This is a genomic window from Alphaproteobacteria bacterium (genome assembly GCA_016124955.1).
GTDB lineage: Bacteria > Pseudomonadota > Alphaproteobacteria > UBA9219 > RFNS01 > RI-461.
In genome coordinates this window covers 226,122-283,792 of the sequence record WGMR01000007.1, presented here as the reverse complement: position 1 = coordinate 283,792, position 57,671 = coordinate 226,122, and the positions used below count along the sequence as shown (strand labels likewise).

54 protein-coding genes and 1 pseudogene (2 of these 55 cut by a window edge) are annotated in these 57,671 nt (G+C 60.8%); 25 read left to right on the top strand and 30 right to left on the bottom strand.

Annotation, left to right across the window (positions count from 1 at the left end):
* The 6 genes from ruvB to tolB all read left to right on the top strand — a co-directional run.
* A protein-coding gene (gene ruvB, locus GC131_07240; protein ID MBI1273861.1) for a Holliday junction branch migration DNA helicase RuvB crosses the window boundary here: on the top strand, positions 1-715 show its 3' portion. 362 nt of this gene lie to the left of the window's left edge; 715 of the gene's 1,077 nt are visible here — the last part of the coding sequence; its start codon lies beyond the left edge, outside the window; it ends in the stop codon at positions 713-715.
* Positions 708-1,130 carry a tol-pal system-associated acyl-CoA thioesterase gene (ybgC, locus tag GC131_07235; GenBank protein MBI1273860.1) on the top strand — a complete coding sequence of 141 codons (423 nt, stop codon included), beginning with the start codon at positions 708-710 and terminating at the stop codon, positions 1,128-1,130. The genes ruvB and ybgC overlap by 8 nt, the downstream gene beginning before the upstream one ends.
* 46 nt (positions 1,131-1,176) lie before the next feature.
* A complete protein-coding gene (gene tolQ / locus GC131_07230) occupies positions 1,177-1,926 on the top strand; it encodes a protein TolQ (GenBank protein ID MBI1273859.1) in 750 nt (249 codons plus the stop codon).
* Between the two features lie 122 nt (positions 1,927-2,048).
* The gene (locus tag GC131_07225; GenBank protein ID MBI1273858.1) at positions 2,049-2,540 is read left to right on the top strand and encodes a protein TolR; all 492 of its coding nucleotides are present in this window, start codon (positions 2,049-2,051) and stop codon (positions 2,538-2,540) included.
* A gap of 24 nt (positions 2,541-2,564) precedes the next feature.
* The gene (locus GC131_07220) at positions 2,565-3,368 is read left to right on the top strand and encodes a hypothetical protein (protein MBI1273857.1); all 804 of its coding nucleotides are present in this window, start codon (positions 2,565-2,567) and stop codon (positions 3,366-3,368) included.
* Positions 3,369-3,493: 125 nt separating this feature from the next.
* Positions 3,494-4,834, top strand: coding sequence for a Tol-Pal system protein TolB (tolB, locus tag GC131_07215; protein ID MBI1273856.1), 1,341 nt, complete (start codon positions 3,494-3,496; stop codon positions 4,832-4,834).
* Here the strand turns inward: tolB and GC131_07210 are convergent.
* Positions 4,831-6,573, bottom strand: coding sequence for a glycosyltransferase (locus GC131_07210; protein ID MBI1273855.1), 1,743 nt, complete (start codon positions 6,571-6,573; stop codon positions 4,831-4,833). The two genes, tolB and GC131_07210, sit on opposite strands and share 4 nt — an antisense overlap.
* Before the next feature lie 375 nt (positions 6,574-6,948).
* Between GC131_07210 and pal the strand changes: the two genes are divergently transcribed.
* The 10 genes from pal (at position 6,949) to GC131_07160 (ending at position 17,789) form a co-directional block, all read left to right on the top strand.
* Entirely contained in the window at positions 6,949-7,425 is a 477-nt protein-coding gene (gene pal / locus GC131_07205) for a peptidoglycan-associated lipoprotein Pal (protein MBI1273854.1), read from the top strand.
* Positions 7,426-7,597: 172 nt separating this feature from the next.
* On the top strand, positions 7,598-8,032 hold the full coding sequence (locus GC131_07200; protein ID MBI1273853.1) for a hypothetical protein: 435 nt from the start codon (positions 7,598-7,600) through the stop codon (positions 8,030-8,032).
* The gene (gene ybgF / locus GC131_07195; protein ID MBI1273852.1) at positions 7,929-8,951 is read left to right on the top strand and encodes a tol-pal system protein YbgF; all 1,023 of its coding nucleotides are present in this window, start codon (positions 7,929-7,931) and stop codon (positions 8,949-8,951) included. The genes GC131_07200 and ybgF overlap by 104 nt, the downstream gene beginning before the upstream one ends.
* Before the next feature lie 29 nt (positions 8,952-8,980).
* Positions 8,981-10,270 (top strand): hypothetical protein, encoded by a 1,290-nt coding sequence (locus tag GC131_07190; protein MBI1273851.1) that lies wholly within the window; start codon positions 8,981-8,983, stop codon positions 10,268-10,270.
* Between the two features lie 72 nt (positions 10,271-10,342).
* Positions 10,343-11,638, top strand: coding sequence for a tRNA lysidine(34) synthetase TilS (gene tilS / locus GC131_07185; GenBank protein ID MBI1273850.1), 1,296 nt, complete (start codon positions 10,343-10,345; stop codon positions 11,636-11,638).
* A 158-nt stretch (positions 11,639-11,796) separates the two neighbouring features.
* Positions 11,797-13,734 (top strand): ATP-dependent zinc metalloprotease FtsH, encoded by a 1,938-nt coding sequence (gene hflB, locus GC131_07180; protein MBI1273849.1) that lies wholly within the window; start codon positions 11,797-11,799, stop codon positions 13,732-13,734.
* Between the two features lie 134 nt (positions 13,735-13,868).
* A complete protein-coding gene (locus tag GC131_07175) occupies positions 13,869-14,240 on the top strand; it encodes a hypothetical protein (GenBank protein MBI1273848.1) in 372 nt (123 codons plus the stop codon).
* 20 nt (positions 14,241-14,260) lie between these two features.
* A complete protein-coding gene (locus GC131_07170; GenBank protein MBI1273847.1) occupies positions 14,261-14,458 on the top strand; it encodes a hypothetical protein in 198 nt (65 codons plus the stop codon).
* Between the two features lie 45 nt (positions 14,459-14,503).
* Entirely contained in the window at positions 14,504-15,784 is a 1,281-nt protein-coding gene (locus tag GC131_07165; GenBank protein ID MBI1273846.1) for a cation/H(+) antiporter, read from the top strand.
* Positions 15,785-15,836: 52 nt separating this feature from the next.
* On the top strand, positions 15,837-17,789 hold the full coding sequence (locus tag GC131_07160; protein MBI1273845.1) for a hypothetical protein: 1,953 nt from the start codon (positions 15,837-15,839) through the stop codon (positions 17,787-17,789).
* Positions 17,790-18,864: 1,075 nt separating this feature from the next.
* Here the strand turns inward: GC131_07160 and GC131_07155 are convergent.
* Positions 18,865-19,149, bottom strand: a pseudogene (locus GC131_07155) (hypothetical protein).
* A gap of 633 nt (positions 19,150-19,782) precedes the next feature.
* Between GC131_07155 and GC131_07150 the strand changes: the two are divergent.
* The 8 genes from GC131_07150 (at position 19,783) to GC131_07115 (ending at position 29,783) form a co-directional block, all read left to right on the top strand.
* Positions 19,783-21,117 carry a phosphoglucosamine mutase gene (locus GC131_07150; protein MBI1273844.1) on the top strand — a complete coding sequence of 445 codons (1,335 nt, stop codon included), beginning with the start codon at positions 19,783-19,785 and terminating at the stop codon, positions 21,115-21,117.
* 4 nt (positions 21,118-21,121) lie between these two features.
* The gene (locus GC131_07145; GenBank protein MBI1273843.1) at positions 21,122-21,985 is read left to right on the top strand and encodes a transporter substrate-binding domain-containing protein; all 864 of its coding nucleotides are present in this window, start codon (positions 21,122-21,124) and stop codon (positions 21,983-21,985) included.
* Positions 21,986-22,078: 93 nt separating this feature from the next.
* Positions 22,079-23,284, top strand: coding sequence for a phosphoserine transaminase (locus tag GC131_07140; GenBank protein MBI1273842.1), 1,206 nt, complete (start codon positions 22,079-22,081; stop codon positions 23,282-23,284).
* Positions 23,285-23,340: 56 nt separating this feature from the next.
* Positions 23,341-24,921, top strand: coding sequence for a phosphoglycerate dehydrogenase (locus GC131_07135; GenBank protein ID MBI1273841.1), 1,581 nt, complete (start codon positions 23,341-23,343; stop codon positions 24,919-24,921).
* Between the two features lie 135 nt (positions 24,922-25,056).
* The gene (locus tag GC131_07130; GenBank protein MBI1273840.1) at positions 25,057-25,653 is read left to right on the top strand and encodes a hypothetical protein; all 597 of its coding nucleotides are present in this window, start codon (positions 25,057-25,059) and stop codon (positions 25,651-25,653) included.
* A gap of 187 nt (positions 25,654-25,840) precedes the next feature.
* Positions 25,841-27,133: an adenylosuccinate synthase gene (locus GC131_07125; protein MBI1273839.1), complete on the top strand. Its 1,293-nt coding sequence runs from the start codon at positions 25,841-25,843 to the stop codon at positions 27,131-27,133.
* A 91-nt stretch (positions 27,134-27,224) separates the two neighbouring features.
* Positions 27,225-29,261 carry a serine/threonine protein kinase gene (locus tag GC131_07120; protein ID MBI1273838.1) on the top strand — a complete coding sequence of 679 codons (2,037 nt, stop codon included), beginning with the start codon at positions 27,225-27,227 and terminating at the stop codon, positions 29,259-29,261.
* Positions 29,262-29,285: 24 nt separating this feature from the next.
* Positions 29,286-29,783, top strand: coding sequence for a hypothetical protein (locus GC131_07115; GenBank protein ID MBI1273837.1), 498 nt, complete (start codon positions 29,286-29,288; stop codon positions 29,781-29,783).
* Between the two features lie 14 nt (positions 29,784-29,797).
* Here the strand turns inward: GC131_07115 and rpoH are convergent, their stop codons facing one another.
* Positions 29,798-30,712: an RNA polymerase sigma factor RpoH gene (gene rpoH, locus GC131_07110; protein MBI1273836.1), complete on the bottom strand. Its 915-nt coding sequence runs from the start codon at positions 30,710-30,712 to the stop codon at positions 29,798-29,800.
* A gap of 133 nt (positions 30,713-30,845) precedes the next feature.
* The gene (locus GC131_07105; protein ID MBI1273835.1) at positions 30,846-31,856 is read right to left on the bottom strand and encodes an RluA family pseudouridine synthase; all 1,011 of its coding nucleotides are present in this window, start codon (positions 31,854-31,856) and stop codon (positions 30,846-30,848) included.
* A gap of 201 nt (positions 31,857-32,057) precedes the next feature.
* Between GC131_07105 and GC131_07100 the strand changes: the two genes are divergently transcribed.
* The gene (locus tag GC131_07100; GenBank protein MBI1273834.1) at positions 32,058-32,405 is read left to right on the top strand and encodes a hypothetical protein; all 348 of its coding nucleotides are present in this window, start codon (positions 32,058-32,060) and stop codon (positions 32,403-32,405) included.
* A 27-nt stretch (positions 32,406-32,432) separates the two neighbouring features.
* Here the strand turns inward: GC131_07100 and GC131_07095 are convergent, their stop codons facing one another.
* The 26 genes from GC131_07095 to GC131_06970 all read right to left on the bottom strand — a co-directional run.
* The gene (locus GC131_07095) at positions 32,433-33,827 is read right to left on the bottom strand and encodes a prepilin-type N-terminal cleavage/methylation domain-containing protein (protein MBI1273833.1); all 1,395 of its coding nucleotides are present in this window, start codon (positions 33,825-33,827) and stop codon (positions 32,433-32,435) included.
* A 21-nt stretch (positions 33,828-33,848) separates the two neighbouring features.
* A complete protein-coding gene (locus GC131_07090) occupies positions 33,849-34,466 on the bottom strand; it encodes a hypothetical protein (GenBank protein ID MBI1273832.1) in 618 nt (205 codons plus the stop codon).
* 140 nt (positions 34,467-34,606) lie between these two features.
* A complete protein-coding gene (locus tag GC131_07085) occupies positions 34,607-35,221 on the bottom strand; it encodes a hypothetical protein (GenBank protein MBI1273831.1) in 615 nt (204 codons plus the stop codon).
* Between the two features lie 93 nt (positions 35,222-35,314).
* Positions 35,315-35,944, bottom strand: coding sequence for a hypothetical protein (locus GC131_07080; GenBank protein MBI1273830.1), 630 nt, complete (start codon positions 35,942-35,944; stop codon positions 35,315-35,317).
* Between the two features lie 183 nt (positions 35,945-36,127).
* Entirely contained in the window at positions 36,128-36,730 is a 603-nt protein-coding gene (locus tag GC131_07075) for a prepilin-type N-terminal cleavage/methylation domain-containing protein (protein MBI1273829.1), read from the bottom strand.
* 11 nt (positions 36,731-36,741) lie between these two features.
* Positions 36,742-37,362: a prepilin-type N-terminal cleavage/methylation domain-containing protein gene (locus GC131_07070; protein ID MBI1273828.1), complete on the bottom strand. Its 621-nt coding sequence runs from the start codon at positions 37,360-37,362 to the stop codon at positions 36,742-36,744.
* A gap of 8 nt (positions 37,363-37,370) precedes the next feature.
* Positions 37,371-38,156 (bottom strand): hypothetical protein, encoded by a 786-nt coding sequence (locus tag GC131_07065; GenBank protein MBI1273827.1) that lies wholly within the window; start codon positions 38,154-38,156, stop codon positions 37,371-37,373.
* Complete coding sequence (locus GC131_07060; protein ID MBI1273826.1) at positions 37,994-39,091, bottom strand: hypothetical protein; 1,098 nt, start codon at positions 39,089-39,091, stop codon at positions 37,994-37,996. Before GC131_07060 ends, GC131_07065 begins: the two co-directional genes overlap by 163 nt.
* The gene (locus tag GC131_07055; GenBank protein ID MBI1273825.1) at positions 39,088-40,872 is read right to left on the bottom strand and encodes a hypothetical protein; all 1,785 of its coding nucleotides are present in this window, start codon (positions 40,870-40,872) and stop codon (positions 39,088-39,090) included. Before GC131_07055 ends, GC131_07060 begins: the two co-directional genes overlap by 4 nt.
* 123 nt (positions 40,873-40,995) lie before the next feature.
* On the bottom strand, positions 40,996-41,811 hold the full coding sequence (pilP, locus tag GC131_07050) for a type IV pilus biogenesis protein PilP (GenBank protein ID MBI1273824.1): 816 nt from the start codon (positions 41,809-41,811) through the stop codon (positions 40,996-40,998).
* Positions 41,795-43,054, bottom strand: coding sequence for a type 4b pilus protein PilO2 (gene pilO2, locus GC131_07045; GenBank protein ID MBI1273823.1), 1,260 nt, complete (start codon positions 43,052-43,054; stop codon positions 41,795-41,797). The genes pilP and pilO2 overlap by 17 nt, the downstream gene beginning before the upstream one ends.
* 5 nt (positions 43,055-43,059) lie before the next feature.
* Positions 43,060-44,637 (bottom strand): hypothetical protein, encoded by a 1,578-nt coding sequence (locus GC131_07040; protein MBI1273822.1) that lies wholly within the window; start codon positions 44,635-44,637, stop codon positions 43,060-43,062.
* Entirely contained in the window at positions 44,627-45,658 is a 1,032-nt protein-coding gene (locus GC131_07035; GenBank protein ID MBI1273821.1) for a hypothetical protein, read from the bottom strand. Before GC131_07035 ends, GC131_07040 begins: the two co-directional genes overlap by 11 nt.
* A gap of 294 nt (positions 45,659-45,952) precedes the next feature.
* Complete coding sequence (locus tag GC131_07030) at positions 45,953-46,225, bottom strand: acetyltransferase (GenBank protein MBI1273820.1); 273 nt, start codon at positions 46,223-46,225, stop codon at positions 45,953-45,955.
* 9 nt (positions 46,226-46,234) lie between these two features.
* Positions 46,235-47,431, bottom strand: coding sequence for an ATPase (locus GC131_07025; protein ID MBI1273819.1), 1,197 nt, complete (start codon positions 47,429-47,431; stop codon positions 46,235-46,237).
* Positions 47,407-48,168 (bottom strand): type IV secretion system protein DotC, encoded by a 762-nt coding sequence (locus GC131_07020; protein ID MBI1273818.1) that lies wholly within the window; start codon positions 48,166-48,168, stop codon positions 47,407-47,409. The genes GC131_07025 and GC131_07020 overlap by 25 nt, the downstream gene beginning before the upstream one ends.
* Before the next feature lie 76 nt (positions 48,169-48,244).
* On the bottom strand, positions 48,245-48,733 hold the full coding sequence (locus GC131_07015; protein ID MBI1273817.1) for a DotD/TraH family lipoprotein: 489 nt from the start codon (positions 48,731-48,733) through the stop codon (positions 48,245-48,247).
* Positions 48,734-48,805: 72 nt separating this feature from the next.
* Positions 48,806-49,102 (bottom strand): hypothetical protein, encoded by a 297-nt coding sequence (locus GC131_07010; protein MBI1273816.1) that lies wholly within the window; start codon positions 49,100-49,102, stop codon positions 48,806-48,808.
* 12 nt (positions 49,103-49,114) lie between these two features.
* Entirely contained in the window at positions 49,115-49,996 is an 882-nt protein-coding gene (locus tag GC131_07005; GenBank protein MBI1273815.1) for a hypothetical protein, read from the bottom strand.
* A gap of 24 nt (positions 49,997-50,020) precedes the next feature.
* Entirely contained in the window at positions 50,021-50,482 is a 462-nt protein-coding gene (locus GC131_07000) for a transglycosylase SLT domain-containing protein (GenBank protein ID MBI1273814.1), read from the bottom strand.
* 8 nt (positions 50,483-50,490) lie between these two features.
* Positions 50,491-51,381: a hypothetical protein gene (locus GC131_06995; protein MBI1273813.1), complete on the bottom strand. Its 891-nt coding sequence runs from the start codon at positions 51,379-51,381 to the stop codon at positions 50,491-50,493.
* Between the two features lie 247 nt (positions 51,382-51,628).
* Positions 51,629-53,209 carry a hypothetical protein gene (locus GC131_06990; protein MBI1273812.1) on the bottom strand — a complete coding sequence of 527 codons (1,581 nt, stop codon included), beginning with the start codon at positions 53,207-53,209 and terminating at the stop codon, positions 51,629-51,631.
* On the bottom strand, positions 53,206-53,748 hold the full coding sequence (locus tag GC131_06985) for a hypothetical protein (protein ID MBI1273811.1): 543 nt from the start codon (positions 53,746-53,748) through the stop codon (positions 53,206-53,208). The genes GC131_06990 and GC131_06985 overlap by 4 nt, the downstream gene beginning before the upstream one ends.
* 158 nt (positions 53,749-53,906) lie before the next feature.
* The gene (locus tag GC131_06980; GenBank protein ID MBI1273810.1) at positions 53,907-55,124 is read right to left on the bottom strand and encodes a hypothetical protein; all 1,218 of its coding nucleotides are present in this window, start codon (positions 55,122-55,124) and stop codon (positions 53,907-53,909) included.
* 42 nt (positions 55,125-55,166) lie between these two features.
* The gene (locus tag GC131_06975) at positions 55,167-56,216 is read right to left on the bottom strand and encodes a glycosyltransferase (GenBank protein MBI1273809.1); all 1,050 of its coding nucleotides are present in this window, start codon (positions 56,214-56,216) and stop codon (positions 55,167-55,169) included.
* A 44-nt stretch (positions 56,217-56,260) separates the two neighbouring features.
* A protein-coding gene (locus tag GC131_06970) for a TraM recognition domain-containing protein (protein ID MBI1273808.1) crosses the window boundary here: on the bottom strand, positions 56,261-57,671 show its 3' portion. Its footprint extends 1,172 nt past the window's final position; only the last 1,411 of its 2,583 coding nucleotides appear in the window; its start codon lies off the right edge, out of view; the stop codon is at positions 56,261-56,263.

Sequence of the window (57,671 nt, the reverse complement as noted above, 5' to 3'; positions counted from 1 at the left end):
CCGCCTCAGCCCGGCGGTCGAGGAAATTCTTTATCCGGCGATGGAGGATTTCCAGCTCGATCTCATGATCGGCGAAGGCCCGGCGGCGCGCAGCGTGCGGATCGATCTGCCGCCCTTCACGCTGATCGGCGCGACCACGCGTTCGGGCCTTATCACCCGGCCGCTGCGCGAACGTTTCGGCATTCCGCTGCGGCTGCAATTCTATACGCCGCAGGAACTTGAAATTATCGTCTGCCGCGCCGCAAAATTGCTTGAACTGAACCTGACGGCGGACGGCGCAGCCGAAATTGCAACCCGGGCGCGCGGCACGCCGCGCGTGGCCGGGCGGCTTTTGCGCCGGGTGCGGGATTTCGCGCAAATGAGCAAACAAAAAAGCGTGGACGCCAAGGCGGCCGATGCCGCGCTTACCGCGCTTGAAGTTGACCGCGCGGGCATGGATGCGTTCGACCGCCGTTATCTTGGCTTGATCGCCGAAAATTACGGCGGCGGCCCCGTTGGCGTGGAAACGCTGGCGGCCGCACTGGCCGAGCAGCGCGATATGCTTGAGGAAGTGATCGAACCCTTCCTGATCCAGCAGGGCATGCTGCAACGCACGCCGCGCGGCAGGATGCTGACCGAAGGCGGCTGGCGCTGCCTTGGCCGGAAGCCGCCCGCCGGGGCGCTCGAGCAATTGGCGCTTGGCATGCAGGCAGATGGCGATGACAGCGATGGCTGATCCCGGCGCCGCACTGTCTATACGCGTTTATTACGAAGACACCGATGCGGGTGAAATAGTCTATTATGCCAATTACTTACGCTTCCTTGAGCGCGGCCGGACCGAATGGTTGCGGCATCTTGGCCACGACCATCGCGATCTGCGCCATAATTTCGGCCTGGTTTTTGCGGTTAAACGCTGTGAACTGGAATTCGTGGCGCCTGCCCGGCTGGACGACCTGCTCACGGTCCGCACCGCCGCAACGGGGATAGGCGCAGCGACGCTGGACATGCGGCAAACGATAAGCCATGAAGAGCGCTTGCTGGTCGAAGCCACGGTCAGGCTGGTCAGCCTCGACCCGGCGGGCAAGGTCCGGAAACTGCCCGACGCATTGCGCGCGACGCTCGCGGCGCAGGCGGCGGAAGGCGCATCGTAATCAAGGCAAAACGTCACCAAGGAAGCCAGCGAAGGAAACAGGGAACATGGAAGCACAGCCCGTCGAACAGGTCGATCAACTGGAACTCGCCGGGTCGGTCGCGCAGACCGATCTTTCGATCTCAGGTCTTTTCATGCACGCCGATACCGTGGGCAAGGCCGTCATCCTCGGCCTGCTTGTGGTTTCGGTCGTCACATGGGCCGTCATTTTCGACAAGGCGTACAAGCTGCGCCGTCTCAACCGCAAGGCGGTCTATTTCGAAGACAGGTTCTGGTCCGGCATCGCGCTCGATCAGCTGTACGACAAGATCGGCAAACGCCCGGGCGACCCGATGCAGGCCGTGTTCGTTTCCGGCATGAAGGAATGGCGCGCCGCGACCGAAAAGGGCCTTCTGGCAACCGCCGCCGCCCGCAACAGCCTGCAAGCGCGCATCGATCGCGTGATGCAGGTCGTGATCGGGCGCGAAATGGCGCGCGTGGAAACATGGATGACCTTCCTCGCTTCGGTCGGGTCGGTCGCGCCCTTCGTCGGGCTGTTCGGCACGGTCTGGGGCATCATGCGCAGCTTCGTCGGCATCGCCGCCGCGCAAAACACCTCGCTCGCCGTGGTCGCGCCCGGCATCGCCGAAGCCTTGCTGGCAACCGCGATCGGCCTCGTCGCCGCCATCCCGGCCACAGCGGCCTACAACAAGTTCGCGACCGAGCTGGGGCGCTATAACGAACGGCTCGAAAACTTCGCGTCCGATTTTGCCTCGCTGCTTTCCCGTAACCTTGAAGAGCAAAGGCTGGCCAGTTAGCCCATGTGTGTCATTACAAAACAATCCACGAGCGAAGCGAGAAAGCGCGCTGAGCGCCCGCACCACGATTGGCGCGGTCCAAGCGGGCGTCATGCCCGCACCCGGCGCCTGAGGGGACAATAGTGGGCAGCAACATCCAGCTTTCCTCCCACGGGCGCGGATCGCGGCGGCGCAGCTGGCGGCGCAACCCTGAAATTAACGTCACGCCGCTGGTTGACGTGATGCTGGTGCTGCTGATCGTCTTCATGGTCACCGCGCCCCTGCTCACCGTTTCCGTACCGGTCGATCTGCCGAAAACGCAAGGCAAGTCGGTCGCGCAGGACAAAGAGCCGCTGATCATCACGATCGATACCAAGGGCAACATTTATTTGCAGGAAACACCGGTCGAACTGGAAACGCTTGTCATGCGCTTGCGCGGCGTTTCCGGGGTCAACCCGGATGCGCGCATCTTCGTGCGCGGCGATAAAAATCTTTCCTATGGCCGTATCATGGAAGTCATGGGCACGGTCACGTCTGCGGGCTACAGCAAGGTCGCGCTGGTGGCCGATCTGCCGCGTGCGCGGCCGGCGGGCGTCAGCAAGGCCGGCCGGACCCCGCTGAACAAGGCCAAGTAACAGCGGGGACGGGCCTTCACAGCCATGCGCAATTCTCTCACCCTGTCAGCGCTGCTCCACGTCGTCATTCTGTTGATCGTACTGGTGGGCTTGCCGCGCTTTATGGATCCGCTGCCGCCACCGCCCATGATCATCCCGGTCGAGATCGCGACCGTGGGCGAGATGACCAACACCCGCATCCGCGAGAAGGAGGAGGAGAAACCGCCCCAGCCGCAGCAGGAAAAGAAGGAGGCAAAGCCCACGCCGCCGCCCGAAAACAAGAAGCCGCCGGAAGAGATCAAGAAAAAGGATATCGAGGCCGAAGCGCTGCCCGAAGAAAAACCGGACGCTGAAATCAAAAAGAAAGACAAGCCCAAGGAAAAGAAGAAAGAGGAAAAGCCGCCCGAAGACAAATTGACGAGCGTGCTCAAGAACCTCGCCAAGCTAAAACAGGAAACGCCGCCGGATAAAACCGAAAAGCCGGACAAAAAGCTGGACGAGCTGATCGCGCAGGTAAGCAACGCACCGGCGTTGGCCGACAGGCTTATGATATCGGAAGAAGATGCCCTGCGCCGACAGATATCGCGCTGCTGGAACATGCCCGTCGGCGCGCGCGAGGCGGAAAAGCTGGTGGTCGAGGTGCTGATCGAGGTTAATCAGGACCGCACCGTCCGTACGGTCGAGATCGTCGATCGCAGCCGCCTGTCAGACCCCTATTTCCGGTCGGCGGCCGAAGCGGCGGTGCGGGCACTGCGCAACCCGCAATGCAGCCCGCTCGAGCTGCCGCCGGACAAATACAACCAGTGGCGGGTCATACGCTTCAATTTCGATCCGCGGGACATGCTTTAAACACCCCGGAAGGGACCGCAAAAGTCTGCCCAGATTGACCCGGCGCGGCTTTCATATTACGTCAAACTACCGCCATGTTTCAGGCTATGCTATGGCATGAGCGCCCACCCTATGCGAGGTTCCCGATGCCCCTTCCCGCCCGCTTCCCCGCCCTTCGCTTCCTTGGCACCCTGTTCGCCATCATCCTGCTGGCGGTTCCGGCACGGGCCGAATTGCGGGTCGATATCACGCGCGGCGTTGTCGAACCCATTCCGATCGCGATCCCGCTCTTTGTCGGCACCAATGCACAGGCGCAGCAGGTCGGGCGCGATATTTCGCAGGTCATCAGCAACAACCTTGTGCGCTCCGGGCTCTTTACCGCGCTAGATCCCCGCACTTTCATCCAGGATAGCGCCTCGCTGCAGGTCCAGCCGCGCTTTCCCGATTGGCGCGTGCTGAACGCGCAGGCGCTGGTGGTCGGCAAGGTCGATCCGCAGCCCGATGGCCGCTTGCGGGTTGAATTCCGCTTGTGGGACGTGTTCGCCGAACAGCAGATGACAGGCCTCGCTTACTTCACGGTGCCGGGCAACTGGCGCCGTATCGCGCATATCATCAGCGACGCGATCTATAAGCGCATTACCGGGGAAGACGGCTATTTTGATACGCGCATCGTCTATGTTTCAGAGACCGGCCCGGGCAACAACCGCGTGAAGCGGCTTGCGATCATGGATCAGGACGGCGAGAATCACCGCTTCCTGACCGACGGGCGCGCGCTGGTGCTGACCCCGCGCTTCAACCCGACCGCGCAGGAAATCACATATATGGCTTTCTATAACAACAAACCGCGCGTCTATCTGTTCAACATCGATACCGGGCGGCAGGAAATGCTCGGTAATTTCCCGAAAATGACCTTCGCGCCGCGCTTTTCGCCCGACGGCAACCGCGTGGTCTTTTCGCTTTCCAATGAAGGCAATTCGGATATCTACACGATGGATCTGCGCACACGCCGCACCGCACGCGTCACCAGCCACCCTTCGATCAACACTTCGCCTTCCTATTCCCCGGACGGGCGGCAAATCACGTTCGAAAGCGACCGCAGCGGTTCGCAGCAGATTTATGTGATGACCGCAAACGGCGGCAACCCGCAGCGTATATCGTTCGGCAATGGCCGCTACAGTACGCCCGTATGGTCGCCGCGCGGCGATCTGATCGCCTTCACGAAACAGGCAAGCGGGCAGTTTTATGTCGGCGTCATGCGTCCCGACGGTTCGGGCGAACGGCTGCTCGCTGAAGCGTTCCACGTCGAAGGCCCGACATGGGCGCCGAACGGCCGCGTGCTGATGTATTTCAAGGAACGTCCTTCGGGCAACGGCGGGCGCGTGAAAATATCGCGCATGTATTCGATCGATCTGACCGGCTACAACGAGCGGGAAATCCCCACCCCGCTCGATGCGTCCGATCCGGCCTGGTCGCCGCTGATCCCCTAGGTCAGGCGCAAGTGCCTGTTGCGACGACGGCGCACCAAGTAGCTTCTGTTGTCTTGCACTATGCGGGGCAACGGCATTGCCCGGTGAACACCGAACGGATTTTCCGGGTCTATAGGGGCATTTTCCAACACCGCCGGATGAACGGCCCTGATGCGTTCAGACGGCCAATCAATCTGGAGCTTGCCGCCTCTGGCTTCTACGCGTGATCCGAAATCGGTGTTGTTGACGCGCTTTTTATGTTCAGCTACCGCACCGTCGTACTCTTCCTGTGTTAGCCAACCATTTTTCAGCGCACGATCAAAACACCGCATGATGAACGGAAAGGCTTCGCGGCGGCGCGCCGTCTGCGCCGCATTGGCGCGGACAAGCACCAACGGGTCCTGCACCGCGCCGAAACGGCTGCCGTTTTCCAGCATCCTTTGCCAGAGGTCGAAATCCTCGCACTGGTCGAAGCTCGTATCATAGCCGCCAAGCTTCTGCACGACATCGCGCCGGAAGGCTGTGGCCGGGTGATAGATGGAATGCAGGAAGCGGAAACGTTCGAAAACGCCTTCATGATATTCGGGCAGAATTGCATTACCGTGCGTGTGCGATGGGTCCTTATCGAAATACTGGATCGACGATGTCACAAGATCCAGCCGCTCGCCGCGCGCCTCGGCGCGCCTGATTGCATCCCATTGCGCGATAAAGCGGTTGGGAAGGCATATGTCGTCGGCATCCATGCGCGCGACCCACGGCTGTGTACAATGTTTAAGCCCTTCGTTCAGGGCCGCGGGAATACCACGGTTTGTATCCCAGCCTGTTTCCACAACCTTGAACGTGAACGGCAACATGCCTAGCCTTTGGGCTTCCTCGAAACGCCTGATCACCTCGCGCTGCCCATTCACTACAGGCCCATCAAGCACGAGCACAACTTCCTTGGGCGGCACATCCTGATGCAGGATGCTGAGCAATGACTGGTTTAGCTCGTCCGGGCTGCCGCCATTGTATGTGCACATAAGCACGGACATCGGCACCTGTTCCGGCGGCGACCCGGCATTGGCACCCAACAGAGTCCGTTCGTTCGCCAGCACGGCGGGCGCGATGCCGGCATGTTCGCGCAACAGCGTTACATTCGGCAAATGCAACTTGATCCAGTCCGCGGTTCTTCGCACCCATGCCAGCGGCGCATCAATGACATGCGCTCTTGCGCCGGGATCGGCTGCAAGATGTTCAACCTTCCTGCCGCGCAAACTTGCGCGCCTGACTGTGAAGGCTGAATGATGGCTGCACGCGCTAGGCGCGGGCGTACTGTGCTGTGGATCGTTGCTGAAAAAATGAACACGGCCTCTGATGATATCGGGTTTGAACCATGCGCCTTGAATGGCTTTGCGTTCGGTCTCCAGTCTTTCTGCGGCAGCAATATCGTCCGAATCGAGAAAGGCTATCCATTTCCTGCTCGCGTGCCGCGCGCCCATATCGCGCGCAACATCGGCGCCTTTGCTTGCCGGCCATTTCGGATCGACGATCTTCAGTTTAAAGGGAAGATTCTGGCGCGCGAAATGCGCAAGTTCGTCGCGTTGTTGCGGCGTGATGGGGCCGTCAACGGCAATCACGACCTCAGCGGGCGGCTCGGTTTGGTGCACGAGGCTTAGAATCGCCTGCCGCAGGCACCTCGCTTCTTCTGCCTGATCATTCAGAGTTGAGAATGCCCGCATGTGCACGGGTACAACTACGGAGAAATCTGATTTCACGGCCATGCGACCCTGCAAAATTGATTTTTTGTAATCTCGTTTTGTTTTTTCTTAAGTAAGTAAAATTACCTACAATTGGTATATTATTATCTTTTATAAGAAACAAAAATCATTTTTTTGGCGGCATCCATCGATCCAGGCTTAAGGTAAATGCATTGCGGTTTTTTTGTGTCTTTTCAGCATGTTAAGTTGCAAAACTGCAACATAGCCGCATCCGCTTGTTGTGACTCGGTTTTTTGGGCCTTCCTGCCGTGCGCGGCCCTTGATTCAATACCGGTGCAAGGCTAGTTTCGCAGCACCACCCCCCTTTGGGCTGGAATTTCGGGACAGTCGTCCTGGATCAGCTACGCCCAGAATTGCCAAGAGCTTGGAGGCTACACCATGTTTAAGAAAGTTCTTTGCCTGACGGCGGCTGTCATGCTGGTTGCAGCGTGCGAATCCGGTCCCGATGGTAGCGGTCTTGCCGGCGGCGCAGGTGCCGGCGGTGCCGCACGTCCCGGTACCCAGGAAGACCTGGTTGTTAATGTTGGCGACCGCGTGTTTTTCGCCGTTGACCGTTCCGACCTGACCAGCGAAGCCAAGGCGACACTCGGTCGTCAGGCAACCTGGCTGAAGAAGTACAGCAGCCTCAGCGTCACGATCGAAGGCCATTGCGACGAACGCGGCACGCGTGAGTACAACCTTGCGCTCGGTGAACGCCGCGCCTCGGCCGCCAAGAACTATCTGATCGCTGCAGGCGTCGATGCCAGCCGCGTTCAGACCATTTCTTACGGCAAGGAACGTCCGGCCGTGCTCGGCTCGAACGAAGCCTCGTGGGCACAGAATCGCCGTTCCGTCACGGTTGTCAGCAGCCGCTAACAGGCAGCTGATTTGATATCAAGGCCCGCAACCGCAAGGTTGCGGGCCTTTTCTTTTGCTTGTTTTGCAGGGTTTCCGGCATTAACCAACAAAAGTGGGTGCACGATTGTTTTGCTTTGTTTAAAAAAACAATGATTATTTTTTACGCAATAATTTTAAGGGTTCCCTCGTAATGTTCAGCAAGCTTTCGGGCGGCCTTGGCAAGGCTGGCTACATTTTCACCCAGTTCGGCCTCGCCGCCACCGTCATGCTTTCCGCCACGCTTATGCCGCCGCTGATCACCGCCGCACTTCTGGCTGGCTATATTGGCTGGGCCGCTTACGGCAGCTACAGATATTACCAAACAGAAAGACAGGAAGAAGGCCGAAGCCGCTTCGGCGCCGCGGCCCGCATCACCCTCATGCATGCCGCCACTTTTGCATTAATCGCCGCAACGGCACTTGGCGTCCTGCATATGGGCGCACTGGGCGGCATAGGCTTTCCCCTCATAAAAGGTTTTATGCATGCTTGCATGTATGGAAGCCTTGCGGCCATGCCGGCGCCGCTGCTTTACGGCGGCTATCATGCCCTCGCCAAAACCCCGGACGCGCCGCGCGGCTGGCAATAAAGACCGCCCATTGCATCGGTCGCAAGCGTGCCATAATGTTGTGGCACCTTGTTATCCCGCTCCCCGCAACGCCGCAGGCCTGAACATGCAGTCTTTTCGTCCCCTCACCCTTTCCGCACTCGCCCTCTGGCTCGTCGCCCTGCCGGCGCAGGCACAGAACAACGATGCTTATTCCCCTGCCACCGCCGCCGCGTCGGTTTTCGAAACGCGCATTTCCGACCTTGAAGCCCAGTTGCGCGCGATGACCGGAAAGGTCGAACAGCTGGAATTCGCAAACCGCCAGATGCGCCAGCAGCTTGAACGCCAGCAATCGGATTCCGAAATGCGCCTTAGCACGCTTGAAAAGCAGGCGAGCATCCGCGCCAACCTCGATGCCAGCGCAAGCGCGCAGGACGCCAGCGAAATTCTGGCCGGCAGCCCGCCGCCGCAAGCCGGCGCGTCCGCCATCAATCTCAACGGCCAGCGTCCGACCCAGAACAATCTTACGCAATCCTCGAACGACGGCACACCGCAAGAACAGTATGACAGGGCCTTCAGCCTTTTGCGGCAAGCGAATTACGACGACGCCGAAATCGCATTCAAGGCCTTCATCAGCAACAATTCCGAAGACAAGCTGGTCGATAACGCCAAATACTGGCTGGCCGAAACCTTTTACGTCCGCAGCAAATTTCAGGACGCCGCCGTCGCCTTCGCCGAAAGCTATCAGGCTGCGCCCACCGGCGTGAAGGCGCCGGACAGCCTGTTGAAGCTGGCAATGTCGCTTTCCGCGCTCAAGAACACCAAGGACGCCTGCACCACGCTGAACGAGCTTGGCACCAAATTCCCGAACGCTTCGGGCAGCGTCAAGAACCGCGCCGAACAGGAACGCCAGCGCCTGAAGTGCGGGCAGGCTTCTGTCGCAAAGAAAAAGAACGGCTAGCGCCGCAGCGCTTTTGCTGCACCTAATTTATGCAAAATACAGCGCACCCCGGCATCACAGGCAAGCAGGCTTTATTTTTCTTTCTGTGTTTTGCCGTCGCCCTGCTTTCTTTTCTGCGCGCACCGTTTAGCGAATTCATTACCCCGCTGGCGAGCCATCCATGGTTCATGACCTACGAACATGGTTTTCTCAGGCGCGGCCTTATCGGAACCATTGCCGCGGCATTGACTGATAGTTCCGTTTCGATGGGCGGCGTTGTCAGAAATGCCTGCGCTGTCTTTGACGGGCTGTTTATCGTGCTGGCGGCCGGAATGCTTGCATGGGCGCAAAGGATTCTGGATCGCACATCCTTCCTTCTGGCCGCAGGCTACATCCTTGTTACGCCGCTGCTGCCCTATCAGGCGCACCAGACCGGGTTCGTTGACGTTATTGTCCTCTGCATCACAACCCTTGCCTTCATCTGCCTGCTTCGCAAGCAGGCGGCGGCTTTTGTCGCGTTATTTGCGATAGGCATGCTTGTGCATGAAGTCATAGGCCTGATCCTGCTGCCGGTGGCCGCACTCTCAGCCTATAACGGCGGAAAATCCGCGCGAATGACGCTGGCAGCAACCTTGGTGATTTTTGCAGGTGTGATCCTTGCCGCCTCGCAGAACCCCATATCGCCGGCAATGATAGACGAAATGAAACAGACCGGCCGGCCGTCCGTCCTGATCAACGAAGAAATCTTTGGAGAAATGAAAACATATCTGGATACAAAGCGGCCGGGCGCCGACAACACGGCTTATATAAACACCATGATTTCACCCGACCATTACGATGCGGCCACCTCTTATCTCAATCAATCCTCTCTCACGAACCTGAAAATGAATTTATTATGGTGGCGGGAATATCCCTTGCGCGCGCTTGCCGGCGTGTTTTACCCCGCGTTTGCCATCCTGCCTTTGCTTTTATACTGGTGCTTCGCTTCGAATCTGACGGGGCAAAAACTTGTCATGGTCGTCGCAATGCTGGGATTTCCGTATGCAAGCCTGCTTCTGTCTTTCGATACATCGCGCATGATGTCGGTGGCGGGGTTTGCAAACTTCCTGTTCGTGATCGCTTTCACGCATCTGCGAACAGAGCCGCGGCCCGCGATCGCATTCGCGCCATTGGCCAAACCAATCGCGATCACGCTTTTTGCATTTTCATTCCTGCTGTATTGGGCTGCGCCGATTTTGTGGGTTTCTCCATCGCGCGTGGCATTCATCAACCTGTACTATCATGCGTTGATCCACAATCCGGTCACCAAACCCGCGCACGAGCTTGCGCAAAACATGTAACCGGGCCTGCTTGGGTTTGCGCGCGCCGCACCCTGCCTTGCTGCACATACGCGCCCATGTCATAATCGTTCCATGTTCAAAACGCTTAAACAGGAAGCCCCCCGAACCGCCCGGCCGCTCGATGCGGCCGAACTCGCGCTTATGCTGCCCGTACAACCCGGCAAGCGCATCGCTGTCGCGGTTTCCGGTGGGCCGGACAGCATGGCGCTTGCGCTGCTGCTACGCGATTGGGCACGGGCCTACGGCAGGCGCGTGACCGCGCTTATTGTCGATCATCGTCTGCGCCCCGAAAGCGCCGGGGAAGCGGCGCGCGTCGGCGCATGGCTTGGCGCGGCCGGGGTGGAAAATGAAATCCTTGTCTGGGAACATGGCGGCGTGACGCGCGCGATACAGGAAAACGCGCGCGTGGCGCGCTACCGCCTGCTGCTCGAAGCCTGCCACCGTCATGGCATTACCGACCTTCTGCTCGCGCACCATGCGGGCGATCAGGCCGAAACGCTTCTGATGCGCCTTGCAAAGGGCACGGGCATCGACGGGCTTGCTGGCATGCGCGCGGCAACGAAGCTTGGCGGCATCAATCTTCTGCGCCCCTTGCTCGATGTGCCGAAAGAACGGCTGATCGCGACTTGCGAAGCCCATGGGCAGGACTATGTGACCGACCCCGGCAACAACAGCGGGCGTTTCGCGCGCGGACGGCTGCGCGGCGCGATGCAGGCACTGGCCGCCGAAGGGCTGGATATAGACAGGCTGCGCGGCCTTGCCGCACGCGCCGCAAGCGCGAGCGATGCGCTTTCCCATTACACGCAGGAATTGCTTGCGCGCTGCGCTGCGGTCGATGCCGCAGGTTGCGCCACGCTCGATATCGCCGCGATGCGCACGGCACCGCTTGAAATCCAGCTTCGGGCGCTGTCTGCCATGCTGCAGCTTGTTGCGGGCAAGGACGGGTATGGCCCCAAGCACGAACCGTTGCTGGCGGCTTGGCGCGGGCTGCTTGCCGAAGACGAAGCGGCGCGCACGCTGCATGGCTGCGAACTGCACGCATGCAACGGCATGCTGACGATTTTGCGCGAACCCGCCGCGATCAACGACAGGCAGGGCATCAGCGGCGGCGAAACCATCGTATGGGATGGCCGCTTTACCGTGACGCTGCATGACAGCGAAGCGCCCGAAGGGCTTATCGTCGGGCCGCTCGGCACGCAGCCGCATGCACAGCTTGATGAAATCGCGCCCGGTTTGCGCAAGGCCGTTGCACGCGGCAAGGCGCGCGCGGCGCTGCCCGCGCTGTGGCGCGACGGCGATTTATGGGCGGTTCCTCTGCCGGGAAAGGAAGCAAAAAATATTTCCGTTTCGGCCTCCTTTGTCCGCTGACCCGCCAAGCAATTGAACTTGTTGTTTTTTCAGCAAAATTTATGCGCCCCGCTCATGCCGTTTTTACCGGTTTATCATTGTAGTTATGCAAATTTGCACTATCTTAAGAGAAGTAGGGCCATGCTAGTGGCACAAGCCTTCCCGGAAAGGACTGAAATTTGAACCAGTTTGGCAAAAACCTGGCGCTTTGGGTTGTCATCGGCTTGCTGATATTCGCGCTGTTCGACGTTTTCCAAAGCTCGTCCTCCACGCCCGCCGCCAGCAGCGTTCCCTTTTCCGATTTTCTCACGCGGGTCGAAGAAGGCATGGTTACCGACGCGACCATCAAAGGCAATGTGGTCACCTTCCATATCCGCGATGCCGCCACGCCGGCATCCACCTATCTGCCGCCTGACGCCAATATCGTTGACCGGCTGATCGCCAAGAACGTCAAGGTCAATGCTGTGGCGGATGAAAAGGATATTCCGACATTCTGGGGCGTTCTGCTTTCCTGGTTCCCGATGCTGCTTCTGATCGGCGTCTGGATTTTCTTCATGCGCCAGATGCAATCAGGCAGCGGTCGCGCCATGGGTTTTGGCAAAAGCCGCGCCCGCTTGCTGACCGAAAAAACCGGCAAGGTCACGTTCGAAGATGTCGCGGGCGTGGACGAAGCCAAGCAGGAGCTGCAGGAAGTCGTGGAATTCCTGAAGGACCCGCAAAAATTCCAGCGTCTGGGCGGCAAGATACCCAAGGGCGTGCTGCTGGTCGGCCCGCCGGGCACCGGCAAAACGCTGATCGCGCGCGCGGTGGCGGGCGAAGCGAATGTGCCGTTTTTCACCATTTCCGGTTCGGACTTCGTTGAAATGTTTGTCGGCGTCGGCGCCAGCCGCGTGCGCGACATGTTCGAACAGGGCAAGAAAAACGCGCCCTGCATCATCTTCATCGACGAAATCGACGCCGTCGGCCGCCATCGCGGCGCAGGGCTTGGCGGCGGCAACGATGAGCGCGAACAGACGCTCAACCAGCTGCTGGTCGAAATGGACGGGTTCGAGGCCAACGAAGGCGTGATTTTAATCGCGGCCACCAACCGGCCCGACGTGCTCGATCCCGCCCTGCTCCGCCCGGGCCGCTTTGACCGCCAGGTGGTGGTGCCCAACCCGGATATCACCGGGCGCGAAAAAATCCTTAAGGTCCATATGCGCAAGATCCCGCTTGCCGCCGATGTCGAACCGCGCGTGATCGCGCGCGGCACGCCCGGCTTTTCCGGCGCCGATCTGCAAAACCTTGTGAACGAAGCGGCGCTGATGGCCGCCCGCGCCAACAAAACGCAGGTTGGCATGATCGAGTTCGAGGCGGCGAAGGACAAGGTCATGATGGGCGCCGAGCGGCGTTCGATGGTCATGACCGAGAAGGAAAAGGAACTGACGGCGTACCACGAAGCCGGGCACGCGCTCGTGATCCTGCATGTGCCGCAACATGACCCGCTGCACAAGGTCACCATCATCCCGCGCGGGCGGGCGCTTGGTGTCACCATGCATCTGCCGGAGCGCGACAAGCTGAGCATGAGCAAGCTCGAGCTCGAATCCCGCCTCGCCGTCATGTTCGGCGGTCGCATCGCCGAGGAAATCATCTTCGGCCCCGAAAACGTCACCACCGGCGCGGGCAACGATATCCAGCAAGCCACCGGCATCGCCCGCCGCATGGTCACGGAATACGGCATGTCGGAAAAGCTTGGCCGCGTGCGCTACAACCCGAACGAACAGGAAGTGTTCCTCGGCCATTCGGTAACGCAGACACAGAATGTTTCCGAAGCCACATCCAAGATCATCGACGACGAAGTGCGCCGTTTGATCGAGGAAGGCGAACGTACCGCCCGCACGGTCCTGACGACGCATACGGACGGGCTGCATACGCTCGCCAAGGCGCTGCTGGAATACGAAACGCTTTCGGGCGACGAGGTTAAGGCCTTGCTGGCCGGTAAATCGATCCGGCAGGATGACGACACCCCGCCCGCGCCGGAACCTGCAACGCCGGGCAAGCGCACCTCCGTTCCCGTGGCAAAAGACGAAAAGGAAGCCGGCAGCTTCCCGCCCGGAAGCCAGCCGCAAGGCGCGTAACACTACTGGAAAAAGTTTCCGTTACAACACCCTGTATGGTTAACGCGGGTTCGCGATGCATGCGCGTTGCAAGGCCATCGGTTTAGGCATATTAATATCGCCATATTCGGCACTGTATTTTTTATGGAAGCACTATGGCAGAGCAAGAAATCACTCTCCTGCCCGAAACGGAACGACAGCTTGCTTCGATTGGCATCGACAACGCGGCACTCGTGCAATTTCGCCGCGCCGCGGCAATCGGCACGACGGTGGGTCTCGGCGGCGCATCCGTCACGCTGGCTTTCGTGCCCGAATCAACCCTGCCGACGGCATGGCCGGTGATTGGCAACCTCATCCACCTTGTGCTGCAGCTCGACCCTGTGTTCCTGATTGGCGTGACGGCAGCTTCGGCCGTCGTTTCGGCCTATCTCGTCAAGAACTTCTACTTCAGCCCAAGAGACGCGGATTATGTGAGGGCGCAGTTTTCCGGCCTTGACCGCTATCTGCCTCCGGGGCCGGGTTCATGAGATTTGACATACGCTCTCTTATGGCCGTTGCAGCTGCCGCGCTGGTTGGCTCGGGCATATCCAAGATGCTCGGCTATTCTTTCGCCGCGAAGATGCTGCTTAGCTTTGGGGTAGGCGTACCGGCCTTGCTTGCAACGGCATTCGTGGTTTCGCTGGCTTCGACATACCTCTATATCGGCGCGGCCCGGCTAAAAAATTGCCTGCACCTGCGGAAATAGCGGTTTCAAGGCCAAAAAGCCCTTTCACCACGGCGCCGCCACAATATAATAATAAAAGAGCCGCCCGTAACCCCCGATAGGAAGGCCCGACCCGTGGAACACACCACCTCCCTGACGCATTTTGCCATCATTCTGGCGGCTGCGTTCATCGGCGGCGTCGTATTCCAGCGGCTGCGCCAGCCCATGCTGGTCGGCTACATCCTCGTCGGCGTGCTGTTCGGGCCGCATGTGCTCGGGCTCGTGCATGGGCAGGAAAGCATATCCCTGATGGCCGAGGTCGGCATCCTGCTGCTGCTTTTCCTCGCCGGCATGGAAATTCACCTCGAACGCTTCATGTCGATCGCGCGTATATCGCTGATCACCTGCGCGCTGCAAATCGCGATCGGCCTCGCGGCCATGTTCCTGTTCGGCTTCTTCCTCGATTGGCCGCTCAGCCGCTCCGTCCTGCTCGGTTTCGCTCTTTCGCTCAGCAGCACGGCGGTCGCGCTCAAGATCGTCGAGGATATGGGGCTCAAGGCCACGCGGCAGGGTGAAACCTGCACCGGCATTCTGGTGGCGCAGGATATAGCCGTGATCCCGATGCTGCTGATCATCGGCGCCATGAATACGCATGAAGGTTTCAATTATATCGGCATCGCCCGGCTGTTTATCGCGGTCGCGCTGATCGTCGTGATTATGTTCGTCCTTCTCAAACGTCCGCGCCTGCTCGATTGGCTGTGGAGCAAGGTCCGTCATATCCGCGAAGATGCGGTGCAACGTCAAGGCGCGTTGATGGCCATGGCCTTCTGTTTTTCCGCCGCCGCGCTTTCGGGCCTGCTCGGTCTTTCGGCCGCCTACGGCGCTTTCCTTGCCGGGCTGGCGCTCGGGCAAACGCGGCACAGCAAGCGCCTCGAAGAACAGACCAAGCCGATCTTCGAAGTCATGATCATGGTGTTCTTCCTCTCGATCGGGCTTTTGATCGATCTTTCGTTCCTAAAAGAACATATTATCAGCGTGCTGGCACTGGTGTTCTTTGCGATGTGCATGAAGACGGTGGCGAACTATCTGATCCTGCATATGCAGGGCATGGAGCGGCAGGAAGCGGGCAGGATAGGCGCGGTGCTGGCGCAGATAGGCGAATTTTCCTTCGTGCTCGCCGCCATGGGGCTTGAGGTCAAGACCATCGACCTCGACAGTTACAAATACGTCGTCGCCGTCATATCGCTCAGCCTGATGGCGACGCCGCTCTGGCTTTTCAGCTTGCAGAAAATGCGCCTGTTCCAGCGCGTTGACGTCGCCATCCTGCAAGGCCGCCGCTGGTGGCGCAGGCGCAACCAGCTGCAATAACGCCGGCAGCCCGGGTTTGCCGCCGGGCGCTTCTTCACTTATCCTCCCGCCCATGCATCATGCGCGCCCCCTGCCCGCCGACAGGCTTTGGCAAAAAACCCTGCTGATCGTCCTGCTTTATGTGGGCGCAAGCTATTTCATCAACCCCGCCAGCCCGTTTCTGAACGGGCATTTTATCGACCCGGACGATTACGCCCGCTTCGTGCAGGTGTTCAACTGGCTCGATCACCCCGGCGGGGTGCTGGCGGGCTGGTATGATTTTACCCAGCCCCGGCTCGATCCCGGCGCGGCGCAGCCCTTCGTGCTTGATTGGTCGCGCTTGCCCGATCTGCCGCTCGCGGCGGGCGTTGCGCTGCTTTCGCCGCTTTTTGGCCGCCTCGGCGCGGCGCTGCTGACCGGTTTTTTCGTCCCGCTTCTTCTTCTGATCGTGCTGATCGGAACATGGTCGGAAATGGCGCGGCTGCTCGTGCGGCGCAGCTGGCTGTGGCTGGTGCCGCCGATGGCGCTGTTCTTCATGCCGGCGGTGCGCGAAGTGATGCCGATGCGGGTCGATCATCACGGCTGGCAAATCATCCTTGCCGGCATCGCCTTCACCTGTTTGTCCCACGGCATCCTGCGCGGCAGCGTTCGCTGGCTGTGCGGCGCGGCGGCCTTCCACGCGCTTGGCGTCGCGGTCGGCGCCGAAAGCATGCTTTGGATGCTGGCCTCGCTCGGCTGGCTCGCCATGCTGGCGGTTTGCAGGCCGAACGATGTGCGCAATTGGCCGCGCCTTGCGGCTATGTTCGCGGGCGCGCTGACGCTGTGTTTGCTTGTCCTGTTGCCGTTTGTGCGCGCGCCGGGCGAATGGCTTGTTCTGCAATTCTTCCGCCTGTCGCTGGCACAGGCGGCGTTCGCGGCGCTTGCGGCGCTTGCGCTTGCGCTGTTCCGGCTGGCTGCGCGCGGCACGCGCGATATCGCCGTGCGTTTCGTCATCATGGCTTTTATCGCGGCGCTGGCCGGTGTGGCCTTCTTCCAGCTCGTGCCGCTGGCGGCGGGCGGCGTCTATGCGGAAATGAGCGCGGATAATACGCGCCTGATCCTCGATAAGGTTGTCGAAGCAAAGCCGCTGCTGGAGCGGCTGGGGGGCCTGCGCTTCAATATCCTCGGTATTGCCGCCTATACGCCTTTTATCACCTGGAATTTCCTTTGGCCGCTGCTGGCGCTTTCTATCGCCGCGCGACGCTGTACACGCACGCGCGGGCGGCAACAATTGCTGTGGCAAACTTTCACATGGTTCCTCGCCATCAGCACGGGCATGACCATGTTCTGGCAGGCACGGGTCGATAGCTTCGCGCATCTTTTCGCGCTGCCGGTCATGGCGTGGGCAGGGGTGGCGTGCTGGCACAATTATGCGAAGCGTTTTTCCGGCCGCACGCTGCATTACAAACAGCTGCTTTTGCTTTTGTGGCTGGGGCCGCTGCCGATTTTGATCATCCCCGCCATCGCCGACGGGCGCCCGCTGATGCCCAACACCCTTTTTTATCTGGCGCAAATGCCGCCGCACCCCTGCGCGCCGGGTGATTTGGTCAAGGTGCTGAATGACCCGAAGGGCCTTGGTGCGAAACAGCAGAATATCATCACCACCATGGGCGCGGGGCCGGAATTCCTGTTCCGCACGCAGCACGGTATCTATGCCGCGCCCTATAACGTGACAGGCAACAGCTTCGTGGACGAATTCCTGCGCAGCACCGACAGCGAAAAGGCCCATGCCATGGCACGGGAACGCGGCGCCACGCTTGCGCTTTTATGCGTCAATGCGGTGCATAGCCACTGGCTGCCGGGCGATGCGGCGCAGGCCGAACTTGAGGCGGGCCGGCTGCGCACCCTGCACAAAGACGTACCGGCATCGCTGCAGGCGCGGCGGCAACTGCTGGGCCGGATGCTGACGCTGGATGCCCCGCCATGGCTTGAGCGTATCGTTCTGCCCTTCAAGACCAACTATGTTTTGTATAGAATCAAGCCATGATCGCACCGGCCCGCTTTTTTGACCGCTTCTTCAAACCGCCCTACCCGTGGCTGCCGCAGCTTGTGTTCGTTTTTGTTGTCACCAGCTTTCTGTTCCATTCGCTGAGTCCGCTGCATACCGGCCGCCTGCAGGACCCGGACGATTACACCCGGCTGGTGCAGGTCATGAACTGGCTGACACATGAAGGCGGCCCTCTGGCCGGCTGGTACGATACCGTCCAGCCGCGACTGAACCCCGGGGAAAATTTTGTCGTGCCATGGTCGCGGCTGGTTGATCTGCCGCTGGCGGGGTTTACGGCGCTGTTCGCGGCCTCCGGCTTGCCGCTGAAGCTGGCGGCACTGTATGCCGCGCTGATCGTGCCGGTGATTCTTTTTCTGCTGCTGCTCAAGCTTCTGCCGGTCATGGCCGCGCCCGTTACGGGCAAGGATTATGCGAAACTGGTCACGCTTTTTGTGCCCTTCACCCACACATTGCTGTTCCAGTTCACGCCCGGGCGGGTCGATCACCATGCGTGGCAACTGCTGATCGCCGGGTTCGGGCTTGCGGCGCTGATCCGGCTGGTGCAACGCCCGTACGCGATCAAATGGGCGGTGGCAGCGGGCATAACCTTTGCTTGCGGTTTCTGGATCGGGGCCGAAATTCTGCCATGGCTGATGCTTTTCACGCTCTGCCTCGGCATCGCGCGGCTCAGCGACCCGTTCGCGATGGAACGGTCCGGCACCATATTCGGCGCTTCGCTGTTCCTTGCCAACCTTGCGCTGCTGCCGATGGCACGCCCGCCGGAAATGCTGATGGAGCTGAGCATCAGCTGGTATTCCGCCGCCTATGTGCTGGCGGCGTTTGCGGTGTTCCTGTGGCTTGCGGGGATCGAATTTGTGGCATGCCGCACGCTCGATATACGCAAACGTTTCCTGCGTGCCGCGGCAATCGGCATTGTGATCGCCTGCGGCGTCGCGCTGGCGCTGCCACAAGCCTGGCACGGCATTTATGCCGACTACAAGCCCGCGGTAGCCGCGCACATCATGCAAAATGTAATCGAAGCGCAGCCCTTCACCTATCAGCTTAGCCATACGACCTACGATCCGCAGGGTGTCATGGCCCTGCTGGCGCGCTTTTGCACCTTCATCCTTTTCCCGCTGGTCGGCGCGGCCATCAGCTGGCGGCGGCACATTCTGGCGCGCGACGCCACCAGGATTATCTGGCTGTTCTTCGCGCTTTTCACCAGCGCGGCCGTCCTGCTGCAAATTTTCTGGCAAATGCGGGTCACCAGCTTCGCTTGCCTGTTCGCGCTGGTGCCCGCCACCGCGCTGCTTCTGCAATTGCGCGAAGCGCTGGCGCACGGCGAGGCGGCGGTGCAGCGGCGCGTTTACTTCACGGGCAAGCTGCTGCTGCTTGGCGTCGTGATCGCCTTCGGCGCTACCACCGCGCGCGGCGAACGGCCGTGGCTTGATGTGTTGTTGTTCCCCATGACCCACAAGAAGCTCGATTGCAATCTGCCGCCGGTCGCACGCTATCTTGAAGAAACCTATGGAAAACCGATGCTGATCATGAACGATATCAATGACGGAGCGGAACTTCTGTATCGCACGAAACACAGCGTGTTCGCCGCGCCCTATAACACCGCCGGCAATCTGGTGCCCGACAATTTCTTTTCAAGCATCGACGATAAGGCGGCGCACAACATATTGCTCAATAACAAGGCCGACCTCGTGCTGATCTGCCGTTACTACAGCATCGCCTACGATACGCAGGAAGGCGTGCCGGAAACGGAGCCGACTTTGGCCGCCCGGCTGGCTGCGGGCGACCCGCCCGCATGGCTGAAGCCCGTGCCGCTGCCCGAAGGCAGCGATTACAAGCTCTACCGCCCGGCTGGCAAATAGCGGGCAGCGCGGGGCTTTCCCCGGGGGTAACAAAACGTAACAATCCCCGCATTGCTTTATGCGGGTTTTGCCCCGTAAAATAGGCCCGCAACCCGGCCAGGAACGGAACAGGCATGACCCGCAAATATTTCGGCACAGACGGCATCCGCGGCAAGGCGAACGAACCGCCGATGACGGCTGAAATCGCGCTGCGCGTGGCGCAGGCGGCGGGCGCCGTGTTCCAGCGCGGCGAACACCGCCATCGCGTCGTGATCGGCAAGGATACGAGGCTTTCCGGCTATCTGCTCGAACCCGCGCTTACGGCCGGGTTCATCAGCATGGGGATGGATGTCATTTTGCTCGGTCCGCTGCCAACGCCCGCCGTCGCCATGCTCACGGGCAGCCTGCGCGCCGATCTCGGCGTTATGATATCCGCCTCCCACAATCCGTTTGAAGATAACGGCATCAAGCTGTTCGGGCCCGACGGCTATAAACTTTCCGACGAACTCGAAAGCCGGATCGAGGCCCTGATCGAAAGCCCGGCCGCCCCGGTGCCATCAGACCAGCTGGGCCGCGCTAGCAGGCTCGATGACGCGATCGGCCGCTATGTGGAATGGGTCAAGGGCACCTTCCCGCCCGGGCTGCGGCTTGACGGCATGAAGATCGTGGTCGATTGCGCCAACGGCGCCGCCTATAAGGTCGCGCCCGCCGTGCTGTGGGAGCTGGGGGCCGAAGTGGTGCCGATTGCGATCTGGCCCAACGGCCGCAACATCAACAGCAATTGCGGTGCCACCGCGCCGGAAATGATGCAGGAAGCCGTGATCGCGCACGAAGCCGATATCGGCATCGCGCTTGACGGCGATGCCGACCGCTTGATCGTGGCGGACGAACGCGGCAAGCGCGTGGACGGCGATCAGCTTATGGCGCTGATCGCACAATCATGGGCGAAGGTCGGACGGCTCAAGGGCAACGCCGTCGTGGCGACCGTGATGTCCAACCTCGGGCTCGAACGGTTCCTGAAACAACAGCAAATCGCGCTGCATCGCACCGCCGTGGGCGACAGGTACGTAACCGAACACATGCGCGCCAGCGGCTGCAATCTTGGCGGCGAACAATCGGGCCACATGATTCTAAGCGATTATTGCACCACCGGCGACGCGCTGATCGCGGCGCTGCAGGTTCTGGCCGTGATCCGGCAGGGCGGGCGCAAGGCCAGCGAAACGCTTAATCTTTTCAAGCCGTTGCCGCAAATATTGCATAACGTCGCCGCGCCGCCCGAAGTGCTGGAAATGCCCGCCGTGAAGCGCGCGATCGAAGCGGCGGAGGTGAAGCTGAACGGCAACGGACGCATCCTGATCCGCCGTTCGGGCACCGAACCTGTCGTGCGCGTGATGGCGGAAGGCGACGATGAAAAGCTTGTGCGCGCGCTGGTCGATGAACTTTCAGCCGTGATCGAAAAGGCTGCCTGACCCCATGAAAGCGCCCGGAACAATCGTTCTTGCCGCCCTGGTCGCTGCCGTCGCGGGCTGGGCCGCCGCGTCTTTCACGCAGCAGCCGGGCGAAAGCGCCGCCGCAGCGCAATCCGCCACACCGGTCTATGACAGGGTGATGGCGGCGGGGAAAATCCGCTGCGGCTATGCGCATTGGGAACCTTCCAATATCGTCGCGCCCGACGGATCGGGCCAAAGCGGCACGGGCTACGACCTGATGGAGGAAATCGGGCGGCGCCTGTCGCTGCAGATCGAATGGGCGCAGGAAGTCGGCTGGGGCACGGCGGTCGAGGATGTCGCGAGCGGCAAGTATGACGCCGTTTGCACGCTGATGTGGCCCAATTCGGGCCGCGCGCGGCGGGTCGATTTCAGCGCGCCGGTCAACTACAGCAAGATCAGCGTTTTCGTGCGTGCAGACGATAACCGCTTCAGCGAAAATCTTGGCATGCTCAACGACCCGGCCTACACGGTTAGCTATGTCGATGGCACCACGCCGCAGGTGATCGTGCGTTCGCACTTCCCGCAAGCCAAGGTCGTTTCCTTCCCCGAACTGACCGCGACATCGGAAAATGCGGTCGCGGTCGCGGCAGGCAAGGCCGATTTCATGGTCTGGGATCTTTACAACGGCTCCATGTTCATCAAAAACAATCCGGGCAGTATCAAGCCGCTGTCCAAAGCCGTGTTGTATTTCGCGAACGCCTTCCTGCTGCCGGCCGATCCGCGCTTCAACGCCATGATCGACCACGCGATCCGCGAAATCGTGGCCGACGGCACCTTCGATCGCATCCTCGATAAATACGGTGTGCGCGAATATTTCAGCCCGCTCGCAAAGCCCTATAACGACTAGGTTTTTCCGCCGTTGATTAGCGCCGTATTTGGGCGTAGAAAGTCGGTGGGCCGCGGCTCCCCAACGAGCCGTAACAGTACGCGAGTATTTTCAATGCCTTTACAGCAACAGGCGGCGCAGACGCCTTCAAACACTGCGAAACCCACCCTTCGCCCCAAAAATCCCTGCTTTTCATCCGGCCCCGCCGCCAAGCGGCCCGGCTGGACCATCGATGCGCTGAAAGGCGCGCTGCTCGGCCGTTCGCACCGCGCCAAGCCGTGCAAGGAACGCATCGCCGAGGCGATTGACCTTTCGCGCAAGCTGCTCGGACTGCCCGATGATTACCTGATCGGCATTGTGCCCGCTTCCAACACCGGCGCCGTGGAAATGGCGCTGTGGTCGATGCTGGGCCCGCGTCCGGTCGATGTGCTGGCGTGGGATGTTTTCGGCGCCACATGGCTGACCGATATCACCAAGCAGCTCAAACTTGAAAACGTCCGCACCTTCAAGACCGAACATGGCACGCTGCCCGATCTTGCGAAGGTCGATTGCGACCATGACGTGGTGTTCACATGGAACGGCACCACGGCCGGCGTTTGCGTGCCGGATGCCGAATGGATCCCGGCTGATCGCAAGGGCCTGACGATCTGCGATGCCACCTCCGCCGTTCTGGCGATGGATATGGATTGGTCCAAGCTCGATGTCGTCACCTATTCGTGGCAAAAGGTGCTGGGCGGCGAAGCCGCGCACGGCATCCTTATCCTTTCGCCGCGCGCGGTCGAACGGCTTGAAAGCTACAAGCCCGCATGGCCATTGCCCAAGCTGTTCCGCATGACCAAGGACGGCAAGGTCAATCTGGGTATCTTCAAGGGCGAAACCATCAACACGATCTCGATGCTGTGCATCGAGGATGTGATCGACGCGTTGAAATGGGCCCACGGCATCGGCGGCCGCCCCGCGCTGATGAAGCGCACGGCCGCCAGCTGCAAGGCGATCGAGGCCTGGGTCGCGGCCACGCCATGGATCGAATATATGTGCGGCGATCCGCGCGCGCGTTCGACAACCTCGGTCACGCTCAAATTCGCGGACCCCGCCATCACCGGCCAGCCGGTCGAAGCGCAGTGGGATTTCGTGAAAAAGCTCGGCGCGTTGCTCGATAAGGAAGGCGTGGCCCACGATATCAACGGCCATCGCGACGCGCCGCCGGGGCTGCGTCTTTGGTGCGGCGGCACGGTCGATCCCGATGATGTGGCGGCGCTGCTGCCCTGGATCGGTTGGGCCTATGCCCAAACGCTGGCGACGTTGAAGGCCGCGGCCTGAAACCCGCGCCGTTCGCGCCTCTTTTCCATCATCCCTCTTTTTTGAAAGAACAGACCATGCCCAAAGTCCTTATCCCCGACGCCCTTTCACCCGCCGCCGTAAAAATCTTCAAGGAACGCGGAGTCGAGGTCGATGAACGCGAAGGCATCAAGGCCGACGAGCTGATCAAGATCATCGCCGATTATGACGGCCTCGCCATTCGCTCGAGCACCAAGGTCACGAAGGAATTGCTGGCGGCCGCGCCGCGGCTCAAGGTTGTTGGCCGCGCCGGTATCGGGGTTGATAACGTCGATGTCCCCGCCGCCACCGCGCGTGGCGTTTGCGTCATGAATACGCCGTTCGGCAATTCCATCACCACGGCGGAGCATGCGATCGCCATGATGTTCGCGCTCGCCCGCCAGATTCCCGCCGCCGACATTTCGACCCAGGCCGGCAAATGGGAAAAGAAGCGTTTTATGGGCGTCGAGCTTTCGGGCAAGGTGCTGGGCGTGATCGGCTGCGGCAATATCGGCGCCATCGTCGCCGACCGCGCGCTCGGGCTCAAAATGAAGGTGATCGCGTTCGATCCGTTCCTGTCGGCCGACCGCGCCAAGCAGATCGGGGTCGAGAAGGTCGAGCTTGATGCGCTGCTTGCGCGCAGCGACTTCATCACGCTGCATACGCCGTTGACCGACAAGACACGCGGCATCCTCGATGCCAAGGCGCTCGCAAATTGCAAGAAGGGCGTTCGTATCATCAATTGCGCGCGCGGCGGGCTGGTTATCGAAGCTGATCTTAAGGCCGCGCTCGAAAGCGGTCAGGTGGGCGGTGCGGCGTTCGATGTGTTCGCGGAAGAACCGGCCAAAAACAATGTTCTCTTTGGCATGGAAAACGTGGTCTGCACGCCGCATCTTGGCGCTGCCACCAACGAAGCACAGGAAAACGTTGCGTTGCAGGTGGCCGAGCAAATGGCCGATTTCCTGCTCACCGGCGCAGTGACCAACGCGCTTAACATGCCTTCGGTTTCGGCCGAAGATGCGCCGAAGCTCCAGCCCTACATGAAGCTGGCCGAACAGCTCGGCAGCTTCGCCGGGCAAACGGTGGCGGACGGCATCAAATCGGCCACCGTCGAATATGAAGGCCAGGTGGCGGAGCTGAACACCAAGCCGCTGACCGGCATCGTACTGATGGGCCTGCTCAAGCCGCTTCTGGAAAGCGTCAACATGATCAACGCCCCCGTGATCGCGCGCGAACGCAACATCACGGTTTCGGAAACCAAGCGCGAGATTTCGGAAGGCTACCAGACACTGATCCGCGTCGTCATCGAAACCGACAAGGGCGAGCATCGCGTGGTCGGCACGCTGCTGGCGGGCGCCAAGCCGCGCATCTGCCGGGTCGATAAAATCGTGATCGAAGCCGAATTGACGCCGCGCATGCTGTTCATCAATAACGAGGACAAGCCCGGTTTTATCGGCAGGCTTGGCACCGCGCTCGGCAAGGCCAATATCAACATCGCCAACTTCAATCTTGGTCGCAACCAGAAGGCCGGGCAGGCGATGTCGCTCATCGCGATCGATAGCGCGATCGATGATACGCTGCTGAAGGAGATTTCCGCTCTTCCCGGCGTCGTCAAGGCCAAGGTATTGAACTTCGCCTGATCGCACCGGCCTGAGTCCCGGCCGCAACAGCCATTGAGTCTTTTGCGCCACAGTCGCGGCGCGGATCGCGGTTTTTTCGCGCGTTGCGCGTGACAACCCTAGGCAAATCAGATTCTTCCGTGATACGCCGAATCTATGGATGCGCGCAACGCCGAGCGGCTGGCCAAGGTTCTGGCCTTGATCGATTCCTCGCAAGAGGGGGAAGCGGGCACCGCCCTGCGCCTCGCCAAGAAAATCCTCGCCCGCGAAGGCCTCAATTTCTCCGATCTCACCCATAAAGCCGCCAACAGCGCGGGCGCGGGCGCAGCAAACCCGCAACATTTGCGCGCGCTCGGCCTTACGCAAGCGCAGCTCGAACAGCGCCTGAACGCGCTGCAGCACCAGTTCGAAGCGTTGCAGGATATTTCCGTGCAACAGGAAGATGAAATCCGCCAGTGGCAGGAACAGGTTCGCCGCCTGAAGGACACCGTAAGCAAAAGCCGCGACCAGATCCTTTACTGGCGCGGCGTCGCGCAGGACACCAGCGACAGGCTGTGGGATCTGGGCAAGCGCGTCGGGCCGCTGCAGGGCGTGCTCGTGCGCCAGACCGAAAAAGAAGCGGGCGCGCAGGCCACAAGTTTCACATCGCGGCGGCCGCTTGCGCGCCAGCATCTTGAGGCCTGGCGGGACTGGCTTTCGGAAAGCCTGCCGGGCGAGGAAAAGGGCACGGAAAAGCCAGAGTCAGGCCAATAATCAAGATATTGTTATTGTTGATATTTTTTACCAAGGGCAGCGTTTTTCCCCCTCCCCCCCGCGGTTTTTTTCTGATAGCTTTCCATCGCATAGCGTCCAATTGAACCGGGTTTGACCCGCTTGCGGCCATGCAAGCGCGGCGTTCAGCCGCGCCTTGTTCGGGCCGTGCCGGAAAGGAAAAAGTTTCATGAGCAATGTCGTGGTGGTTGGCGCCCAATGGGGCGACGAGGGCAAGGGCAAGATCGTCGATTGGCTTTCGAGCCGCGCCGATGTCGTCGTGCGTTTTCAGGGCGGCCACAATGCCGGCCACACGCTGGTCATCGACGGCACCGAATACAAGCTCAGCCTGCTGCCTTCGGGCGTGGTGCGGGGAGGCAAGCTTTCGCTGATCGGCAATGGCGTGGTCGTGAACCCGTGGGCACTGCTTGAAGAAATTTCCAAGATCGCCGCCAAAGGCGTGCGTATCACGCCCGAAACGTTGCGCGTCGCGGAAAATGCGCCGCTGATTTTGCCGCTGCATGCCGCGGTTGATAAGGCGCGCGAAAACGCGAAGGGCGACCGCAAGATCGGCACCACCGGCCGCGGCATCGGCCCCGCCTATGAAGACAAGGTGGCGCGCCGGGCGCTGCGCCTTTGCGACCTGGCTGACCCGGAAACCGTCCGCCGCAAGCTGCGCGAACTGGTCGAACACCACAACATCGCCCTGGCTCATTTCGGGGCCGAACTGTTCGATGTCGCAACACTGGAATCCGAACTGGCCGAAATCACGCCCAAGATCGTGCCCTACGCCGCCCCGGTCTGGCGGTTGCTCGATGATGCCCGCAAACAAGGCAAACGCATTCTGTTCGAAGGCGCGCAGGGCGCCATGCTCGATATCGACCACGGCACGTACCCCTACGTAACCTCCAGCAACACCGTGGCGGCTGCGGCTGCCAGCGGGTCGGGCATGGCGCTGCGCGGTCTGGGCCGTATTCTGGGCATCTGCAAGGCCTATACGACGCGGGTGGGCACCGGCCCCTTCCCGACCGAGGATATGGGTGAGGTGGGCGAGCATCTGGGCCGCGTCGGCAAGGAATTCGGCGTGGTCACGGGCCGCAAGCGCCGCTGCGGCTGGTTCGATGCCGTGTTGGTGCGCCAGGCGGTAAAGCTGGGCGGGATCGACGGCATCGCCCTGACCAAGCTTGACGTGCTCGATGAAATGCCCGAGCTGAAAATCTGTACCGGCTACCGCTGGCGCGGCCAGCAGATCGATTACCTGCCCGCCGCCGCCCATGCGCAGGAAGAGGTCGAGCCGGTCTATGAAACCCATGCCGGATGGCGGGAAACCACCCGCGGCGCCCGTTCATGGGCCGATTTGCCCGCAAGCGCGGTTAAATACGTCCGCCGTATCGAAGAACTGATCGAAGCCCCGGTTACGCTGCTTTCCACCAGCCCCGAGCGTGACGACACGATCCTTATGCAGGACCCTTTTGCGGATTGATGTGGCCCTTCGGCCCTAGCCCAAGGCCCGGAAATCACGTAACTTTTAGCGAATCACCATTCCCGGTGGCCTATAGCGCAGGATAACGGCTATGGCGCCTAGCGACGCTATTGACGACGTACCAACCATTACAGACGCCAGCGACAAGGTCGCTCTCGGCGTTAAATGCGAAATATTGCCCTCCTACCCCCAGCCGCTGCACGATAGCACGGGCGGCCCGGCTTTCGCCGCCCGGCTCAAAGGGTCAAGCCGGGCTGATCTTTTGGGCTACATCTGCAACAGCGGTTATCCCGCCCGCAGCGATATCGCGCAAATGCTGCGCGCCATCGACAACCGCTCCTTCATCAAGAACATTGACGGGCAGGTCGTGCAGTGGCCCGACGGCAAGCGCTATTACGCTTTCGTGACCGAACGCCCGGCTGCGCCGCGCTATTACACAGATCTGCAAAGCGTGCGCCAGCCTTTGCACGAAGATATAGTCGGCCGCCAGTTCGTCGCGCCGCTGACAAGCGCGCTGAGCGATATCGAAGCGGCAGGCACGGCCCACGGCGCGGTGCGGCTGACCAACATTTATTGGCAGGAAGGCGGCAGCACACCGCCGCAACTGGGCGAATGTCTTTCGGTGCCCAGCGGCATCGGGCAGCCGCTGCTGTTTGAATCGCCCGAACGGGCGGTGTGCCCGCCCCCCAACCGCGGCCCGGCCCAGACCTGTGACGACATGTACGGGCTTGGCGTATGCGCGGCGTTGATGACGCTGGGGCAAAATCCGATGCGCCAGCTCGATGACCAGACCATGCTGAGGATGAAGCTGGAGCGCGGTTCGTTCAACAGCTTCATGGGCAATGTCCGCCTGACCAGTTCGCTGACCGAACTTTTGCGCGGTCTGCTGGCCGACGACCCGCGCGCACGCTGGGATATCGAAGACCTTGAACAATGGGTCAATGGGCGGCGGCTGACCCCCAAGCCGGCCGAGTTTGGCCGCAAATCCACGCGCAGCTTCACCTTCGCCGACAAGGAATATTCGCAAGCCAAGACCATCGCCCGCGCCATGACCCAGAATATCGCCGCCGCCGTCAAGGTGCTGGAAACCGATGCGCTCGATAGCTGGCTGCGCCGCAGCCTGGGCGACGAAGCGCGCGCGGACGATCTCGCTTTCGCGCTCGAAACCGTCAAGGCCAAGGGCAAGACCCCGCGCTACGAAGATCTTTTGGTCACACACGTGTCCATGGCGCTTGATCCGATTGCGCCCATCATGTACCGGGGCGTCAATGTCATGCCGGGCGGCATCGCCTCGGCGCTCGCCGACGCCGTGCGCACGAACGGCAACGTACAGGTGCTTGGGGAAATTATCGGCAATCAGCTCGCGACCTTCTGGGTCAATTTGCAGAAAGAAGCGAAGACCGAACTGGTGCCGCTTTCGCAATCGATCGAAAAGGTAAAACCGCATATCGAGAAAAATTCATACGGCAGCGGGGTCGAGCGTGCCGCCTATGAATTGAACCCCGCCTTGCCCTGCCTCAGCCCCATGATTCTTTCGCAATATGTGCTGGCGCCGAAGGAGCTTCTGCCCGCTCTCGAAAGCATATCCCGCAGCTCCGCGCGGCCGCGCGAACCGATGGACAGGCACATCGCCGCATGGTGCATCGTGCGTGCGCGTAAAACCGATCGCACCTTCGCCCCGCTCGGTATGTCGGATAATCCGCAGCAGCGCGGGCTGGCCCTGATCAATCTGTTCGCCGACATGCAAAGCCGCTACGGCCCCGAACGGCTGCCGGGCCTGAGCCAATGGATCTACCCGCTGGCCGAACCGGTTGTGCACCGCTTCCATAACCGCCAGCTGCAGGAAACCCTGCGCGAGCAGCTAAAGCTTGCGGCCGAGCGCGGAAGCTTCGCGATGCTCGCCAAACTGGTCGATGATCCGCGCATGGTGCAGAAGGACGAACAGGAATTTGAAGCCGCGTCTTTGCTGCATGCCGCCGCGGCGCGCGAAATTCGCACCCTTGAGCGCCAGATTAAAAATCACAAGGAAACGGCCGACAAATATGGCCGGCCTGCCGCAACCTATGTTGCCTGCCTGATTGCGGTGGGCATGCTGATCATCAATATTTTTCGCGCCTTCAATAGCTAGGCGTGCGCATGAAGGGGGAACGAAATGGCAAAAGCTAAGGGCAAGGCACCAGCGGCCGCGGCGGCGGGCGCCACAGGGACCAAGAAAAAAGGCAGCGGCCCGGTCGGGCTGATCATGCTGGTGTGCGTGATGCTCGCAATCCTCGCGCCATCGGCATGCATCATCATACCCGGCATGCTGCCGGCGCTCGTATGCCTGATCAGCGACCGCGATAAGGAAAAGGCCGCCGGCATCACCGTCAGCGCCATGAACGCGGCCGGGGTCGCGCCGCTGGTGATCGAATTGTGGAAAATGGGCCACAGCTTCGACAGCGCCTTCACCATTCTGGGGCAGCCGCTTAACTGGCTGATCATGTATGGCGCGGCGGGCGTGGGCTGGGCGATCTATGCGACCGTACCCGCGATGATCGCGAGCCTTATGTCGGTGCATGCCGAAAGCCGCATCAAGATCCTGAAGGCCAATCAGGAAACGGTAAAGAAAATTTGGGGCGCCGATGTGGGCGGCGAACAGAATAACGGATAAATCGTTACTGACTGCTATTCGCGGCGCGCGCTGCCTTCGATCACGATGCCTTCGCTTCCGTCGATCATGCCCTGCCTGCGGGCTTCCATTTTGATGCTCTTTTCAAGCTTTTCGTACGCGCGTCCCTCGATCTGCCGTACCCGTTCGCGGCTGACGCCGAATTTCTGCGAAAGGTCTTCGAGCGTGGCGGGGCTCTCGCTCAGTCGCCGCGCTTCGATAATCGCGCGTTCGCGGGCATTGAGCGCTTGCATGGCGTTGCCGAGCAGCTTCTGGCGCTGCGTCAGCTCCTGCCGCTGGGAAAGCACGGTTTCCTGATCGGCGCTGTCGTCCGCCAGCCAATCCTGCCATTCTCCGCCCTCGCCGTCTTCGCGCAAGGGCGCGTTCAGCGAACGGTCGCCGCCGCCCGCAAGCCGGCGGTTCATATTCACAACCTCGGTTTCCGAAACCGCAAGGTCTTTCGATATCTTCTCAACCTGATCCGGAGTCAGATCCCCGCCATCGATCGCGCGCATTTCATTTTTCAAACGGCGCAGGTTGAAAAACAGCTTCTTCTGCGCCGCGGTGGTGCCGATTTTCACGAGCGACCAGGAATGCAAAATATATTCCTGGATCGCGGCCCTGATCCACCACATCGCGTAGGTGGAAAGCCGGAAGCCGCGCTCGGGGTCGAAGCGCTTGACCGCCTGCATCATGCCCAGATTGCCTTCGGCGATCAGCTCCGCCAGCGGCAGCCCGTAGCCGCGGTACCCCATGGCGATTTTTGCCACAAGACGAAGATGCGACGTAACGAGTTTGTGCGCCGCCTGCGTATCCGCCTTGTCGCGCCATGATTTTGCGAGCGTGTATTCTTCCTGTTTTTCCAGAATGGGAAATTTGCGGATTTCCTGCAGATAGCGCGCAAGGTTGCCGTCCGGCGAAATGGCCGGCATGCGGGGGGCGGGCGTTTGGGCGACCAGCGTGTTCATTATTCCGTTCCCGGCAAATATATGCCGCGTTTGCTATCCCAGTGATAGCAGGAAACCACGCCCCAAAAAACCCGGGCGATGCGGCAAAAATATGGCCTTATTTCTTGCCTGCTTTTTTTCGGCCCCCGGCAGGCGGCGCGGCTTTGCGTAAATCCCGCAAAAGCTTGGCAAAATCCGGCGGCAGCGGGGCCGCATATTCCCGCACCCGGCCGCTGCGCGGATGAACGAATCGCAGCATAGCGGCATGCAAAGCCTGGCGCGGGAACGCCGCCAATGCCGCCCTGGCAGCGTCCGCCCCGGCCTTGCCACGGCGGCTGCGCCCGTAAAGCTGATCGCCCGCCACCGGGTGGCCGATATGCGCCATGTGCACGCGGATTTGATGCGTGCGTCCGGTCGCCAGCCTGCATTCCACCAGCGCTCCCGTATCCGCGAACCTTTCAAGCACCTTATAATGCGTTAGTGCCGCGCGGCTGCCCGCGCCGCGCACAACAGCCATTTTCTTGCGGTTGATGCGGTGCCGCCCGACAGGCGCATCGATATCGCCCTTCGCAGGCGCAGGCACGCCCCATACAAGCGCGCTGTATGTGCGACTTAGTGTGCGGTCCGCGAACTGCGCCGAAAGCGCGCGATGCGCGGCATCGTTCTTGGCCACGACCATCAGCCCGCTGGTATCCTTATCGAGCCGGTGTACAATCCCCGGACGCGCCACGCCGCCGATGCCGCTCAGGCTCGCGCCGCAATGCGCGAGCAGCGCATTGACGAGCGTCCCTTCATGGTTGCCCGCGGCCGGGTGCACGACCATGCCCGCCGGTTTGTTGATCACGATCAGGTCCCTGTCTTCATGCACGATCGAAAGCGCAATTTTTTGTGCGCGCGGTGTGGCGGCGGTGGCGGCTGGCACGGTTATTTCATACCTGTCGCCCTCTTTCACCCGCGCATCGCCCCCCGCTTTCGCGTCAGGCCCGCGCACCAAACCCTGGCGCAAAAGCGACTGGAGCCGCGCGCGCGATATATCGGCCCCCGCCTCGGTCATCAAGGCAGGCAGCGCGCGGTCCAGCCGCGCGCCCGCTTGCGCGGCCGTAATCATGATTCTATGGGTTTTGGCCATGGCGGCAGGCATCCGGAAAACAAGGGTTAAGGCCTGTTTTAAGGGTTTATTTAGCATAACGGAACAAACTAATTGTATTCGCTGGTATAAAAGTCAAAATTTTGGCACGTTCCTGCTGTATCGTGTCTATTTAAGCTATTGGGAGGTTCCATGCGTTTTCTAGCTGCCCTGCTTCTGGCCCTGTGCCTAGCCGCCCCTTCCATGGCTGAAGACACTGTCCCGTCCGCAAACGTTCGCGATGCCGCGCCTTTTAACGGCTCATCCGCCCTGCTCGGCAAGGTTAGCTGCGCCACCAAGGCAAGCACCGGCTGCCTCGGCCTCAGCAGCACGATGGCGGTCACCGAAGCAAATGAATGCGTGCAGTGGAATTACAATATTTCCGGTTCCATGAGCGATTTCAAGCGCGCAGGGCCGCACGAAAAGTGCGTCATTCCCAACAAGGCATCGAAGGTTGAAAGTGTCGGCAACTACCGCTGGCCGGTTTGCTGCTATAGCGAACAGGCAAACAAAAGCTGCGGCCTGACCTGCTTCCTGTTCGTATCGCGCTGATACCGGGGGCGGCGTTGCCGCCCTTCCCTAGCGTTTCAGCCTTTCGATCTCGTGGCGCAGCGCCGCGTTTTCTTCGTGCAGCGCACGGATCGATTCGATAATCGGCCCAACAAGCTTGCCGTAATCCACCCCCTTGGTGCCATCAGCCTTGATCACGACCAGCTCGGGATAAACCTTCTCAACATCCTGCGCGATCAGGCCCATGCTTTCGCTGTCGTCGCTGTTCCAGCGGAAGCTCACGCCTTCGATCTGCAGCAACTTGTCCAGCGTGCCATCGAGCCGTACGATATCGTGCTTCAGGTTGCGATCCGAGGTATAGACGAACGCATTGGCGTTGACGGCGGCCGAGACCGTAAGATCGCCGCTGTTTACCGTCGCGGCGTCGCCCGAACCCGTGCCGGTAATCACAACCGCAGCGCCCGTACCGCCGGTATTGTTGAAGTTCGCAACGCCGGTCTTGCCCGCGGTCGCGCCAAGCACGATACGCCCCTGCCCCGTGATATCGCCGCCTGCGACGTTGAAGTTGCCGCCGCCGGTTGTCGCCGTGGTGTTCGCGCCCATGTAAACCTGCTGGCCGCCGAGCACGAGACTGGTGCTCATGGTGTTAAAGACGGGCGTCGTGGCATTGTCGCCCGGCAACAGAGAACGCGCCAGCCAGGGCGAAGATGTGCTGCTGTCCGCACTTACGAAAGTGCGCGAAGCGATGCGCCCGCCGCTTGAGGAAGCCGTGAAGCTTGACGCCGAACTATAGCTATTGATGTTGATGGCAAAGCCGCCGAACGCACCGCAGGCCCATTGTACCGGCGGCGAACCGCAGACATTGTTATTGGTATAAACGAACCCGCCATCGCCGCCCATAAGCGCGGCGATACGGCCGCCCTGCGTATCGGGAATAACGTTGGTACCGCCCGCATCGTTGGTGAGGATCATGAATTCATAGGCGGTCGGCGCCGAACCGAGCGTGCCGGAAACGCGCCGCACCTTGATTTCATAGGCCTGTCCATAAGGGTTGATGCTGGCTGCGGAAAAGCCGGAGGGCAAATAATCACAGAAATCGCGCCACAGCGAGGAGGCCGAGGGGGCCGAAGCCGTGCTCATCGGCGCGGTGGTTTTACAGTTGGTGCTGCCTGCGGGCGCGCCGGCGGCGGGAAGCGGAAGATTGAAAGTGCCGGTGGCAAGGTTATTTTGCCAGCTTGCGGTCGCGAGCCATTGCTGCCCGTTCGAGGAAGAAAGATAACCCTTCACCGCATTGGCCAGTTTCTGCATCTGGTCGGCCGCCGCCTGTTCCGCGAGCTGTTGCGTGCCCGATGACATCAACCGCCACAGCCCCGCGAACAACAAGCCCGCGATGGCGACGACGATGGCAAGTTCGACCAGCGTGAAACCCTTTTGTCCGGCGCGGCGTCTGGGAATTCTCAGCATGGCATATCCTTCTGTCTGGCGTTACAGGACGGTATAGGACGCGACCGATCCCACCGGAACATAGCAGGTAACGGGCGCGGCTGCACTCTTGGGTACGGGGTATTGCGTCACGAAGCTGCCGCCGGGCTGCGAGGCCGGAACCATGATCGAGCCCGGACACGCCCCGGAAATGCTGCCGGATGTGATCGAACCGGGCTGCGCCTTACGCAGCTGCGTCAGGATCTGATTGATCGCCAGCCCGGCCGGAGCGCGCGGGGCTTGCGCATCATTGGCGTCCGGCGGCACGAAGGTGACAACCATACGCTGGCTGGTGCCCGGGTCTGTAAAAACGATCGATTCCCACTGGTACGAAACCACATAGCCGGTCGGCAAATCCGAAGCGGCAAGGGTCGTGGAACACGCGGTCGTGAGCGTGAGGCCGCTATACAGCGTAGCGCCGCCGGTTATACGGCAACCCGTTTGTGTAAGGCCATAGGTCGGGTGCGCGCGCGCAAACCGCGTCGCCGCATAATGCCATGCCAGCATCTGCTGCCCCGCCACAGCCTGGTTGGCTGAGAAGCGCGCGGTCTGCACCGCGAACACCTGCGTGAACACGCCGATAATGGTGAGCAAAAGGAAAACGAAGACAAAAAGATACATCGGGCGCCGTGCTTCCCCTCAAGCCGATTAAGCCAGCCTTTTCAAAAGCCTACCAGAACTTCCTCTGCAATCGTTAAAGAATGGCAAATATTGCCGTATTTCAGCAACTTAGCCATTGCAAAAAACACCCTCGTCCGCCACTAGCCGGCCTTGAAGTACAAAGCCATCAGAATCTGCCGCCCGATGCTGCATGCGGGCGGTATTGCCCTGCGGTTAAGCCCGCTTGTGTTCAACACAACCGGCTTGCGCCCGCGCATCGCTTCCATCCCGCCATCGGCATTGATCATCTGCATCTGCACAATCTCCAGCGCTTCCTGCGCGGCGAAAAAATCCGCCATGCGCTCGCACGCCGGCGCGGGAACTATGGTGGTGAAGCGGTAATAGGGCCCCTGCAACAAACGGCCGGTGACCGGGTTGCCCCAAGGGTTGATAATATGTTCGATGCCGTCTGCGCCCTGGGTGGTGCCGGGCAAAACGCCTGCGTTTTTCAGCGCGAGCACGAGGTCGGTGTTCTGCCGCCGCAGCATGTCGGCATGATCGAGCCGTATGCTTTGCAGGCGCCCGAGCAATTGCACGACCTGCCCCGACACGGCGGTGAATTTCGTGTTCTCATACGCGGCCTGCACCGAAAGCCATAGCGCGGTGCCCACCAGAAGCAGAACCACGAGCGTAATCAGCAGCCACTGCCGCTGGTTGGCGGGGCCGGCGGCCTCGCCTTCATCCGGGTATGCTGGTCGTTTTTTCTTCGCTGCCATGGCTATAAAAGTCCGGAAAGAAAAAGAGGGGGATTATGCATCCCCCTCTTTGTACTGCGCTGCCGCGCCGGGCCCGGCTTCAGGCGGGTGCCCTTAGCCGCGGATACGGAACAGGAAGGCGGCCGAGTTGTTGTTGGCGCTGTTGTCGCTGCATGACGATGCCGCCTGCACGACCGTAACGGGCGGAACCACGCCCGAAGTGCCGCCGAGCGAGGAGCCCTGCGCCGAGCTTGAAAGCGAAACGCGCACCATGCCGATATCGCGCGCCGAACCGGAATTGCGGATCGCGAGATCGACGCAGCCGTTCTGCGGCAAGCCGTTGAACACGACCCAGAAACCGGGGCCGTCCGAAGCGCTGATCGAGGTGATGCCATAGATATCGACATTACCCTGCCACGGGTTTTGCGGCTGGGTGCCGCCTGCCGTCAGGATCATATCGTTCGGAATAGCGCGCGCGGCTACCATGGCAGCGCTGATGTTGCCGGAAGCAATTGTGGTTTGCGAACCATGCAGCGTGCGAACCGCTTGCGCGATCTGCAGCAATTCCTGCGATGCGCGGCCGGTGCGGAGATTTTCATAGACCGCCGATGCCGCGACCCAGATGCCGCCGACGATGAGCCCGACGATACCAAGAACGATGGCGGCTTCGATCAGGTTGAAACCGCTGCGACCGGCGGTGCGGTTGGCGGAGAGCCGGCGGCGGGCGGCGCAAATGGTGATCATGGTTACTCCCTTGGCGTTGTTGGACCGGATGGCGGGTACCCAAAAGATAGGGCATGAAAGGTTAAGAAAAAGTCAGCAACAGGCGGTGATAAGGAAAGAAACACAGTGCCTTACGGGCGCCAAAAGTTACCGCCCGCCGCGCATCTTGGCAACTGGTTTCTGGGAGTATTGCTGTGGATAAATCTAGTTTTGCAGGCGAAGCCGGTAGGTTAGCGCCACATTCGCGCCCGTGCCCGTGCCGCCGTCAACGGCGCATGGCCCGCCCAGCGCGCCGATAAGCGGCGGCATTGAAATTGGCGTGCCGCTAACGCTTACGGCGGTAAGGCCGTTCGCGGTCGGTCCGCTGCCCGCGCGCGCCGCAAAGGCGATGCAACTTTCAGCCTTAAGCCCGCGATAGGTCAGCGTGAAATAATAGGTTCCGCCAGTGCTGGCGCCGCCGCTTGCCGTCGTGCCGCTTACCAGCAGCCCGCCGCCGGGCGGCAGCGCGCCCCACGGATGGTCCACGATTGTAGGCGCGCCTGCGCGCAGCATTTCGCTCGGAAACACGCTGGCGGCGGCAAGAATTGTGGTGACATCGCCCGAAGCCATGTTCGGCTGCGACAGGTAATATGACCGTATGTTGTTCAGCAATATCACAAGCTGACCGAGCGATTGTTCGGTCCGCGCCGATTCGTTGCTGCGCCCGGCAAACACCCATATGCCGCCAAGCACGAGCCCGACCACGCCAAGCACAACCGCCAATTCGACCAGTGTAAAGCCTTTTTTGCCGCGCCTCGCTTTTTTCATGACCTTCCTCGTCAGCTACGGATCGCGAACTGGAATGCGACCGTGTTCATAGAAGCGTTGCATGCAGCCGTGACCTGCGCAATCGTCATCGGCACCGCATAGGTCGTGCCGTTGATGACCGCCGCCGTCATCTTGATATCGGCCACCACTTCGGAAAAGCGCGTGGTGAGCTGGATGCAGGCGTAAACCGGCGTATTGCTGTACTGCACGCGGAAAAAGCGCCCGGCCGCGCCAACGGTCGCGCCGTTGACCGAGGCCACCGCCACAGGCGACGTGCCGGTCGAGGTTCGATCCCACGGGCTATCGAAATAACAGGGGTTGCCGGTAGCGCAGTTGGCCGGAATGATGTTGGGGTTGCGCTTCATTTCAGCCGGAAACACATCAAGCTGCGCAAGCGATTGCGTGAGCTGCGCGTAATCGCCCTGGATCGTGCTGCGGATCAGCCACGCTTCGCGCAAATTCTGCACAAGAACCATCAGCTGTTTTTCCGCGGTATAGACATTCATGCTTTCGCGCGTCTTGATCGCGGCAAACCAGACCCCGGCGACCAGAAGCCCGGCAACGATCAGAACGATCGCGAGTTCGAGCAAGGTGAAGCCGCGGCGGCTGCGGCGGATGGCGGAAACAAGCATTTTAACCCTCAATGCAGGCTGAAGACCCAGTCAACGCTGGGCGAAGTGCTGGAATTGCAGGCCGCGCTGGCGGCAACCAGAGAAGGCGGCAGCGCGCCTGCGCTGGCAAGGAAGCTGGTGGCGGCCCCGCCGCGCACTACGATGGCTTCCAGCCGCGTGTTCTGGTCGGCAACAAATTCATGCAGCACAAGCTTCGTGCATATATCGGAAGGCAGCGAAAGAAACTGCACCCTGAAGCTGCGCGCGGGCGGCGCGGACGGAGAGGTTGTGCCCGCCGCAAGATCATAGCCCGCCACCTGGACAGAACCGCCGGTAATGCCTTTGTTCCAAACATGGTCCACGGGGCCGCCTTCGACCGCGCGGTTGCGCCGCATATCGATCGGAAAGACGCGCGATTGATCCATCGTGATGTTAAAAGCGTTGTCGGCGCCGGTGATGGTCTGGCGCGAAGCGTAAAGCGCCCGCATGTTCGCGGCAATTTCGTATATCTGGTCGGACGCGGTATTGACCTGCGCGCTTTTCTGGATCGCGCTGCCCGCCGCCCATAGCGCGCCGGTGATAAGCCCGACAATCAGCAGCACGATCGCCGCTTCGGTCAGCGTGAAGGCGCGGCACGGAGCCCGGTTCACGGCTAAAACCCGCCGCCGGTCCGGGTGGACTGGCTTGTGATCACGGTTGTGATGTGCAGGATCGAAAGCATGGCGAAGGCAATTACGGTGCCGACGATCACCAGCCCGATATTGCGGATCACCATCGACTGGGTCTTCAGGTTGTCCACCTGTTCGCGGATCCATTCTTCGGTGATCTGTTCGATCACGATGCCGACGTCGGCGCGTTCCGACAAAATTTCAAGGTCGATCGCGACCTGGGGATCCGGGAAGTTCATGTTGCCGGTGCGCAGCGCTTCGCCAAGGTTGCGCCCGCGCAGCACTTCTTCGCGCGCCGCCATGATACGTTCGCGGATCCACGGATTGCCCTGTTCCTCAAGAATTTCAAGCGCCCGGCGCAACGGCACCTGCGCGCCGAGCAGGGAAGAAAGACCGAGCATGAAGCCGCTTCCTTGCCATATGCGGTACCATGACCATGGCGGCACCATATCGAACTTTGATCGGATCATGCCGCGCCAGAACGGCAGCGTGACGAATACAAGTATGCCCAGCACGACCAGCGCCAACATGATGGGAATGCCCCAGGCCATGATGAAATCGGACATGGAGGCAAGCCCGCCCATGCTTTCGACCACTTCGGGCGGCGCGTTCTTGCGCATATTCTGGATCAGGTTGACGCCGAACATCCACAAAACGCCGGCCACGAGCAAAAGCATGAAAACCGGGTACGACATGGCATACATCACCGCCTGCCGCATTTCGCGCGCGCTTTCGCCCATGCTCTGGATCGCGCCGAGCGATTTGGCGACGGTGCCGGATTCTTCGCCCGCGCGGATCATATAAAGTTCGGCCGAAGGCACCCAGCCCGCCAGCGCTTCGGAAAAGCTTTCGCCGCCGCGATCGCGCCGCAGCCATTCGCGCAGCGCAATCGCCGCCGGGCGGTTGGGATATTTGCCCATTTCGGAAACGTTGTACCATAGCCGCTCAAGTGCCCGCGAAAGCGCCTCGTTCATCGCCAGCATGCCCTGCAACTTGCGATAGATACGGAAACGCTGGTTGCGGTTGTTGCGGAAACGCCATTGCGCCATCGGCAGCTTATATTCGTCAAAATTCAGATTCATGCGGGCACATCCGTTCCGGGGGCGCTTCCGGGCAGAACGCCCAGCACCTGTTCAACATCCAGTATATCGCGTTCGCGCGCAACCGGGCCCACTTCAAACTCGGCATCCACAGGCGAAACCTCGCCGCGCCGGATTTTCTCCAGCGCGTGCCACAACATGGTAATACCGTTCTGGCCGTGTGGGGAAAGCCAGTAATGCTCGGCTTCCGCCATTTTGTTTTCGGACAAAAGCTCCATCAGCTTCGCGTCGGTTTCAATCACCTCGGCGCACACGGTGCGGCCGCTGCGGCCCTTATAACAATGTTTGCAGCCTTCGGGGTTGGCTACGAAAACGTTGCTTATATCGGGCTCCTTCAAGCGTTCCGTGATCGGCCTGTCCTGCCCGGCAGGGTTGCGGTACGCATCCATCATGCTGAAGCCGGCGCGCACGCGCTTGACCACGTCATAATAATCCAGCCCCAGTTCCTGCGGCGATTTAAGCAGCGGAATACGGCAATGTTCGCACATGCCGCGCAGCAGGCGTTGACAGATCATGCCGCGCACCAGCTGGTGATCGTACACCAGATAGGGTTCGAGCCCGAGATCGCGCAGACGTTGCGGCACCGCAAGTGCCGAATAGACGTGCAGCGTGGTATAGACCTGGCGACCGGTGAGCGCGAGGCGGAACGAGAATTTCGCGGTCTGTAAATCGCGCGTTTCACCGAGCATCACGATATCGGGATCGAGGCGCAGCGCACAACGCATGATTTCAGCGAAGGTGCGTTCGCGCTGGTCATCTTTGACCGAGGCCGAAACGCCGATCTGGCGCGCGCCGATGACGCCGCCTTCGGGCGGATCTTCGATCATCAGGCAGTTCAGCTGGAAATTTGTTTCCGCCATGCGCCGGTTAAGCATGACGCGCAACGTGGTGGTTTTGCCCTGGTTGACCGGGCCGGAAAACACCCGCATGCCGCCGGGCACCGCGCGCAGCTGCTGGATCACCCGCAGCTGTTCTTGCGAAAAGCCGAGACTGTCCACATCGGCCATGACAAAGTTTTCGCCGAACAGATGCGCGCTGTCGTATTGCAGGCGCATATCGAGATAGCGGCCGCCGTCGGCCAACGGCACCCATTGGCAGCGTACGCTGATCACGCCTTCGGGGAGCTGGATCGTGTCGGCGCCGCCGCCCGGCGTCAGCATCGCCGCCTGCGGTTCGAGCCAGTTGGCGGTGGCGCCCGATTGGCCGATCGAATGCGAATAAACCGCCGACAACACATGTTCGCCTTCGCGCTGGGTCCATGTTTCCCATTGGCGCAGCGAACCGTCGATGCGGAATTCAACCTTGGTACGACCGCCCGAAGCTTCAATATGCACGTCGTTGGTGCCGAGTTCGACCGCCTTTTGCAGCGTTTCGACCACGCGGCGGCGCACCGCGTTTTCATCGAGCCGGGTTAACGATACCTGCCGGTTGGAATAGCTATAGGCCTGCTGGATGATGTTGGGCGTGACGTAGCGCGGTTCGTCAACCTTATAACCCTGGCGGCGCGCCGATTGCGCGACCGAGGTCACGAGCGGGGAATTGCGGTGCGTAGCGCTGACCAGCCACATGCCGCTATCAAACAGGGCGCAAAGGTTGCGCGATTCCTGCGGGATCTTGAGCGCGCCATTTTCAGCCGTAAGCAACACGCCTTCGAAGGTCAGGGCGGCGCCCGACATAGCAATGCTGCGGTCATCCTCAACCTTGAGCGATGCAGCGGCCGACTGTTGCGTTGACGCTGTGCTATCAGAGGGTGATTTATCCATCGCCGTGCTTTCCGCTATGCCCTCCTGACCGGAAGATCGTTCCTGGGCCGCCCTTGCGTACACAAACCTTTACCCGCACATGCCCTTCGCAGAGCAAGGCGGAAAATCCCTTTCCAACCGCGCCTAGCGATGGCCCTGCATGACCGTCGCGGGCAAACCAACGGAATTGACGCGAATGGTCTTTTCCTTGCCCTTGGCGCTGGTGATATTCACGCCGCCCGAAGTAATGGCGCGCACCGTACTGCCGTCCGGCAACTGGTCGCCCGGTCGCACGCTGATCATCCGGCCGTTGCCGACATTCACAACCGCGCTGTAAGTCCCTTCGGTGCCGACGATGCGCGAAACTTCATAGCTTGTGAAAACCGGCTGTTGCTGTTGCATGGGCATGCCCATGCCGATACCGCCCATATCGCCGCCATTTCCGGGCATGCCGAGCGCGCTCGAGGGAATCATGGCGCCCATGCCGCCTTCGCCGCGCTTGCGGCGCACTTCGTCAAGGTCAGACAGCTTCTGTTCGATATCCACCATCAGCTCAAGCCGTGCCAGCGCCGCGCGAGCCTGGTTCATATCTTCGATCGTGGCGTCGCTTTCCGGATCGCTGGAAAGTTTTTCAAGCACGTCATGGACCGGCTCGGTCGAAAGGTTGGGCAGTGCTCCGCCGCTCGCGGCCTTTTTCTTGGGCGATGCCGGCTTATCTGGCGCAGCGACAGGTGCAACCACCGGCGCTTGCACGGTTTCCGGCGATGGCAGCGCGGGTTCATCGATTTCAGGGGGCGGCAAGGTGAAATCTGGCAGCACCGGGCCGCCATCGATTGCCTCTGCCGTATCTTGCGCCGCGATTGGCGTTGTCGCTGCCAGCACAAGGAAGGCCAAGCCGGCCATAGCCGGAACGACGACAGATGCGGCAGCGAATCTGGTGTATTTACTCGCGATTTTCATAGATCACTCCCTCGACTGTCCAATTTCCACCGTTAAAGGTTAATGATCTTATAATGACTCCGGGCAGATTACCAAAATAGCTTGATAATTCACCAGGCAAAGAGTCCACAGCGATGCTGAAAAGCCGCTTTGTCCAAGGCGGTGGCGGCGGATTCCACTGTTCAGCGGGGATTTCCGGGGGCCTTGGCGGCGGCGGATCATCCACATCGCGGTTAAGCGTACCATCCCAGCTTTCCGTTAAGAATTTGCGGGTCACGAAGGTGGGCGCGGCAAGATTCTGGTCGCCGCGGTCCTGTATCCCCGTCAGCTCTATATTCGTAACGGCGGCGCGGCCGGTCACATCGACGATAGCGCCCTTGATATCGGCCGCGAAGCCGGGAAGGCGCGCCCACGTTACGGTAAGCCCGCCGCGGTTGCATCGCACTTCCGACATATCCCATCCGACCTGCGCCATCGAAACCTGCGACATGGCAACACGGCACGCTTCAACCAGCTCAAGCGGCCCCGGTTCCTTTTCCCAGTACCGGACGGGCGGCGGATAGTTGATCTGCACCGGCTGTAGCTGCGACGGCAATTGCTGGTTGGCTTGCGCCTGCGCACGCTTTTGCGCTTCCTGCAAAAGCATGCGTTCGCGTTCCTGCTCGGCCTGCATGTGCTGCCAGTAAAGCCCGCCCGCAAGCAGCACGGCAAGCAGAACGGCCCCGATAACGCCGCCGACGATAAGGCTGCGCGGCAACACGACGGGGCGCAGCGGAAATTCCGCCCGGTCCTGCAGCAAAAGCGCGAGCGACATGCCGTCCGAGCCGGGAATGGCCCATGCTTCAGGCGCATAGACACGTTGCAAGCCGCCGAGATTGATTTCCTGGTAGAGCCGGTTCCGCGCTTCGGCTTCGTCGGCGTAAAGCTGATCGCCGTCAGGCGCGATCAGATCGTCGCGGACGATAACGACATAAACCCCTTCGCGAATCTTGAACGCCCCGGCCCACGAACCCGGCTGACGGTTGGCCAACGTGGCGGCCAGCGTCGGCATGCCTGCGCGATGGCCCGATTCAGATGTGCCGAGGCCGAATTGCCCGACGCGCCCGGTCTTGTTGCCGGGGCGGATGGAGAAAAAGTCAGAATATTGCCCGGGCTGGCGCGCCGCTTCCTTGGCGGCTACCACGATACGGCCGGAAGGCGATATCTGCCAGTAAAGGCCGGTGGCGTATTTGCGCCTGCCTATCGTTGCTACGCCGTTGCCCATGCGGGTTACTCCGCCCGCGGAATGTCAATTTCCTGCGGCGTGATGGCGATGAACAGCATTTGCCGTATCTCTGTATTCTGCACGCCGCCGCCGAGAAGGTAATTGAACGCATCGCCGATGCCGCGCGAGCTTTGTCCATTCTGATCCTGGTTGAAGCCGGCCAGAATGAGCGTCGAGCCGCTCTTGAGCAACGATTGCTGCACGAATATGCGGTTGGTGGTTTCAGGCAGCTGCACGGTATTGCCGCCGCTGGTGAAATCCCGGATCGTGACGATGTCGGTCAGGTTCAACGAATATTGCAGCAGCATTCTGCCGTCCGCGAGGATACGCGGCGTCAGCTGCAGCGAGAAACCTTCGCGGATCGTGCCCGGCGTGAGCGTGGTATCCTGGAAAGTCTGCGACGTGTTGGTCTGCACCTGCGCAAGATAGGTGCGGTCACGGCCGATGCGGCGCGAAACCGGCCGGTTGTTGAGCGTGGTCATCGGGAACTGCGCCACGCGCACCGTGTTGCCGACCGACGAAAGCGCGTTTGCGATCGTATCGACACGGCCATAGTTGCGGTTATCGATGATGCTGACGGCGAAGCTGCCCGCGCTCGAGAGCGAGAAGGGTTCGGCGCCGCTGATATCGAAGGTGAAGGGCGCGATACGCTTCAACGCGGTCTCGAGGCTGACCGTAAAGCTGTCGCTGTTATCAAGATCGACCGTATAAACCTCGACATTGATCGAGATCTGCTTCGAAAGCAGCCCGTTCTGCTGTTCCAGGAAATCGGCCACCGTCTTCATGACCTCGCTTGAGGTCGTGACGGTGATCGTACCGGTCGATTGCGAAACAACGGCCGTGCCGACGCCGCCGAGCAGCGAATTCACGCCGGCGGTGATTTCCTTCCAGAAATCGAACTCGCTTTCGGTCTGGTTTTCCTGTTCGAGCGCGTTGGTCTGCGTAGAGCCGGTGGTATTCGAGCCCGTGTTCTGACCGCCCTGATCGGCGTTGATGCTGTCCGATGTCTTGGTGCGGCCCGGCAATGCTTCGATCACGAACATACGCGTTTCATAGCGCATGAACGTCACGGCAACGCCATCGAAATGCCAGTTCATGCCATAGAAGTTGGCGACCTGTTCGAGCAGGCCGGAAAGCGTTCCTTCGTAGGTTACCTGCATCGGCGTCGAGGACGAAGTGCCGGCCGTACCGCCGCCGCCTTCGCTATCGCTGCCCAATTCGCCGCCCGAACGCATCGGAAGACCGGTCTGCGCCGAAAGAATGTTCAAAATCTCGCCCAGCGTCATCGGCTCGGCCGCGATCAGCGTAACCGCGCGCGGCTGCTCGAATTTCTTCGGCAAAGGCTGGCCGCGGCGCATACGGATGGAGCGGTTGCCGCCCCAGACTTCATCGGTCACCACCAGCGATTCATGCTTTAACGGCGGCGCGGGCAGCCGGGCGCGATCGAGGCCTTGTTGCGCCTGTTCGGTACGGCTTTCGATCAGATCACGCTTTTCCTGCGTGCTGCAGCTTGCAATCAGCACAGCCGCGACGCAAAGCGTGATGAACTTTCGTGCCGTCATCATATCCCTCTTATTCGCCATAATTGTTGCCCCGCGCCTCTACGACGAGAACGCGCTGACCCGCATCGGAATTGCTGTGCAGCCTGCCGAAAGGCTGCGGTTTGACACGGGCAAAAGCACCCAGCGCGCCACGCAGCGCATCTTCGAACGTGCCGGTGAAAGAAAGCGAGGCTTGCAGCGGATAATCATATTCCGCCGACCACACAAGCTCGACCCCGTCGCGGCGGCACCATTCCTCGATCACGTCATGCAGGCTTTTGCCGCGCTCGGCGGTCCAGGTTGCAGCGATGTCGGAGGGAAGCTGGGGAACCACAACTTGCCCCACGCCGCCCCGCATCATGCCCGTCTGCGCTGGCGCGGCGGGCATTGCCGGCTCGGTCATCGGCATCGATTGCATCGGCGTCATCGGCTCCATCACCGTGGCTTCGCCGACCGTGGTGGCCGGCAGCGGCGCCAGCGCATCCTCTTGCTGCGGCAACGGCTCAAGCCCGACGGGGGCCATCCGGTTTTGTGAAAGCGCGATCTTCACGGTCTGGCCGCTAACATTGCTTTCAAGCCCGACGCCGTTCAGCATCCCCTGCAAAACATCCTGCCACGGGCGGCCGCCGCGCCAGTTCACAAGCACGCCCATATCGACATTCGCTTCGGGAGCGACGGCATAGCCCGCCGGCACGATCTGGCGCAACGCGACCTGCAGCGGAACATTATCGGCAAAGCCTTCGAGCACGCCGCTGCTGCCTTGCGCGGGCAGCGAACTGACGGAAGGCATCTGGCTGCGATCATTGCCTTCGATCACGAGCGGGGGAAGGGATTCGTTTTCATAGCCGTAATCGCCGGGCGGAACATAAACGCTCGGTGCGTCATTGCCGATGATGACGGGCGGCTGTGATTGTTCAACCGGCGCGACCCATTTGAACCCGACCTGCTTGAAGGCTGCCTGCGCGGGTTGCGCGGATAGCGTCAACGCAGCGAAGAAGGCCAGGGCAACAGCCGGAAGAGGCAAGGTCGGGAAAGCAGATAGATGGGCTCGGTGGTGGATCATGATGCGCGCCGTTGGTCCCTTCTTGAAGCGATTCGCTATCTTAGGCAAAGTTTTGCTGCGCGCCAATCAAGGGGCCGTGAATAGGCCTACTGACTGGCTGGTTGTGATCGGTTTGCAACAAGGAAAGCTCGATGTCGATAGAGGGTGAGATAACCGCAGGAACTTAAAATTTCAGTTAACACCCATAGCTATTTCATGCAGAAGTTGCAAGGGCTTAGTGGAAACGGGGTTGGCTGGCGGGGAAATTCATGCGCCGCGCTGGCCTGCGGCAAGCCGGTAAACGCGTAAGGCCCTTTATTGCGCGCCGTTATCGATCCAGCGGCGGCGCAGCAAACGGCTGGTGGCGGGCCTGTTATGGCCTAAAATCCACGCCCTGAAGGCCCTTAGCGCCGCTTCGAAGGTCAGCCCGCGCCGCTCCAGCACCCAAAACAGGGCAACGACAAGCGTAGCCGTAATCGCAGTCCATGGCCTGATATGCAGCATGGCCACAAGCAAAACAAGGAACACGCGGGCATCGAGGAAGAAGAACCGCGCTATTTTCTGACTATCGCGCCAATGTGCTGCCATGGGATCAGTTTATTCCTCAACCGTTGCGTCTTCCTTAACGGCTTCATCGCCCGAGAAGCCCTTGGTAAGCAACAGATACCAACGGCGCTCGATCTGCCCGGCCTTGAAGGCGCGGGTCGCGGCCTGCTGCATGGTCTGGCCGTAGCGCTCCAGCAGGCGCTGGGTTTCCGTGGTCCAGCGCTCGATCGGCATATCGAGCATCAGTTCGCGCACGTTGTCGTCGAACACCATGAATTCGCGGATGCCGATACGGCCGCCGCCCTTTTTCGGCACCAGCGCCTGCGTCACCACCATGCGCAGGGTTTCCATCAGCGCAAAGGCGCGCTCGGTGCGCTCGCCCGGTTCGAACACGCTGATCATGCGGCGGATGGTGGCGGCAACACCCACCGTATGCACCGTGGAATAAACGCAGTGACCGGTCTGGCCCGCTTCGATCGAGGCAGAAACCGTTTCACGGTCGCGCGATTCGCCAACCAGGATGATGTTGGGTTTGCGGCGCAGCGCGTTGCGCACGCCGGCGGCGAAGCTTGGCAGATGGCGTGGAATTTCCGATTGCGCAACCAGCGAACGCTGTCCTGTCACCTGGTCGTACACATATTCGATCGGCGCTTCGTAAGTCAGCATCTTGCCGCAGCCGTGTTCGCGCTCGACCAGCATGCGGCAACCCGCCGCCAGCAGCGTGGATTTGCCCGAACCGGTCGGGCCGGTGACCAGCACCATGCCTTGCCGCGGCGCCCAATTGTCGATGATCTTTTCCTCGATACCCAGATCCTGCATCGTCGGCGGCAAGTTGGGCAACGAACGCATCGTGATCTGCACGCTGTCGCGGCCCTTGCTGAGTATGGCCGTGATGTTGACGCGGAAACGGTAGCGCGTGTTGCGATCGGGCCGCACTTCATGCGACAGATCGAGATCTTTGCCGGCAGCAAGCTTGGCCAGCGCATCCGGACCATAGATCTTGTTCAGGATATTCGCCATATCGGCGGTGTCGATGCTGCGCCGGATAATCGGGAACAAAATGCCGTCAACTTCGATATAGACCGGCCTGTCGGTCTGGATGGTGATATCGGAAGCGCGGCGCAGAACGCACCATATCAGAAGATCGTCCACATGCTCTTCGCGGATCCGGAGCGGCTCTTCGGGCCATGTCCCGATATCAGCCGCGAGCTTGTCTGCGTCTTTCAGCGTATCGTTGGCGTCCACGATTTACTCCGTGGAATGAGCGCGGACTGGCCCGTGATGGTCACGCCGCGGTCGCCAATGCGCATTTCCGTGCCGCCGCCGGTCACGCCGCGATCTTCATGCGCCGCATAGGGCGGCGAGATCATGTTCTGCGCCAACAATTCGCGGTAGCGCACCATGCCGATGAAATCGTTGGTCATGCGATCAAGGTCGGCCTGGAAAATATCGTCCGCCTGTTCGACGCCGGCATCCCAGCCTTCCTTTACCCAATCGCGCCATTCCGCGCGCTCTTCATCGGTCGAAGGCAAAAGCAGGCCCGGCGGGGGATCGACCTTGCCCCAATCGCGCTCGAGATACAGGCGCCAGTCGCGCGCCGCCGTCACGATCCGCGCCCCGCGGTTGATACGATAGATTTTATCGGCCACCGCCGCTTGCTGGCCTCCGCCCGCCACGATCACTGCGCGTTCCGCTTCCGAAACGATAGGCGGTTCAATAAGCAGGCCGGAAGGGGCGGAGATAAGCAGGCGCTTGAAACCGAACGTGCCGGAAAGACTTCCATCCTGTTCTGTAAGGCGGCGCTGGATTTCGAAGGTCCGCATGGCGAGGCCGCCACGCGCGCCATAGGAAAGCGCGGCTTCACGCAGCGCGTCCTGCCGGATCTGCAGGCCCATTTCCATGGCCTTGACTTCTTCGCCCGTCGATTGTTCCTGCAGCTCGGTTAGCGCGGGGGGCGGGGGGGAGAAATCTTCGTCTTCCGCCATCGCAGGGCGGGGACATAGCAGAGCGGGCCACAGCGCGACCAGAGCGAATGCTGCGGCGGCAAGCGTGCGTGCAGGGTCAGCCTTTGGGATGCGCGGCAGCATACTGCACCTCGACCAGCCCGCGCTCGGCATCGACCGCGAGATCGGCCCGCTGGCCAAGCTGCATGCCAATATCCTGCAATACCTTGATAAGCGGCTTTTCAAAGACATTCAGCGTCACGACCACAGGCACCGGCGGCGCCTTGCCGGCAAGGTTGAAGCGGTAGCCCGCGCGCGACGCAAGCGTTTCCACAATCTGCTCAACCGGGCCATGCCATGTAATGGTTGTGGGTTGCTGCAGATTGTCGGGCGCGCCCGAAAAATCCTGCACAACAACGGCGGGGGAACGGTTGCTTTCGACAGCAGCAATGTCATCCAGCGCATTTGCAGCCTTTTCGGCGGCTTTGGCTAGACGTACGGTAACGGGGTCGTTTTCCGCAACCACGGGGGTCAGTGTGGTTTCCTGTGCGCAGGCCGCCAGCAACATGGCCAGCGCCAGCAGAAAAGCGTATTTCGATTTCGGCATGGCTAATGACACCTGATTCGCCCCTTTGGCCTTAAGGATATACGGCCAGAAGGCCGAAAGCACAATCCTATCCTATTGGCTCGTCTTAATAAAGTGCAGCGCATAGCCCAGTAATATGAAGGATACGACCAGCAATATCGTGCCCGTGAACCAGCTGCCCGCGAACAACGTAAAGAGCGAAATCACAAAAATAGCGCTGGAGCCGAGGCCATAGATCAACGCCGCGGGCGGCAGGCGGCCGCTCTTGTTGTTGACGCCATGGAACATGCGGCTCAATTGCCCGCCGGGCGGGCGCTGCGTCATGTTGTTACCTGGCGCCTTCGCGACGGCCCGGCCGGAAGGTTTCTTGGGAAGGAATTTATCGAACATTCCGCGGATCCCCTAGCGTGCCACCAGATCATCGAGCACGGCGGCCATATTGTCAGGCTGACCGACAACGATCTTCACCTTGCCGCTGGCGTCACGATAAACCAGATAGGGCGTGTGCTCGATTTTCCAGCGAAGGACAATGCCGCCATTGGCGCGCACTTGTTGTATCGCACGGTCCGTCGCTTCACCGGCCAGCACCGATTTATCGTCGTCTATGAATGCGTTCCACGTTGCCAGCGGGGTTTCGGCGCGCAAAAACACCGCGGCTTCACGCTCGTTCTCGCTGCCCTGTGCGCCGATCGGAATGAGTTTGACGCGCAAGCCGCCAACCGAAACCACATCCCGCAGCGCCCGCCATGTCTCCTTGCAATAGGGACAGCGCGGATCGACAACCATCATAAGCAAGGGAGCGGTCGCTTCGCCCACGGTCATGCCCGCAGCACTTTCCATGTCGGCGATCAACTGTTCGCCCGGGCTTATCGCACCGCCCGGAACCGGCATGCCCTCTTTCTCTATGCTGACGGCCGGCGGCGGCGCGCCCTTGCCTGCGGCCAAACCTTCGACGCGGGCCTTCAGATCATCGTTTTTCGTTATCGCGGAAGCAATCTGCAGTTGAGTAATATTGCCGCCATCGCCAGAAATGATCGAGCCGCTGAAGATAAACCCGGTCTTGTCGGGCGTCAGATACAGCACGTTCAGCCGGCCGTTGTTTAAAATCAGCCAGCCATGCAGCCCGGAATGCTCACCGAGATAATAAAACTTCGTCCCCGAATCCTGCATCGCCTTGATCATCGGCATTTTTGCAATGTCAGGCTCGGCCGCCGGGGCGGGGGCGGGCGCGAACAACGCAAGCAGCAGCGCAAGCAACGGCAGAAACAGTGCGGGTTTTTTCATCGTTATGCCATATGGGATCATGCGTTATTCGGCGCGCGCCAGTTGGACAACCCGCGCGGTTTTCAAGCTTTGGCCATGGTCGATCAGGCCTTTGCGTTCCAGAACCGCCACGACCTTCTCCGCATAACTCTGGCCGCGCCACGGCGTGCCCGAATGATAGCGCGCGATCCCGCGGTAAAGCGAGCCGCCTTCCATGATCTTCTGTTTCAGGATCCATGCCGCGACATGCACATTGACGCAGCCGTCGTCGCGCACCCAGTGATGCGCGGTGCGGCGGTCAACGCGCCACAGCTTTTGCAGCTGCGGCAGCCAAAGCGTATTGACCTGCATCGGACCAAGATCATAGGAGCCGTTGGTGTTCATAACCTGCTGGCCGACACGCCCGCCCTCGACATGCATAATGCCGATCAGCACCGCGGGCGGCACCTGATAGGATTGCGCCGCGATCATCAAACAGGCAGCAAGGGCCTTTGCCGTAATCATCATGCCTCTCCTTATTGCCAGCCCTGCGCGTCAAGCCGCGCAGAGGCCGGTACTTCCAGGTAGGCAGCCAATGTAGCCAGCATACCCATACGTTGGTTAAAATTCTGCCACACCGGCCCCAGAGGCGGTTTTTGCTCGTTTTTGGCAAAATATTCGGCCCTCGCGGCCTCATCCATATAAAGCAGGCGGTCGGCTTCGGCATAATGGCTGTCGGCATAAACTTGGCCGGCAGCGCGCAGCACAGACCAGCAAAGAATGCGCCATTCGCCCGGGCTGGCGCCGGCAGGCGCAAGCGAACGCGTGATCTGATCTGCGGTTTTCACAAGCCGCTCGGCCACGTCAGCCACCAGGGAATGTTCGGCACGGCCAAAGGAATATTGTGCGACCGCGTTCACGACCGGCACCAAGGCCTCGATCGTCTTGGCGTGGAAAGTGGCGATCGAATTCGCGACCGGCTCCTGATCGCGCGGCGCAAGCGATTTGAACTTTTCCGCAAGGCCCGCGACATGCTGCAAAAGCGGCATCGCTTCATCCGGCGTCATGGCGCGGCCGGTGGCACGGTAATGTGCCGCCACCATCTGGCTCGCGCTCGCGGCAACCGCCCAGCGCACCCATTCCTGATCGATCTTCTCGCCAAGCCCGCCATCCACCATCGCGTGCGCGACATCGACCGTGCTGTCGATCAGCGCCGCCAGTACCTCGGCATCCTTGGCCTTATCGTGGGGCAGGTTGTTCTTGGCGGCTTCCTTGGCGGCAACGCCGGCAACTTCGGTCACCGCGCCAAGCAGCGGCGCGCCAACGTTGCGAATGGTGGCAACCAGTGCAGCAAGGCGCTGATCGGCCGCCCCGCCTTCCGGTGCGCCGGGCGAATTTGTGCCTGATGATGTCGAACCGTCGGCCATGGGCGCAGAAACTCGTTAATTCTCGGGGCTGTTGAAAAAGCAGGGAAACTGATTCACGAAGGGATACAAGCAATAGCCGGTTTTGCCCGAACGGGAAAGCAGCCACGGAAAATACGGGCGGAAACAGGCGTTTAACTCAACACAGCCCACAATGGCCAGAAAAAGTTAAAATTCTTGCAACGCAAACATGCATAAAACCCCAAGAAAACCCGGTGTAACCTGAATATTCGGGGATTTGCGGGTGGCGCTATTGGCCTGACAGGCGCAACAGCCCTCCGGTAACCGAGCTTTGCTTGCCCGGCACCGGCGTCACGGTGCTTGCGGTCGGCGTGCCATCTTTGCCATCTTGCGCGGCTTCGCGCTTTTCCTTTGCGCGCTTGGCAATTTCGGTAAGGCGTTTTTCATCCCATTTCTTGAAACGCGCCTCGACAACCGCTACCGGCTCGCCGGTCATTTCCGCAACCTGTCGCGGCGACATCATGGTCTTGTCGTCCAACAACGCCCGGTCACCTTCAATACTTGGCTCGGCGCCACTGCCTATGGTTGTCAGCGCAACACGCTGCACGCCGTCCATGGCTTCCTCGTTCGGGCGCCTCGTAGTAGCGGCGGCCTGAACAAGTTCCGCCCGTGCCGGCAATTGGTCGGCGGTTGGCATGGAGCCCAGTTCTTCCATGGTTGTTTCCGATTCAAACGTCAGCGCCTTGATTTCGTTAATCGCATACATGCAAAGCGGTTTACCTTCTGCGAACTCCTTGATCTCCGGGTCATATGGCGGCTCATTGAGCTTATGATCCTCAATCAGTTCGTTGATCCCTTCGCGTAACGTTTGCAGGCTTTCGGCGGCCGGGGTCTCGCTTGGGTTTTCGTACGAGGTTTTCAGGCCGATCGCGAGGTCAATCGTAAAAGATACGCCGTTCTTCTTCAACCGCACGCGCGAATTAACCGCACCGGCCGAGATATCCGCAGGTGAAAGCGTGCTGTTGTTCGGCATTGCCGCGGTGGGGCCGATAACGTTCTTGCGCCACAGAATCGCAAGCACATAACGCTGCTGTTCGGGCGACAGATCCCGGAACTTCTGCGCGGCCGCAGCACCATCGCGGGATGTAAGGATTGCGTTCAGCTTGGTTTGGGTTGGCCTTTGCAGACAAAGGTATTTCTGGAAAATCCCGGCCACGTTTTGATCAAGCCCTTCTTCGCCATCGGTGACGCAATTAAGCTTAGTGAACACCTCGGGCGACATATCGGAAGGCTGGCGGCGGAAACCGGCACGGCACGCGAACATGTAATCCCAAGTCATTTGTTTTGTGCCCGTGGGGCCGTCTTCTGGCTTGCGTCCTTCGGCATCTACACCAGACCTGGCAGATGCGATCGCACCGCTACGCGCCAGCGCACCCCCGGCATGGCTGGCTTGCCCAAGCAAGCGTGTTTGACAGGTTCGGCTCAGGGTATTCGGGGCGTATTCAGCCAGCTGCGCGCCGACCGTGCCCCCCATTTCGGTGGCGCGGGCATGGCCTGCGGCCGCATCTTCCCTTGCGCTGTCCGCTTCCTGCCCTATAAGCCCCTGAAGCACGCCTGAAACGGCATGAAACGCACGCTGAATATTCTCAAGAATCCATTGTCCTTGTGTCAGCGCAAAGCGGATGGCCTGCTGCGCGAATTCAACAATATTTTTCCCGACCGCAACGGGATCAAACACAATCATCTGGGCGGCGGCGGGTTGCGGCGCGGCAACTGTCATCGGCATGGCCAGCGCAAGGGCAAGCGCCGCAGCGCCGATAACCTTCTTGATCCTTTGCCAGATCATACCCTTCATGTCTGTCTTTCTCATGGTATGTTCACCATCTGCGGTTCAAGACAGTAATCCTGCACATCGCGGATCACGAAACCGGCCAATGACGACATATAGCTTTGCAGATCGCCGCAATCCGGCATATTCAGGCTCGGCCGCTGCAGTCCATAAAGATTGATATCCCCGCCGCATACGGCGCCAGCCGCCTGGCGAATGGCGCTTTTGGCCGCGTTGATGCCAAGCCGCACGGCCTGCGTCGCCACGGCGCTGGCAAAAGCGTTCGGGTCGGAAATATCGGAAAGCGTATAATACTGGCCAAGCAAATTCCGGATGCCGAACATGCTGTCGGTATTGGGGCTCGGCGGTTGCGGACAAAGCGCGGCGCGGGTGCGGGCCATCACGGCTTCGCGTCTGGCGCGTTCTATGGCCTGACAATCTTCTTCGGTGCAGCCTTGCGGGCATTCTACGGTGGTCAAGGTCTCGGCCGCCGCAGGCTTCGCGCTTATCGCCATGGCGGGCAGAAAAAGGGCGCAAAGCGCAAGCGGCAGCAGCGAGAACCGTTCGACCATCTGCTTCATTGCCCCATCCCTGCAAACACGTTCATAATGCCGATGCGACCGCCGGGCCATGCGGCCCCGCCCGTCGCTACACTCAATCCTAAACATTTTAATGATATTGCAGGAAACCTTAGTGAAAAGTTAATAACACGCGACTTTATGCTGAATCATAGGGTTGGCTATTGGCCATTCGGCACCGTTTGGCCCCGCAGGCGGGCAAACCAGAAGCAGGCCAGCGCAAACGTGGCCCAGAGCGAATCTGCCCATGCATCGAAAGCCAGCAGCGCCATGGCGGTAGCGGCGGCCCAGGCGGCCAGCATATAGGGCCGGAACATAATGCTTCCCGCCGCCCGCGCCAGGAGCAGGAGCGCAAAAACAAGCCCGACCAGAAGCCCGAGCGGGCCAAGTTCCACCCAAGCCTGCATCAGCGCGTTATGCGTATGCGAAGCCGGGCCCTGCACAATATGATAGAGCGCGGCATGCGTCGAAGCGGTATCGAGCTGACCGCTGGTGCCGGCGCCCCATCCGGTTAGCGGGCGATCAAGGATACGGGCGGCGACGTAATCCCATATCTCCATCCTGTGTTGCCATGAAGGTGGAAAGCGGGAAATCTGCTCCGCGTAATTTGCAAACAAAATGCGCGCAGCAAAGGGCCACCCGATGCCGTAAATCGCGAAGCCTGCGCCGAGCCCGGCCGCGATCAGGCGCGGCCACGCATGCGCGAGCAGAAAGACCGCGCCGCCGACAAGCAGGGAAAGCACCACGGTGCTGGATTCGCCGAACAAGGCAACGAAAAGCGTGACGCCAAAAAGTGTCAGCGCCGTTTGTTTGTACCGGGCGGCGGCCAGCCCGGCCAGAAGCGGCCAGATCAGCACCGAAAGATAACAAAACCCGCGATTGTAATAGTTCAAAATGCTTGAAAGCGGCGCCGCCGGGTCTTCCGTAAAACCGAACAGGCGCAACACCGGCCCGTCGGCCATGAATTCGCACCAGAACAAAAGCAGCAAAAGCAGCACTGCGCCCGCCATCCATTTATACCACACGAATGGCGGCCCGGCCTCTTCCGGCACCGCCGTCAAAAGCCAGAGCGGCACCATGATGCTGATAAGTTCGAGCACCGTATGCCACGAAACGGCGGGGTCCATGCTATGCAGCGCCGAAAGCCCGGCGAGCAAAAGAAAAGCGGCCAGCAGAAACCCAAGGCTTCTATCGGGCGCCGGAAACCGGTGCCGCGACCATGTCGCCAGGCCATAAAGCAAAAGCGCGCCGCCGATACCGACCGCAGCCATCGCGCCGCCCTTGAGCGCGCCAAGCGTCACCGCAAGCGTAAGCACGAACATAACTGCGCGCGGCAAAAGATAGGCAGACCAAAGCGAACCGAGTGTTTGCATGCGCATGGCAGTCACCGTCGCGGCGGGGTTGGATAAATGCAGCCGCAGCTACACATTCATATCATGGCTTATGGCGCGGTAAAGCGCGATCATGCGCGCCGTGCTGGCGGCGGGGGAATAAACTTCCCCGTGTTTGCGCGCCGCGCTGGCGACAAGCTTTTCCGCAAGGCCCGGCTCGTCCAGCACGCGGCGCACCGCGCCTGCCAGCGCCGTCGCATCATCGACCGGGACCAGCAAGCCATCCTCACCATCGCTGATTGTCGCCGCGGGCCCTGTCGCGCGGGCCGCGATCACCGGTTTGCCCGCCGCCCACCCTTCAAGCACCACGGTGCCGAACGGTTCGTAGCGCGAAGGCATCACGACGATATCGGCAGCGCGAATGAGCGCGCCGCGATCGTTGCGCCAACCGAGAAAATGCGCACGCCCGGCAACGCCGAGCTTCTGCGCTTGCGCCTTCAGCTCGGCTTCAAGCGGCCCGTCCCCCGCCAGCCACGCGTGGCAATCGGGCAGATCGCGCAAGGCCTGCAACAGCGTATCGAGCCCTTTCTTGGGATGCAGCCGCGAAAGCGCCAGCAACACTTTGGCGCCGGCGGGAATAATCGGCATGGCTTCGGCGGAAGCGCCGCCATCAACGATGTTTGCGAAGGTCGTTTGCAGCGATGCCCGGTTTTCCGGAATACCGAGCTTTCCAAGACCCCGCTTTATATGCGCGGCGATATCGGCGGTAACGCCGATGAAATGCGTGCAGGCTCTGAAATATTTTACATCGTAATAACCGCCAAACCAGCCGATCAGCGCCATGCCCGGCACGCGCGGCGCCAACGCAGCGCCGCGGCGCATCCAGCTATGCACAATGGCCGGGCGTAGCTGCAGCACGAGCCGGCGAATAGCGGCGCGCTGCAAAAAAGCCAGCGGCCAGCGCAGCGGACCGGGATAAATTTTTACCCCCGCGGCCCGCAACACGGGAAAACATTGGTGTCGTTCGCTGCACACAACGGCCTGTTCCACCCCGTCGCGGTGCAAGTGCAGGACAAGATCGGCGAAATAGGTTTCGGCCCCGCCGTTGCCCTTGCTGGCCATGATATGGAGAATCAGCATGCCGAACAGATATCAGAGAAAGCAACGGGCCGGAAGGCGGCCGGCTATTCCGCGTCGTCGGTGCCCGCCGCACCGCCCGCGCCCTTATTCGCACCGAACAGGCCGCGGCTGAGCGCGTTCGCGCTCTTGCGCACGACATCGGCAACATCGCTCGGCAAAACAAGATCCTTTTCGCTTATCTGCACATCGCCGCTTTTGGTCACGACGCTGAAATCGCCCGCGCCGCCGCCCATTTTGCGCGGCGGGCCGCCGACGCCGGGGGTTTCCTGATGCCCGCCGCCTGGCACCACGCCTTCATCGCCTTGCCGCAATGGCGGCGCGGCACCCGGCACGGCGCCCGCACCAACCGGCACAGCGCTTTCGTCGCCCGCGCGCAGCGGCGGCACTTCGCGGAATTCCTGTTCTGGCGCAGCTTGGCGGGCCTGCACCGGGGCCGTTTGTTGCGGAGCCGCGGGCGCGCTTTCGGGTTCCGGCTTCGCTTCTTGCGGCGCCGGGCGGGCGGGCGGCGCACCCGTGCCGTCACCGGCGGTTTCGCGGGCGACGGGCGTTTCCGCATCATCGCCGCCGATACCGGCCGCAAGTTCGGCCAGCGATGCGACCGCAATCGCGCCGGCCTCGACCGGCGTTTTGCCCGCGCTTTTCGCGGTTTCGTAATTGACCGCAAGCGCGGTCAGCTCCGGCGTGACCTTGGCGGGCTGCGAGGCATCTTCCGCCTTCCAGTCCGGATCTTTCAGGCTTGCGGTCAGATCATGCATCGCGCGTTCGCGCGCGCCAGTTGATGACGTGGTGCCGGGAACCGGAAGGAATTTGTGCACGCGCAACGCTCTTACCTTTGGCGGCTTGATGTGCAGCAACCGCAGCTTCGAGAAAAATTCGTAATAGAAGATAAACACTTCGCCTTCGCGCAATTTGCGCGCCTTATCGAAAGTGGTGCGGGGCCGAAGCTCGAACTTGCCCGTCTGTTTGGTATCGACGAAGGCGGTATCGGAAAACAGGCTGCCGATGCTGCCGGTCGGCACGCTGAAGTTCGAAGCGACCGCCATGTATTCGTCGCCCACCTGGTCCATATAGAATTTCTTGGTATCGAGCGGGTCTTCGATCTTGCCGAACATCTTGATGTTACAGTTGCCGAGGATCGAGCGCGCTTCCTGCTTCACGCGTTTTTCCATGGCCGGAATATCCTGCGCCGCGAACACCATCGAGAACCCCAATGAACGCGCCTGCGCCGCCATCACCGCCATGCCGGGCGCGGTATAGTAGCCAACTTCGTCGAACACCGTCATGAAAGATGCCATCGATTTCGCCTGCTTGGCGCCGATCGCAGCTTCCCACGTGCCTTCGACCGTGTTGCCGAGCGTCATGCCCATCATACCCTTCAGGCAGGCGGCGATGATTTTACCGAGGTTGGCGGCTTCATCGCCCGATTTTTCCAAAGCCGGGATCAGCGCGATCAGG

What these genes read in the sequence shown, in the direction of transcription:
- GC131_07080 (MBI1273830.1), bottom strand. Translation starts at nt 35,944, where the DNA reads ATGATCACCATTTGCGCCGCCCGCCGCCGGCTCTCCGCCAACCGCACC.
- GC131_07005 (MBI1273815.1), bottom strand. Translation starts at nt 49,996, where the DNA reads ATGAAAAAACCCGCACTGTTTCTGCCGTTGCTTGCGCTGCTGCTTGCG.
- GC131_07170 (MBI1273847.1), top strand. Translation starts at nt 14,261, where the DNA reads ATGGCCGTTGCAGCTGCCGCGCTGGTTGGCTCGGGCATATCCAAGATG.
- GC131_07100 (MBI1273834.1), top strand. Translation starts at nt 32,058, where the DNA reads ATGGCTGAAGACACTGTCCCGTCCGCAAACGTTCGCGATGCCGCGCCT.
- GC131_07145 (MBI1273843.1), top strand. Translation starts at nt 21,122, where the DNA reads ATGAAAGCGCCCGGAACAATCGTTCTTGCCGCCCTGGTCGCTGCCGTC.
- GC131_07200 (MBI1273853.1), top strand. Translation starts at nt 7,598, where the DNA reads ATGTTCAGCAAGCTTTCGGGCGGCCTTGGCAAGGCTGGCTACATTTTC.
- GC131_07035 (MBI1273821.1), bottom strand. Translation starts at nt 45,658, where the DNA reads ATGATCCACCACCGAGCCCATCTATCTGCTTTCCCGACCTTGCCTCTT.
- pilP (MBI1273824.1), bottom strand. Translation starts at nt 41,811, where the DNA reads ATGAAAATCGCGAGTAAATACACCAGATTCGCTGCCGCATCTGTCGTC.
- ybgC (MBI1273860.1), top strand. Translation starts at nt 708, where the DNA reads ATGGCTGATCCCGGCGCCGCACTGTCTATACGCGTTTATTACGAAGAC.
- GC131_07015 (MBI1273817.1), bottom strand. Translation starts at nt 48,733, where the DNA reads ATGCCGAAATCGAAATACGCTTTTCTGCTGGCGCTGGCCATGTTGCTG.
- GC131_07020 (MBI1273818.1), bottom strand. Translation starts at nt 48,168, where the DNA reads ATGGCGGAAGACGAAGATTTCTCCCCCCCGCCCCCCGCGCTAACCGAG.
- GC131_07210 (MBI1273855.1), bottom strand. Translation starts at nt 6,573, where the DNA reads ATGGCCGTGAAATCAGATTTCTCCGTAGTTGTACCCGTGCACATGCGG.
- GC131_07075 (MBI1273829.1), bottom strand. Translation starts at nt 36,730, where the DNA reads ATGAAAAAAGCGAGGCGCGGCAAAAAAGGCTTTACACTGGTCGAATTG.
- GC131_07105 (MBI1273835.1), bottom strand. Translation starts at nt 31,856, where the DNA reads ATGGCCAAAACCCATAGAATCATGATTACGGCCGCGCAAGCGGGCGCG.
- GC131_06995 (MBI1273813.1), bottom strand. Translation starts at nt 51,381, where the DNA reads ATGGCCGACGGTTCGACATCATCAGGCACAAATTCGCCCGGCGCACCG.
- GC131_07130 (MBI1273840.1), top strand. Translation starts at nt 25,057, where the DNA reads ATGGATGCGCGCAACGCCGAGCGGCTGGCCAAGGTTCTGGCCTTGATC.
- GC131_07040 (MBI1273822.1), bottom strand. Translation starts at nt 44,637, where the DNA reads ATGGCGAATAAGAGGGATATGATGACGGCACGAAAGTTCATCACGCTT.
- GC131_07095 (MBI1273833.1), bottom strand. Translation starts at nt 33,827, where the DNA reads ATGCTGAGAATTCCCAGACGCCGCGCCGGACAAAAGGGTTTCACGCTG.
- GC131_07085 (MBI1273831.1), bottom strand. Translation starts at nt 35,221, where the DNA reads ATGGCAGCGAAGAAAAAACGACCAGCATACCCGGATGAAGGCGAGGCC.
- GC131_07150 (MBI1273844.1), top strand. Translation starts at nt 19,783, where the DNA reads ATGACCCGCAAATATTTCGGCACAGACGGCATCCGCGGCAAGGCGAAC.
- GC131_07000 (MBI1273814.1), bottom strand. Translation starts at nt 50,482, where the DNA reads ATGATGATTACGGCAAAGGCCCTTGCTGCCTGTTTGATGATCGCGGCG.
- GC131_07010 (MBI1273816.1), bottom strand. Translation starts at nt 49,102, where the DNA reads ATGTTCGATAAATTCCTTCCCAAGAAACCTTCCGGCCGGGCCGTCGCG.
- GC131_07070 (MBI1273828.1), bottom strand. Translation starts at nt 37,362, where the DNA reads ATGCTTGTTTCCGCCATCCGCCGCAGCCGCCGCGGCTTCACCTTGCTC.
- ybgF (MBI1273852.1), top strand. Translation starts at nt 7,929, where the DNA reads ATGCTTGCATGTATGGAAGCCTTGCGGCCATGCCGGCGCCGCTGCTTT.
- tolB (MBI1273856.1), top strand. Translation starts at nt 3,494, where the DNA reads ATGCCCCTTCCCGCCCGCTTCCCCGCCCTTCGCTTCCTTGGCACCCTG.
- GC131_07030 (MBI1273820.1), bottom strand. Translation starts at nt 46,225, where the DNA reads ATGGCAGCACATTGGCGCGATAGTCAGAAAATAGCGCGGTTCTTCTTC.
- GC131_07220 (MBI1273857.1), top strand. Translation starts at nt 2,565, where the DNA reads ATGCGCAATTCTCTCACCCTGTCAGCGCTGCTCCACGTCGTCATTCTG.
- GC131_07065 (MBI1273827.1), bottom strand. Translation starts at nt 38,156, where the DNA reads ATGGATCCGCGAACAGGTGGACAACCTGAAGACCCAGTCGATGGTGAT.
- GC131_07120 (MBI1273838.1), top strand. Translation starts at nt 27,225, where the DNA reads ATGGCGCCTAGCGACGCTATTGACGACGTACCAACCATTACAGACGCC.
- GC131_06985 (MBI1273811.1), bottom strand. Translation starts at nt 53,748, where the DNA reads ATGAAGCAGATGGTCGAACGGTTCTCGCTGCTGCCGCTTGCGCTTTGC.
- tolQ (MBI1273859.1), top strand. Translation starts at nt 1,177, where the DNA reads ATGGAAGCACAGCCCGTCGAACAGGTCGATCAACTGGAACTCGCCGGG.
- GC131_07055 (MBI1273825.1), bottom strand. Translation starts at nt 40,872, where the DNA reads ATGGATAAATCACCCTCTGATAGCACAGCGTCAACGCAACAGTCGGCC.
- GC131_07135 (MBI1273841.1), top strand. Translation starts at nt 23,341, where the DNA reads ATGCCCAAAGTCCTTATCCCCGACGCCCTTTCACCCGCCGCCGTAAAA.
- GC131_07190 (MBI1273851.1), top strand. Translation starts at nt 8,981, where the DNA reads ATGCAAAATACAGCGCACCCCGGCATCACAGGCAAGCAGGCTTTATTT.
- rpoH (MBI1273836.1), bottom strand. Translation starts at nt 30,712, where the DNA reads ATGCCGGCCATTTCGCCGGACGGCAACCTTGCGCGCTATCTGCAGGAA.
- GC131_06990 (MBI1273812.1), bottom strand. Translation starts at nt 53,209, where the DNA reads ATGAGAAAGACAGACATGAAGGGTATGATCTGGCAAAGGATCAAGAAG.
- pal (MBI1273854.1), top strand. Translation starts at nt 6,949, where the DNA reads ATGTTTAAGAAAGTTCTTTGCCTGACGGCGGCTGTCATGCTGGTTGCA.
- GC131_07140 (MBI1273842.1), top strand. Translation starts at nt 22,079, where the DNA reads ATGCCTTTACAGCAACAGGCGGCGCAGACGCCTTCAAACACTGCGAAA.
- GC131_07125 (MBI1273839.1), top strand. Translation starts at nt 25,841, where the DNA reads ATGAGCAATGTCGTGGTGGTTGGCGCCCAATGGGGCGACGAGGGCAAG.
- pilO2 (MBI1273823.1), bottom strand. Translation starts at nt 43,054, where the DNA reads ATGGGCAACGGCGTAGCAACGATAGGCAGGCGCAAATACGCCACCGGC.
- GC131_07060 (MBI1273826.1), bottom strand. Translation starts at nt 39,091, where the DNA reads ATGAATCTGAATTTTGACGAATATAAGCTGCCGATGGCGCAATGGCGT.
- GC131_06975 (MBI1273809.1), bottom strand. Translation starts at nt 56,216, where the DNA reads ATGCTGATTCTCCATATCATGGCCAGCAAGGGCAACGGCGGGGCCGAA.
- GC131_07115 (MBI1273837.1), top strand. Translation starts at nt 29,286, where the DNA reads ATGGCAAAAGCTAAGGGCAAGGCACCAGCGGCCGCGGCGGCGGGCGCC.
- tilS (MBI1273850.1), top strand. Translation starts at nt 10,343, where the DNA reads ATGTTCAAAACGCTTAAACAGGAAGCCCCCCGAACCGCCCGGCCGCTC.
- GC131_07160 (MBI1273845.1), top strand. Translation starts at nt 15,837, where the DNA reads ATGCATCATGCGCGCCCCCTGCCCGCCGACAGGCTTTGGCAAAAAACC.
- GC131_07090 (MBI1273832.1), bottom strand. Translation starts at nt 34,466, where the DNA reads ATGTATCTTTTTGTCTTCGTTTTCCTTTTGCTCACCATTATCGGCGTG.
- GC131_06980 (MBI1273810.1), bottom strand. Translation starts at nt 55,124, where the DNA reads ATGCGCATGCAAACACTCGGTTCGCTTTGGTCTGCCTATCTTTTGCCG.
- GC131_07175 (MBI1273848.1), top strand. Translation starts at nt 13,869, where the DNA reads ATGGCAGAGCAAGAAATCACTCTCCTGCCCGAAACGGAACGACAGCTT.